General features: G+C 36.0%; 54 protein-coding genes and 1 pseudogene (1 of these 55 running past the window's edge). 30 read left to right on the top strand and 25 right to left on the bottom strand.

Annotation, left to right across the window (positions count from 1 at the left end):
- Nucleotides 1-158, bottom strand: partial view of a M50 family metallopeptidase gene (locus tag ACTJJ9_RS02655; RefSeq protein WP_145580266.1) — the start only. 889 nt of this gene lie to the left of the window's left edge; 158 of the gene's 1047 nt are visible here — the first part of the coding sequence; it begins with the start codon at nt 156-158; its stop codon lies off the left edge, out of view.
- A 481-nt stretch (nt 159-639) separates the two neighbouring features.
- Here ACTJJ9_RS02655 and ACTJJ9_RS02650 point away from each other — a divergent pair, with 481 nt between their 5' ends.
- The 6 genes from ACTJJ9_RS02650 to ACTJJ9_RS02625 all read left to right on the top strand — a co-directional run bounded on the left by ACTJJ9_RS02650 (nt 640) and on the right by ACTJJ9_RS02625 (nt 5538).
- Nucleotides 640-1191, top strand: coding sequence for a hypothetical protein (locus tag ACTJJ9_RS02650; protein WP_145580365.1), 552 nt, complete (start codon nt 640-642; stop codon nt 1189-1191).
- Between the two features lie 53 nt (nt 1192-1244).
- A complete protein-coding gene (locus ACTJJ9_RS02645) occupies nt 1245-1592 on the top strand; it encodes a short-chain dehydrogenase (RefSeq protein WP_145580270.1) in 348 nt (115 codons plus the stop codon).
- Between the two features lie 196 nt (nt 1593-1788).
- The gene (locus tag ACTJJ9_RS02640; RefSeq protein WP_145580272.1) at nt 1789-2313 is read left to right on the top strand and encodes a DUF2199 domain-containing protein; all 525 of its coding nucleotides are present in this window, start codon (nt 1789-1791) and stop codon (nt 2311-2313) included.
- 164 nt (nt 2314-2477) lie between these two features.
- Nucleotides 2478-3143: a hypothetical protein gene (locus ACTJJ9_RS02635; RefSeq protein ID WP_145580274.1), complete on the top strand. Its 666-nt coding sequence runs from the start codon at nt 2478-2480 to the stop codon at nt 3141-3143.
- 933 nt (nt 3144-4076) lie between these two features.
- Nucleotides 4077-4805 (top strand): hypothetical protein, encoded by a 729-nt coding sequence (locus ACTJJ9_RS02630; protein WP_145580276.1) that lies wholly within the window; start codon nt 4077-4079, stop codon nt 4803-4805.
- Nucleotides 4806-4857: 52 nt separating this feature from the next.
- On the top strand, nt 4858-5538 hold the full coding sequence (locus ACTJJ9_RS02625) for a DUF2711 family protein (RefSeq protein WP_145580277.1): 681 nt from the start codon (nt 4858-4860) through the stop codon (nt 5536-5538).
- A gap of 522 nt (nt 5539-6060) precedes the next feature.
- Here the strand turns inward: ACTJJ9_RS02625 and minD are convergent.
- The gene (minD, locus tag ACTJJ9_RS02620) at nt 6061-6876 is read right to left on the bottom strand and encodes a septum site-determining protein MinD (protein WP_145580279.1); all 816 of its coding nucleotides are present in this window, start codon (nt 6874-6876) and stop codon (nt 6061-6063) included.
- A gap of 606 nt (nt 6877-7482) precedes the next feature.
- Between minD and ACTJJ9_RS02615 the strand changes: the two genes are divergently transcribed.
- Entirely contained in the window at nt 7483-9663 is a 2181-nt protein-coding gene (locus ACTJJ9_RS02615) for a YhgE/Pip domain-containing protein (protein WP_145580281.1), read from the top strand.
- A 92-nt stretch (nt 9664-9755) separates the two neighbouring features.
- Here the strand turns inward: ACTJJ9_RS02615 and ACTJJ9_RS02610 are convergent, their stop codons facing one another.
- Both ACTJJ9_RS02610 and ACTJJ9_RS02605 read right to left on the bottom strand, forming a co-directional pair.
- Entirely contained in the window at nt 9756-10049 is a 294-nt protein-coding gene (locus ACTJJ9_RS02610; protein WP_440768435.1) for a hypothetical protein, read from the bottom strand.
- A 263-nt stretch (nt 10050-10312) separates the two neighbouring features.
- Nucleotides 10313-11203 (bottom strand): AraC family transcriptional regulator, encoded by an 891-nt coding sequence (locus ACTJJ9_RS02605; RefSeq protein ID WP_186324087.1) that lies wholly within the window; start codon nt 11201-11203, stop codon nt 10313-10315.
- Nucleotides 11204-11486: 283 nt separating this feature from the next.
- Between ACTJJ9_RS02605 and ACTJJ9_RS02600 the strand changes: the two genes are divergently transcribed.
- The 4 genes from ACTJJ9_RS02600 to ACTJJ9_RS02585 all read left to right on the top strand — a co-directional run bounded on the left by ACTJJ9_RS02600 (nt 11487) and on the right by ACTJJ9_RS02585 (nt 16633).
- Nucleotides 11487-12764, top strand: coding sequence for an ABC transporter substrate-binding protein (locus ACTJJ9_RS02600; protein WP_145580286.1), 1278 nt, complete (start codon nt 11487-11489; stop codon nt 12762-12764).
- Nucleotides 12765-12824: 60 nt separating this feature from the next.
- Nucleotides 12825-13742, top strand: a complete 918-nt coding sequence (locus ACTJJ9_RS02595; RefSeq protein WP_255451756.1) for a carbohydrate ABC transporter permease — start codon at nt 12825-12827, stop codon at nt 13740-13742.
- Between the two features lie 13 nt (nt 13743-13755).
- Nucleotides 13756-14601: a carbohydrate ABC transporter permease gene (locus ACTJJ9_RS02590; protein WP_255451757.1), complete on the top strand. Its 846-nt coding sequence runs from the start codon at nt 13756-13758 to the stop codon at nt 14599-14601.
- A 94-nt stretch (nt 14602-14695) separates the two neighbouring features.
- A complete protein-coding gene (locus tag ACTJJ9_RS02585; RefSeq protein ID WP_255451758.1) occupies nt 14696-16633 on the top strand; it encodes a beta-L-arabinofuranosidase domain-containing protein in 1938 nt (645 codons plus the stop codon).
- Between the two features lie 559 nt (nt 16634-17192).
- Here ACTJJ9_RS02585 and ACTJJ9_RS02580 read toward each other — a convergent pair.
- From ACTJJ9_RS02580 to ACTJJ9_RS02570, 3 genes are all read right to left on the bottom strand, one after another.
- Nucleotides 17193-18356 carry an MFS transporter gene (locus ACTJJ9_RS02580; protein ID WP_145580288.1) on the bottom strand — a complete coding sequence of 388 codons (1164 nt, stop codon included), beginning with the start codon at nt 18354-18356 and terminating at the stop codon, nt 17193-17195.
- Nucleotides 18357-18515: 159 nt separating this feature from the next.
- Nucleotides 18516-18818 carry an ArsR/SmtB family transcription factor gene (locus ACTJJ9_RS02575; protein WP_145580371.1) on the bottom strand — a complete coding sequence of 101 codons (303 nt, stop codon included), beginning with the start codon at nt 18816-18818 and terminating at the stop codon, nt 18516-18518.
- 468 nt (nt 18819-19286) lie between these two features.
- Nucleotides 19287-21302, bottom strand: coding sequence for a methyl-accepting chemotaxis protein (locus tag ACTJJ9_RS02570; RefSeq protein ID WP_186324088.1), 2016 nt, complete (start codon nt 21300-21302; stop codon nt 19287-19289).
- Nucleotides 21303-21955: 653 nt separating this feature from the next.
- Between ACTJJ9_RS02570 and ACTJJ9_RS02565 the strand changes: the two genes are divergently transcribed.
- The 12 genes from ACTJJ9_RS02565 (at nt 21956) to ACTJJ9_RS02510 (ending at nt 37434) form a co-directional block, all read left to right on the top strand.
- The gene (locus ACTJJ9_RS02565) at nt 21956-22636 is read left to right on the top strand and encodes a transaldolase family protein (RefSeq protein ID WP_145580292.1); all 681 of its coding nucleotides are present in this window, start codon (nt 21956-21958) and stop codon (nt 22634-22636) included.
- Nucleotides 22637-22699: 63 nt separating this feature from the next.
- Entirely contained in the window at nt 22700-23371 is a 672-nt protein-coding gene (locus ACTJJ9_RS02560; RefSeq protein ID WP_145580294.1) for a DUF4867 family protein, read from the top strand.
- A gap of 24 nt (nt 23372-23395) precedes the next feature.
- Nucleotides 23396-25177, top strand: coding sequence for a solute:sodium symporter family transporter (locus tag ACTJJ9_RS02555; protein ID WP_145580296.1), 1782 nt, complete (start codon nt 23396-23398; stop codon nt 25175-25177).
- A 16-nt stretch (nt 25178-25193) separates the two neighbouring features.
- Nucleotides 25194-27230, top strand: coding sequence for an alpha-glucosidase (locus ACTJJ9_RS02550; RefSeq protein ID WP_145580298.1), 2037 nt, complete (start codon nt 25194-25196; stop codon nt 27228-27230).
- Nucleotides 27231-27434: 204 nt separating this feature from the next.
- Nucleotides 27435-28163, top strand: a complete 729-nt coding sequence (locus ACTJJ9_RS02545; RefSeq protein ID WP_145580300.1) for a GntR family transcriptional regulator — start codon at nt 27435-27437, stop codon at nt 28161-28163.
- 354 nt (nt 28164-28517) lie between these two features.
- A complete protein-coding gene (sftI, locus tag ACTJJ9_RS02540; RefSeq protein ID WP_145580302.1) occupies nt 28518-29858 on the top strand; it encodes a sulfoquinovose isomerase in 1341 nt (446 codons plus the stop codon).
- 114 nt (nt 29859-29972) lie between these two features.
- Nucleotides 29973-30704, top strand: coding sequence for a GntR family transcriptional regulator (locus tag ACTJJ9_RS02535; RefSeq protein ID WP_145580304.1), 732 nt, complete (start codon nt 29973-29975; stop codon nt 30702-30704).
- Between the two features lie 37 nt (nt 30705-30741).
- On the top strand, nt 30742-32175 hold the full coding sequence (locus ACTJJ9_RS02530; RefSeq protein ID WP_145580306.1) for an aldehyde dehydrogenase family protein: 1434 nt from the start codon (nt 30742-30744) through the stop codon (nt 32173-32175).
- Nucleotides 32176-32353: 178 nt separating this feature from the next.
- Nucleotides 32354-33256, top strand: coding sequence for an AEC family transporter (locus tag ACTJJ9_RS02525; protein WP_145580308.1), 903 nt, complete (start codon nt 32354-32356; stop codon nt 33254-33256).
- A 199-nt stretch (nt 33257-33455) separates the two neighbouring features.
- On the top strand, nt 33456-34007 hold the full coding sequence (locus tag ACTJJ9_RS02520; RefSeq protein ID WP_145580310.1) for a glycerol-3-phosphate responsive antiterminator: 552 nt from the start codon (nt 33456-33458) through the stop codon (nt 34005-34007).
- An 85-nt stretch (nt 34008-34092) separates the two neighbouring features.
- Entirely contained in the window at nt 34093-35583 is a 1491-nt protein-coding gene (gene glpK, locus ACTJJ9_RS02515) for a glycerol kinase GlpK (protein ID WP_145580312.1), read from the top strand.
- A gap of 198 nt (nt 35584-35781) precedes the next feature.
- Nucleotides 35782-37434: a glycerol-3-phosphate dehydrogenase/oxidase gene (locus ACTJJ9_RS02510; protein WP_145580314.1), complete on the top strand. Its 1653-nt coding sequence runs from the start codon at nt 35782-35784 to the stop codon at nt 37432-37434.
- A gap of 130 nt (nt 37435-37564) precedes the next feature.
- Here the strand turns inward: ACTJJ9_RS02510 and ACTJJ9_RS02505 are convergent, their stop codons facing one another.
- A complete protein-coding gene (locus tag ACTJJ9_RS02505) occupies nt 37565-37867 on the bottom strand; it encodes a HesB/YadR/YfhF family protein (protein ID WP_145580317.1) in 303 nt (100 codons plus the stop codon).
- 42 nt (nt 37868-37909) lie between these two features.
- Nucleotides 37910-39073 (bottom strand): sulfite reductase subunit alpha, encoded by a 1164-nt coding sequence (locus tag ACTJJ9_RS02500; protein WP_145580319.1) that lies wholly within the window; start codon nt 39071-39073, stop codon nt 37910-37912.
- A 352-nt stretch (nt 39074-39425) separates the two neighbouring features.
- Between ACTJJ9_RS02500 and ACTJJ9_RS02495 the strand changes: the two genes are divergently transcribed.
- A complete protein-coding gene (locus ACTJJ9_RS02495; protein ID WP_145580321.1) occupies nt 39426-40289 on the top strand; it encodes an AraC family transcriptional regulator in 864 nt (287 codons plus the stop codon).
- Nucleotides 40290-40392: 103 nt separating this feature from the next.
- Nucleotides 40393-40632 carry a hypothetical protein gene (locus ACTJJ9_RS02490; protein WP_145580323.1) on the top strand — a complete coding sequence of 80 codons (240 nt, stop codon included), beginning with the start codon at nt 40393-40395 and terminating at the stop codon, nt 40630-40632.
- A gap of 154 nt (nt 40633-40786) precedes the next feature.
- Here the strand turns inward: ACTJJ9_RS02490 and ACTJJ9_RS02485 are convergent, their stop codons facing one another.
- On the bottom strand, nt 40787-41164 hold the full coding sequence (locus tag ACTJJ9_RS02485; protein WP_145580325.1) for a DUF945 domain-containing protein: 378 nt from the start codon (nt 41162-41164) through the stop codon (nt 40787-40789).
- Between the two features lie 453 nt (nt 41165-41617).
- Nucleotides 41618-41992, bottom strand: coding sequence for a winged helix-turn-helix transcriptional regulator (locus ACTJJ9_RS02480; protein ID WP_145580327.1), 375 nt, complete (start codon nt 41990-41992; stop codon nt 41618-41620).
- A 207-nt stretch (nt 41993-42199) separates the two neighbouring features.
- Between ACTJJ9_RS02480 and ACTJJ9_RS02475 the strand changes: the two genes are divergently transcribed.
- Nucleotides 42200-42904: an NAD(P)H-binding protein gene (locus ACTJJ9_RS02475; RefSeq protein WP_222124762.1), complete on the top strand. Its 705-nt coding sequence runs from the start codon at nt 42200-42202 to the stop codon at nt 42902-42904.
- 445 nt (nt 42905-43349) lie between these two features.
- Here ACTJJ9_RS02475 and ACTJJ9_RS02470 read toward each other — a convergent pair whose 3' ends face one another.
- From ACTJJ9_RS02470 to ACTJJ9_RS02415, 12 genes are all read right to left on the bottom strand, one after another.
- The gene (locus tag ACTJJ9_RS02470; RefSeq protein ID WP_145580330.1) at nt 43350-43700 is read right to left on the bottom strand and encodes a hypothetical protein; all 351 of its coding nucleotides are present in this window, start codon (nt 43698-43700) and stop codon (nt 43350-43352) included.
- Nucleotides 43701-43836: 136 nt separating this feature from the next.
- The gene (locus ACTJJ9_RS02465; RefSeq protein ID WP_186324089.1) at nt 43837-44007 is read right to left on the bottom strand and encodes a hypothetical protein; all 171 of its coding nucleotides are present in this window, start codon (nt 44005-44007) and stop codon (nt 43837-43839) included.
- Between the two features lie 219 nt (nt 44008-44226).
- Nucleotides 44227-44607, bottom strand: a complete 381-nt coding sequence (locus ACTJJ9_RS02460; protein WP_145580332.1) for a hypothetical protein — start codon at nt 44605-44607, stop codon at nt 44227-44229.
- 338 nt (nt 44608-44945) lie between these two features.
- The gene (locus tag ACTJJ9_RS02455; protein WP_145580334.1) at nt 44946-45824 is read right to left on the bottom strand and encodes a M23 family metallopeptidase; all 879 of its coding nucleotides are present in this window, start codon (nt 45822-45824) and stop codon (nt 44946-44948) included.
- Between the two features lie 675 nt (nt 45825-46499).
- On the bottom strand, nt 46500-46931 hold the full coding sequence (locus ACTJJ9_RS02450; RefSeq protein WP_145580375.1) for a DUF4829 domain-containing protein: 432 nt from the start codon (nt 46929-46931) through the stop codon (nt 46500-46502).
- Nucleotides 46932-47060: 129 nt separating this feature from the next.
- The gene (locus ACTJJ9_RS02445) at nt 47061-47486 is read right to left on the bottom strand and encodes a DUF2500 domain-containing protein (RefSeq protein WP_145580336.1); all 426 of its coding nucleotides are present in this window, start codon (nt 47484-47486) and stop codon (nt 47061-47063) included.
- A gap of 149 nt (nt 47487-47635) precedes the next feature.
- Nucleotides 47636-48121 (bottom strand): tetratricopeptide repeat protein, encoded by a 486-nt coding sequence (locus ACTJJ9_RS02440; RefSeq protein WP_145580338.1) that lies wholly within the window; start codon nt 48119-48121, stop codon nt 47636-47638.
- A gap of 47 nt (nt 48122-48168) precedes the next feature.
- Nucleotides 48169-48618 (bottom strand): GNAT family N-acetyltransferase, encoded by a 450-nt coding sequence (locus ACTJJ9_RS02435; RefSeq protein ID WP_145580339.1) that lies wholly within the window; start codon nt 48616-48618, stop codon nt 48169-48171.
- A gap of 51 nt (nt 48619-48669) precedes the next feature.
- On the bottom strand, nt 48670-49707 hold the full coding sequence (locus ACTJJ9_RS02430) for a sensor histidine kinase (RefSeq protein ID WP_145580341.1): 1038 nt from the start codon (nt 49705-49707) through the stop codon (nt 48670-48672).
- Nucleotides 49704-50381, bottom strand: a complete 678-nt coding sequence (locus tag ACTJJ9_RS02425; protein WP_186324090.1) for a response regulator transcription factor — start codon at nt 50379-50381, stop codon at nt 49704-49706. Before ACTJJ9_RS02425 ends, ACTJJ9_RS02430 begins: the two co-directional genes overlap by 4 nt.
- A 36-nt stretch (nt 50382-50417) precedes the next feature.
- Nucleotides 50418-52583: an ABC transporter permease gene (locus ACTJJ9_RS02420; protein WP_145580345.1), complete on the bottom strand. Its 2166-nt coding sequence runs from the start codon at nt 52581-52583 to the stop codon at nt 50418-50420.
- Nucleotides 52573-53352, bottom strand: a complete 780-nt coding sequence (locus ACTJJ9_RS02415; RefSeq protein ID WP_170944489.1) for an ABC transporter ATP-binding protein — start codon at nt 53350-53352, stop codon at nt 52573-52575. Before ACTJJ9_RS02415 ends, ACTJJ9_RS02420 begins: the two co-directional genes overlap by 11 nt.
- Before the next feature lie 329 nt (nt 53353-53681).
- Between ACTJJ9_RS02415 and ACTJJ9_RS02410 the strand changes: the two genes are divergently transcribed.
- Nucleotides 53682-54293 carry a hypothetical protein gene (locus tag ACTJJ9_RS02410; RefSeq protein ID WP_145580347.1) on the top strand — a complete coding sequence of 204 codons (612 nt, stop codon included), beginning with the start codon at nt 53682-53684 and terminating at the stop codon, nt 54291-54293.
- A gap of 86 nt (nt 54294-54379) precedes the next feature.
- Here ACTJJ9_RS02410 and ACTJJ9_RS02405 read toward each other — a convergent pair whose 3' ends face one another.
- Nucleotides 54380-54631, bottom strand: a complete 252-nt coding sequence (locus ACTJJ9_RS02405) for a SunI/YnzG family protein (RefSeq protein WP_145580349.1) — start codon at nt 54629-54631, stop codon at nt 54380-54382.
- A 265-nt stretch (nt 54632-54896) separates the two neighbouring features.
- Here ACTJJ9_RS02405 and ACTJJ9_RS02400 point away from each other — a divergent pair.
- A protein-coding gene (locus ACTJJ9_RS02400) for an IS3 family transposase (RefSeq protein ID WP_440768434.1) occupies nt 54897-56224 on the top strand; the annotation gives its coding sequence in 2 pieces (ribosomal slippage) (nt 54897-55266 and nt 55266-56224; 1329 coding nt in all).
- Here ACTJJ9_RS02400 and ACTJJ9_RS02395 read toward each other — a convergent pair.
- Nucleotides 56213-56662 (bottom strand): hypothetical protein, encoded by a 450-nt coding sequence (locus ACTJJ9_RS02395; protein WP_145585448.1) that lies wholly within the window; start codon nt 56660-56662, stop codon nt 56213-56215. The two genes, ACTJJ9_RS02400 and ACTJJ9_RS02395, sit on opposite strands and share 12 nt — an antisense overlap.
- Nucleotides 56663-57037: 375 nt before the next feature.
- On the opposite strand from ACTJJ9_RS02395, the gene ACTJJ9_RS02390 reads away from it, so the two are divergent.
- Together ACTJJ9_RS02390 and ACTJJ9_RS02385 are read left to right on the top strand one after the other, a co-directional pair.
- Nucleotides 57038-57238, top strand: a complete 201-nt coding sequence (locus ACTJJ9_RS02390) for a hypothetical protein (RefSeq protein WP_222124800.1) — start codon at nt 57038-57040, stop codon at nt 57236-57238.
- A 250-nt stretch (nt 57239-57488) separates the two neighbouring features.
- Nucleotides 57489-57671: pseudogene (locus ACTJJ9_RS02385) on the top strand (IS110 family transposase); the annotation flags it as partial.

Genomic DNA, 57671 nt, shown 5'->3' with positions numbered 1-57671 from the left:
AATGCATGACCTAACTCGTGGATAAAAAGTGTTACTAATAACAGAATGAAAAATAAACCTAATAAATTAGCTTCCGTAGCAATATTCGTGAAATTAAATAGACCGATAATGATTGCTATAATAGCTGTTAAACCTAAAGGCTTGGTGAACGTACGCATCTTGTTTTTCTCTCCCTTTTTCCCATTACTAGTAATACGGATAAAGGAATAAATTGTTTCAAAATTTTCGTAAATTGCTTCAAAGTGGGGAATCGATAAAAAATTATGAAGTATTGTATGTAAAGTAATAGGAAGTTTTGTTATTGCACGAATGAAGCAGGAAAAAAATTAGAGGACGTACAATTTATTAAAGATGGGGAATATTGAGCGACTTAGGTAGGTGAGATGATATGTCAAAATATATTCGTATTTTTTGCTTAACTGTATTTTTAAGTGGATTCCTTTTTTTCATATTTGGTTCCATATTTATCAGTGGGGGTGACCCAGCGGAGGAAGCAGTATATTTAATTGGAATGATTATTATTATGCTTCTTTCTTTTTTGATTACTCAAATTTTTTATTTAATTAACTTAGTCAATAAAAAGGTATAAAAATACTTACAAAAGCTGTGATATTAACTAAATTATAAAGAGGTTATATGATGAAACTGTTTAAATTAAATATCATGAAACAGAACTGGCAATGTTCAGATATTCCAGAAGAAGATCTATGTTCACACGGTGAAATATATTTACATGTTAACGATACAATTATTACTCAATCAGGCGTAGGGGAAGAATGGGGAATTAGTGAATCAGCATTAGCCTTATTAAGAACAATCGACAATGATTATGTTAGTGACCCTGTTAATGAGGAAGGGGTAATTCTCCATGGATGTGGTGCAATTTTAATGACGGGTTGTCCCATTTCCATACATTGGACAGTGAAACATTGTGATGACCAAGTTTTTCTATCAGATTTTGTGAAAGTTACTACAACTAACCAAGAATCAGATAGCATCTATTATCCAGGCCTAAAGGTCAAATTGAGTAAAACCGAATATAAAGATCAAGTGGTTCAATTTGCCATCCAGGCTAAAAATTTCTACAAGTCCTCAAAAGAAAAACAATTCTTTGATGACTTCGATAGAAAAATGTATGATGATTTTTGGAGTGAATACAATGATTTGTTAGAACGTAATTTACTCCGTTAGGATTATGATTTTATTATGCTGCTAACAGTCATTTTGTGAAAAGGATGATGACAATGCCTTGTGTACACGAGTTTGGAATACTAGATGACAATGACAGGCAAGAAAATGACATAGATTATGATCCGGAAAAATACAACTGTATTTCTGTACATGATGACATAATTGAATGTTTAGTAGACCGGTTATCGATCATGAAAACATACTATCATTCATTCAATAGACCAAATATTGGTTTAGCATATTGTGGAATTACGATTATTCCACCTGAATCATTATCATTCTTTTATGATGTTGTCACATCTTCAAAGTACATAGCAAAATCTGTTGAACTTCAAGAACTGGCTTCAATCATTACGCAGGCAATAGAAGATGAAAAATATATTATCCATTTTGGAATTTGAACCTAATGCTAATTTGTCGTTCTTTAATAAAAGAAATGCACTTCCATTTCATAAAAATGGGTAGCGATACTTCAATAAAGAGGTATCGCATTTTTTTTGAACGAAGAAGTAGGTTAGTGTGAAAAAATATTAATCATTTACTTGGTTTTAAGGTTAATATTGAGGAAAAGCTATTTTTCTAGTGAGGGAATATATAATGAGTAATTATCAAGAAGGTTATTTATGTAGATGTTGTGGAAAGTATCACACTGAACTTCCAATGAGTTATGGAAGCCCAGTTCCTGATTATTGTTACGACGTACCATCAGAGGAACAAGAACACCGGATAAAGATGAACGAAGATTTGTGCATTATTGACGATGAGTATTTTTTTATTCGTGGATGTATTGAAATTCCCGTAATAGATGGAGAGGGTCCATTTATTTGGGATGTCTGGGTTTCATTAAGCAAAGGAAATTTTGATAAAACTAATGAATTCCTGGAAGTGGAAGGAAGAGAACAACAACTAGAGCCGATGTTTGGCTGGTTATCAACTTCAATTCCTTGTTATCCTGAAACAATAAATATAAAAACAATGGTTCATACTCGTTCCGTTGGAGTACGTCCATATATCGAGTTAGAACCGACTGAACACCCATTAGCTATAGAACAAAGAGAAGGTATAACAATAGAACGTATAAAGCAGATTGCAGAAGAACTATGTGATGAAGCGGAACAATAATAACTTTTCTAGTTGAACTAACAGGTGCTTATGCTGAAAAATAGGGCTGCTGCGGCAATCCTTTTTCAAATTCGACGATCAAGTCAGGTAAGCACAAGAAGGAATTCATTAATGGACTATTATTATGTTTTGAATTAATTTTTTACTTAAAGCGAGGATTTTAAATGGCAAAGAAACCTTATGGGGAACACTGGAAAGGTTTAAAAGGGTACAGGGTAATAGAAGGAAACGATGTATATCATCATTATTTTGGTGGACAAGATTGTGATTTGCCTGTTTGTAAATTATGCGGGGAGAAGATGCATTTAATATTTTGTTTTGATTTAAAAGATGAAAGGCTATCCGAAATAAAAACTGAAAAACTAAATACTTTACCTTTAGTTTCTTGCTTGAATTGCTCAATGGTGTGGGAGACCCAATATTTTCAGTTAAGTAATGGAGGTAAATCCATTCAAGTAATAAGTCAGGAAAATACAGAGGAATGGATTCAAGATGAGGAAGATAGGCTACCTGTACCACTTCCAAAGACAAATGTAAAGCTAATTGAAATGAAAGCCGAAGATATTCCAATCAATGAGGATAATTATGATACAGCATTTGATTTATTTGGTTCGGAATATTTATGTCGAATTTTGGGTGCACCTTTGTATAATGAAGTTCCTGAAGAATTAGAGTGTCCAATTTGTAACCAAGAAATGAAATACATTGCCACAACTACACAAGACCTTGGGGAACGGGAGCTCATTTCGGTTGTGGATTTTCAATTAGGTGAGATGAATATTTACTTTCATTTATGCAAAGATTGTTTAGTTATTAAATCTCATATATAAGGAACAAAAAACATTGGGCATTTTCGTAGATTAAGTAAGGCTGTTTCTACGGCCTTTTTCTTATTTATTAAGGTAATATATTTCCAAAATGATTAAGGGAAAATTCAACTAGTAGCAGAATAGTTTAACAAGGAATTAAAGAAATAAACTCGAAATGATAAGTAAGTGACATATTTTAAGGGGGGAACATGAAAAAGATAATTTTTGTTTATATTTTATTAACCGATTATCAGTATTATCTTAGTGTCTTTAACACCATTTCTGATACCATCCAACGTTGAAAGTTACGAAGAGTTTCAAGATGCTAAATTTGGATTCCCTATCCCTTATGTTAAACAGAATCTATTAGAATCAGGTTCTGGTTATGAAGGAGGATTTCCACATCAATTTGGATTACAATTGGATTTTTTAGATAATACCCCCCAATTTAACTTTAGTTTTGTAAATTACCTTTTTTCTGTTTGCATCATATATTTTTTTCTATTGTTAATCTATTTTCTAATTAGCAAGTTATTATACAAATAGTATAAAAAACGATTTTATACAGTAAATACACAATGAAAAACCTTCACATATAACAGGTGAAGGTTGGAACACTTATTTATCACTTTTACGGTATTCTGGAAAGAGATAACCTCCTAATAACGCAAATACAATAAGAATCCAATAAGGAATATGTTGCATTTCATTTGGTTCTATATATACCCTGTTAATTAGTAAATCTGCGCAACATATGAGTATTAATATAATTGCAATAACTGTTAACTGTTAGATAAACCACTATACACAATAAACTTTTTACAGTAAATTTCAAACGTTGTAGGCTGGAGGTAATCTATAGTTTTAAAGATTTGATTGCAGCATCTTTATTTAACTAAAGTTGGAGTCATTAATTTATGCTTTGGGGTAAAATTTAGTAATAGTAAGGAGAGGGTGAGCGGTCTGCTATTAAAAGATATTGATTTAGACTTACCGTATTACGAAAATAAAACTTCTATTAAAGAACTTATAAATATCCATGAAAAGGATGCAATCCTTCTTGATTATGAGATGAATTGGAAAGAGAAACGAATGAATTTTCGGAATGAAATTAGATGTATTGCCGATTTATATTTACATCATTTAGGTAAATTTCAAACCCAGGAAACTAAAAAAATCATGATAAATTGTGTAGAAAGAGTACATAACAATGAAATACGGAATTGTGACGGTTTCACTGAAGTAGAAGTGGAATTTGACTTTAGAACTTATACAGAATTCGAAAAAGAAGAAAAAAAGAAATTCATATTAGAAAAGTTATATGAAGGGGTCTTAAAAGTAGGAGAAGCTTATAAATGGGAAATACCAATACTTAACCTGGCTTATCAAAAAGTAATAGAAGCTAACTATAAAAATGAATATGTATGGAAACAAAAGGTTTCCCCTTCAAGAAAATACACCGCAGAGATTTTTTGTCAGCATGATATAGATAACTATACCGTCACGATGAATATCAAAGTAAGAAGCACTGATGAATTACTGAAAAGTGAGCTTCTTATTGTTGAAAAACCAAATGAATTTGCTTTTGTTAAACATCTTGGAAATTTGAAGTGGATTACCAATACGGAAGTTGTATTTTCTAATAAAAATAAAACAAAACAATGTCTGGTTTGTATTGAATAGGCGATAACGATTGAGCTAAATTAAATATATATGTCTGAAAGAAGGTAATATTGTGTTAGATTACATTTGGTTAAATGATAGATCGCCCATCTTAAAACAAATTCGAAGGCATTTTAAATCTGCCGCAATATTACTCCATCCCTTTGTCCAAATGCCTTCAGGATGGGAGATAACAGTGAGAAAGACTCCCTACGAACACATCTATCCAAGTGATGAAGAGATTTTAACGATTGGGAAGCCCGTTTCTTGGCAGGAAATGATGTCTAGTTGTAGTTTAAATTCTTATAATGAGCTAGCGATAGCTTTAAAGACCTCTATCAGTGCTCTCAGGAAAGAATTTAAAAGAGAGGATTTAGCTAATAAGCTAAATTCAAATCTTAATCAAGATCTTTTTTATCCTACAGAAGATAGTACATCATTGTTTTTGTTGGATCGTTTACTGAAAGTCATTGGCTCAAAAGAAGCAAATAAATTATATTTCTCAGCACCAATCTTTGAGAACTGTGGATTTTTAGATATACATGATACGACTCCTTTAGACATATGTAACCTTTCGTGTAATGAGTTAATTGTGACGGATGAAAATATGGATTATGCTTTTATGAGCTTGTATGATTCTTTTATAACTTTGTTGCTTGCAAAGGAAGAGAGTATTGAACATATTGTTCAATCGATGAATTTCGAAGCTATACTATGTGACCAAAGGACGTTTATTAACTGGTATTATAAATAAGAAAATAACACTAAAATTTAACAGAGCAATACAAAAAAGGTACAGCTGAACATTATTTATTTTATCCAGTAGCAAAAAAAAAGAACGCCCCCAATTTCTCCCCAGTTTCCCACCGACTTCCTCACCCTATTGCTTCGTTTGCTACATACTTTTGCTGTCATTTCGAACACTACCTATGAGAGGTAAGCTCCTCTCAAACCATTTGGGAAAGGATGAAATGAATGGCTAAGCATAAGAAACAAAAAAACTCGAAGCATAGACCAAAGCAAAAAACATCTGGTTCTGCAAATGGTAGGAACGGTTATCATTAAATAGAAAAGGGAGTGGAGGATGGTTCTCACGTTTTATTGAAGGTGGAAATGAAGCGGAAGAGCCGTCCTCATTCTCCCTCTGTAGATTTATTTTTTTATTTTAAAAGCTTTACCATTATTAGTACTAAATCCTCCAGCTTGGATTAGGGCAATGAATCATACCCTTTCCTCTTAAAGGTGTTACTTCATCTTATCCCCAAGATGGACTTTTTCAGAATCTCGAAACCGCCCTATTGTTAAAAGGCAAAAGTGGAAGAAATCTTCTTTTGTTTTTAGTTGTATTTAAAGAGACAAATGGTTTTAATTCATGCTTATGAAGGTTTCTTGCAATTTGTCGAAAGCGAATGCTGTTTTCATTTGTCGGATCAAACGCGATAGGTGTGCCTTTATGGTTTGATTGGATAATCATTAAATCGTTTGTAATGGTTCCAAGGCAAGGAACGTGTAATCTATCGATAATTTGTTCATTATCTAAAAGGCCAAGCTTTTTATTCTTGATTGTATAATCCATATTAATGATCAATTTTGCATTTCTAATGTTCATTTCTTCTAAGAGCCCGAGTACACGATCGGCATCTTGGACGGAAACAGCCGTAGTATTCGTTAGAACAATGACTTCATCTGCTGCCTCAACTGCAGTTTTAAAACCAATCTCGATTCCGGCGGGAGAGTCAATGAGAACATAATCATACGCTTCAGAAATGCTATTTATGATTTCAGTAAATTTCTTTGGCTCTAAGCTAGTGTGTGAGTATAATTTGCTTCCAGGCAGTAATGTCAGATTAGATAAACTTTTATGCTTGATGACGACTTGATCTAAAGAGCATTTCCCGTTTATGAAATCACCTATATCATAAATTACCCTGTTAGTTAGCCCAAGGGCAATATCTAAATTTCTTAATCCAAAGTCTGCGTCAACTAAGCAAACCTTTTGTCCGAGAAGGGCAAGGGATACCCCTAAGTTGGATGTTACGGTTGTTTTTCCAACACCACCTTTTCCTGAAGTGATTGTAATAGTTCTAGCCATACATGTTTACCTCCATTACGATTGTGCAGATGATTGAAATAAATCGGTTTAGCTAAAGTCATATATTTGTTATTTGATTATGTTTTAATGAATTTTTAAGCCGAATACTTAATTGATTTTGACGTTTCTTTCTTTTTCTACTGTGAATGATTGTAAAAGAAATAAAAATGCAAATAATGATAAAAAGAAGAAGCAAATTGACATCCCTCTCTTTCCTTTGTTTATTGTGAAAGGTGATTTATCTACTAAAGTCATTATTTATTTTTATGTATGAATTACCCAGAAATAGTAATATTTTCACATCCAGGTTACGAGAAATCCTGTGAAGATATAATCTTACCTAATTTCCCTATACAAAAACTATACAATTGCCCCGAAATGTGTCTTTTTACATATGAATTAATTGAGTACTTCCCAATTTTCACTGCCGTACTTAGGACAATAGACTTTTATGAAAAAGGATAATCGTCCCATTTACTTCTTGTACGCATTAGCACTTCTTTAATCCCAACAGAGCATAATTCATCTAACAAGAAGGGATAGTAATAAAAAAGGTTGGAAGCTTTAGGAACGTTTCAACGATTCCATGTGAGGTGCAGCATATTGATGAAGAGTGTAAGGATATTTTTTCGTGACTGGAAGACGATTGCTACGAATTGGGTAGCAGCCATTTTAATAGGAGGCTTAATTTTTTTGCCCTCCTTATATGCATGGTTAAATATTGAGGCTTCTTGGGATCCGTATGGTCAGACGAATCAGCTCCCGATTGGGGTTGTGAATGAGGATAAGGGGGGAACGATTCGAGATAGGGACATTGATGTTGGGAGTGAAGTCGTTGAAAGCTTGAAGAACAATGATAGCCTTGATTGGCATTTCACGAATCGGAGCAAGGCTTTAGATAGACTCGAATATGGTGATTATTATGCTGTTGTCATCATTCCGGAAAATTTCTCTGCACAGCTTGCTACAGTTCTTAACGATGAGCCGAAAAAGGCTGAAATCGAATACTATGTAAACGAAAAGGTAAATGCGATTTCCCCGAAAATTACCGAGAAGGGGGCTTCGGCAATAGTTGAACAAATTACAGGTGAATTTATTTCTGAAGTAAATGGGACTATTTTTAGCCTTTTTAATGAGATTGGTGTGACGCTTGAAAAGGACCAATCGGATATCGAACGATTTGAGGGATATGTCTTTCAGCTTGAAGAACGATTGCCTGAAATCAATCGGCTTGTATCAGATGCTTACGACGAATCAAAGGATGGACAAGCACTTTTGAATAAGGCTGGTCAAATGCTTCCGAAGGCAACGGAGGTTGTAGGAGGTAGCCTACATACGATTGATGAAACAACCAAATTGCTTCAAGCAGCAGAGGAAAGACTTAATCAGCTCGCCCCAAAGGTTGAAGCTGATTTAAAAAGGGCGCAGCAAATCGCACATGATATCAATGAGTTTACTTCAGGCCTGCAAGGAAAAGACATCGATATGAGCACAGGTCAGGAGTTAGCCAAGCGGCTGGATGACCGAGTACAAGAGTCTATCGAGCGAATTGGAGCTGTTGAAGCCGCAATTAAGCAACTTCAAGAGCAAAACGGGGAGCCGCAGGAAGAGGGCGAAGCGAATAACGAGTCAGGTGACCAATTAAACCAGGCATTAAATGATTTACAGTCGTTGAAGACTGCCCTGCAATTGATTCAAACAGAAAGCAATGATATCAAAGGCTTTCTTACTGACAAACAAACAGTAATCGACCAGTTCATCACAAACCTGAATGAAAAATCAAAGCAAACCGCAACACAAATTGACGCCTTTTTAAAGGAATATCATGAAACGATAGAGCCAAGGGTATTAGCAGAGGTTAGCTCGGCGAAAAAGACAATGGCAGATGCACGAGCACTATTAATTGAGGCGCAAAAAACGATCCCCGCTGTCGATAAGCTTATTTCCAATACGAAGGGCACATTATCAGAAGGGCAGACATTATTAGTCGATGTTTTAAATGAGTATCCATATGTAAATGCGAAGGTGAATGAATTAGCCGATCGGATTCGTGAATTTCAAAAGGATGCTGATTTACGGAGTATTATCGATCTTTTGAAAAATGATCCAGGTGCTGAAAAGGGCTTTTTTGCAGAGCCTGTCGTTCTAAATAAAAATAGTGTGTTCCCGATTGAAAACTATGGAACAGGGATGACTCCATTTTATACAGTATTATCGTTATGGGTTGGTGCATTGCTGCTCGTTTCCTTGCTGACAACAGAGGTACATCATCATGAAGACTATACAGAAAGACAAATCTATTATGGCAAGCTCCTTACCTTTGTCAGCATTGGTCTAGCACAAACACTCATCGTAACGATTGGTGATATCTTTATTTTAAAGGTAAACATCGTCCATCCGCTTCAATTTGTCCTATTTGGCTTATTGATTAGCGCTGTGTTCATGACGATTGTGTACACACTTGTTTCGGTTCTTGGCAATGTTGGAAAAGCAGTTGCGATCGTTTTTCTTGTCTTACAAATCGCCGGTTCAGGTGGAACATATCCAATTGCATTACTACCGAAGTTTTTTCAAACAATAAGTCCGTTTCTGCCTTTTACGTATGGTGTCGATCTCATGCGTGAAGCAGTTGGCGGCATTGTTCCTGAACGGGTGATGAGGGATGTCCTATTTCTAGTATTATTCGGTGTTCTCTTTCTCATCATCGGTACATTCTTAAAGAAGCTTTTAAACAAGTCAGTCAAACGAATTATGAAGAAATCAGAGGAGTCGGGGTTGTTTCATTAGAGTGGAATGCCACCATCTATCCTTCTATAGAAAAGGATAAAAGGGGCGTTTCTCCTAGAGTAGAAATGTGAGAACCGTCCCTATCCATCCATTTATCCTTTTATGAAAGTCCTCCAGTCATTAATGATAAGCTCTTCCGTTTCAGGATTGTAACGAATTAACTTAAAATGCTTGATAAAGCGTTCCAATAGCAAGCGAACTCTAACAATCGAATAACCCAATTCAACTGCCATTTGTTTTTCTGTAATGTAATACCTTCCAGTTTTTGTCGTATTTGGATTTGTAAGAAGATAGAGATAAAAGTACTTATCGACAGGATCCATTTCCTCTAATATAATCGGGTCTTCCCAAAAATCAGTAAATAACTTTTGATGTTTTGGCATCATCAATCACTATCCTTTCTTTTTTAAAATTCCTTTCATAGAAGATATATAGTGAAAGAAAGAAAAAGGAGCGTATCTTTTCGTATAAATGTGAATAATTTGTGAAAAATTTTAAGGTCTATCATTTGATGGAATGTATTAAGTATGTGGACTGTTAAATAGGCTGGGAATAGAGGCGGGATAATGTGAGATTGGGGACGGTTCTCATACTTCCTACTCATATAGGAAGTGGAAGAGCCGTCTCATTACAGCCACCACTCCCTCGCTTAAATCACCCGATGCTTCGAAAACTGTCTTCGATATTCATTTGGCGAAATGCCCTCCTTTAACTTAAACTTCTTACTAAAATAAGATACCTGATTAAACCCACATTTCTCCGCGATTTGCTCAATACTCTGGTCAGTCGTAATTAATTGAATCTTCGCCTTCTCAATCCGAAGTTGGTATAAATATTCTGTTGGGGTACAGCCTAAATGTTCGATCATACATCTTGAAATATGATTAGGATGAAAGTTTAATGCCTTCCCCAAATCTTTATATGTTATTTTTTCCTTCATATGATTTCTCAAGTAAGTAGCGGCTTTTTCTGCAATGATGACGGAGCGGAAGGAGTGTTCGATTATTTTACTGTTGGCGACTTCGTGTAGTAGTTGTAAGAAGAGCATTTGTTTTTCCCACTCCCAAGAGAATCTCATATCTCCGTCGAAGTATAATAGCTTTTCACAAAGTGAGGTGACAGTTTCCCAGCTTTTTATCAAGCATATTTTTGGAATTAAGAGGGTGAACTTTTTTTCCTTGTATGGGTTAATCGTTTTTCGGTCAAATGATGGTAACTGCTGTTTGGTTAATTGAGTTGATAGAATACCTGGTGCATAGGTCCAGTCACACGGTGTTGTAAAGTGGAACCAGTAGAACTGTGTCATTTTATCACAAGGGGCGAACGGATAGTGGTGTTGATCTGGGCCTAGGATGAGGGCGTTTTTTTCCTCAACTGTGAACTTTTCTTCTCCTTCAATCATATAGAGGCATCCTTTTGTGACGATGATTAAATCGAAAACAGTGATGTTGTATCGATTTGGATGTTCTTCTCCACTTCGATAGGTCTCTTTTCCGCCAGCAATATACATTGGTAGTGGGGGGGCTACGATTTGAATCAAATTCATCACTCCCTATTACATAATGTTTAGATAGTATAAATCCTATGTCCCAACTTGTTCAGATAGTATAAATTCATGTTGAAAACGCTTATATTTTTTGTGAGATTACGAGAGTAAAATAATCCTATACAAATTGAAACAACGGAATAGGGGGTTAGGAGACTTCGACTAGACAATGAGCAAAAGAATTTCAGAAACATGTATGTAGTAGGTAAATGGATGTAGGGCTAAGTTTTTATCAGTTTCTATGAGAGGGTTTACACAAAAGATAGGGGGTACCTCTATGAGGATATCTAGACTTATAAAGTTGACAGTTGTATTAGGCTTAATCCTTTCTTTTATTATAGGCTGTTCAAATAACAAGGAGTCAAATGGTGGTTCTAGTGATTCGGGAGAAATTATTTTAGAAATGTGGACGAGAGAAGCAAGTGAAAAAAATGTCCGCGCTGCTGCGGAGGAGTTTAATAAAGGGGATCATGGCTTTAAAGTTGAAGTTACGTCTTTCCCAAATCACAATCTATCAGACCAATTCGCGAGTGCATTGTCTGCAAATGAAGGACCTGATATTATCTCGATTGATTTAATTCTAGCACCATATTTTTCATCCATTGGTGCATTTCAGGATTTATCTGGGTTTGTCGACTCCTTGGAATATAAGGATCAGTTCATTGATGCAATGTCTCGCTTAGGACAATATGATGGAAAGCAATACGCGGTTCCATTTAGCGCCGATGTGTCAGCACTTTTCTATAATAAGGACCATTTTGAAAAAGCGGGTCTTGACCCAGAGGATCCACCAGAAACATGGCAGGAGCTACGAGACTATGCAAAAAAACTAACGACTGGTGACCAATTTGGCTATGTGTTTAATGGCGGAGATTTAGGTTCATATGCCTTTACATTTTTGCCGATGATTTGGGGGAATGGGGGAGATATCCTGAATGAGGATGGAACCGAATCTGTGCTAAATTCTCCTGAAGCGGTTGAAGCACTTGAGTTTTATAAAGGGTTAACCTATGACGATAAAGTCACGCCACCTGGTGTCATTACGTATACGGGCGGACAATCTGACGATGCATTTACTTCAGGTAAAGCGAGTATGATGCTTGGTGGAAATTTTAATCTTGGAAAGCTTATTACAGATTTTCCTGATCTTAATTTTGGTGTAACGATGATTCCAAAAAATGAAGGCAAAGAGCACTCTTCCTTCGCAGGTGGCGAATTAATTGCGATTCCAGCTGTCTCTAAGTACAAGGAAGAAGCAATGGAATTCATTGAGTTTGCCTTATCTGAGGAGCTACAGGTTGAACTATTCGCAAAAAATGGAACCATTCCTGTAAGAGAGGACTTTTTCGACAATGAGTATTTTAAAAATGAACCTCGATACCAAGTGTTCGCCGAATCTCTTAAAGTAGCAAGTACACCATATACAACGAAGTACACTGAAATATTTAGTAAACCACTGTTAGATGCGATGCAGAAGACATTACAAGGTCAGGTTAGTCCAGAAGAAGCATTTGAAGAAGCTCATAACGAGATTAATAGCATACTAGGAAAATGATCGACAGATGAGGGGGATATTTAGTCCCTTTCATCCCCAAGCTTAAGGTGGTGATTGTTTGTGAATGTCAAAGGGAATGAAAATCTGAATGTAGCTCTTACGAAAAGAAAACGGAAATATAAGCTAAGTCATCTTCTCTTTATTCTCCCAGCAGTCTTACTAAATGTCGTGTTCTTTATTTACCCATTTATTCAGTCGTTTATTATGTCATTTTTTGATTGGCCTTTACTTGGAGAAAAGGTGTTTATCGGAATTGAAAACTACTTGAATCTTTTCAGGGACAAAGAATTTTGGAATACACTTTGGTTTACAACAAAATATACACTTCTTATTACTCCGGCACTTTTCCTAGTAGGGCTAGTCTTAGCATTACTGATTAATAACCGGTTAAGAGGCACCGCACTTTTTCGTGCCGTATATTTCATGCCCGTTGTTATCTCGATGGTTTCTAGTAGTTTAATGTGGCTATGGATGTATAACGATATTTATGGATTAATTAATTTCTATCTCATGGAATTCAAGCTAATTGAGTACCCGATCCATTGGATGGGAAACGCAGGTACATCGTTACCAGCGATATCGTTTATGATTGTTTGGAAAATGGCTGGCTTTACGATGGTGATTTTATTATCAGGCTTACAATCGATTTCCCAAGAGGTATATGAGGCAGCGAAAACAGATGGCGCCACTAAGTGGCAGCAATTTCTCTATGTCACTTTGCCGTTACTCAAACCATCCATCGGTCTATCGTTGATTATCTCAGTCATTGGCTCTGTGCTCGCATTTGAACAGTTTTTGATTATGACAAATGGTGGTCCTTCAAGTACAACGACAACAGTTGTTCACCATATTTACAATACATCATTTAAGTACTTCCATTTTGGCTATGGGTCTGCGATGACGATAATTTTACTCATCATCCTTATTCTTTTGAGTGTCTTTCAAATGAAGCTTTTACGAAGTCCAGAGGAAAATTAAGGAGGTGGAGGTGGTGAAGGCCATTTTAGTTGAGTTAAAAAATAGTAAATTTACCTATCTCATCAATATCATCGTGACGATTTTATTTTTATTACCGTTTCTATGGATTGTCAGCACCTCATTGAAAATACCAAGTGACATCACGAAATATCCACCAAGTTGGATACCAGAAAACCTAACGTTTGATAACTATAGCAACATCTTTACTCTAGAGGGTGGCCGTTTTATTACCTTTCTCGCTAATAGTGCCATTTTAACGATTTGTACAGTTGTAGCTGTAACGTTTATCGGGGCTTTAGGAGCGTATGGATTTTCGAAGCTGAATATCCCGTTTAAGAACATTCTACTCTTGCTAATAATGATTACGCTAATGATCCCATTTCATGGGCTATTAATTCCATTGTTTTCAATTATTAATAATCTAAATTTAATGAACACACATCTTGCCCTTGTACTGATTTATGTGACGTTCCAACTACCGTTTGCGATATTTATGTTGAAAAATTCATTTGATGCAATTCCTAGTAGTTTACGAGAAGCAGCGATGATTGATGGAGCTAGTGAATTTCAAAATTTCTTTCGCATCTCCTTGCCTTTAATATGGCCTGGGTTAGCAACAGTTGCAATATTCTCTGCTTATACAACATGGAACGACTTTCTTATCGCCTTAGTCTTCGCCAATGCTAATGATATGCGAACATTAAACGTCGGACTAACAAACCTAGCCGTCGGACAATATGGAACTGATTGGGGATTACTCTCATCAGGAGCCATCATCGGTTTCCTCCCAATCATCATCTTGTTTCTCTTCCTGCAGCGTTACTTTATTACAGGGTTAACGAGTGGATCGGTGAAGTGAAATGGAGGGATAGTTCTCATGCTTTCATTAAGGAAAGGGAACGTTCCCACTTTGCTCTCCACGCTACCCAAATTCTTGGAATGGAGTCGATAAGATGACAATGACACGCAAACAAGGAAAAAAATTAGTTAAAGTGAACGATGATTTTTGGAGTAAAAAAATCGATGTGATTAAAAACGAGGTGATTCCTTATCAGTGGAAGGCATTGAATGATGAGCTTCCGAATACAGATCCGAGTCATGCAATTGCAAATGTGAAAATTGCCGCAGGATTACAAACAGGTGAATATTATGGAATGGTCTTTCAGGACAGTGACCTTGCAAAATGGCTTGAAGCTGTTGCCTACAGTTTAGAGAATCAGCCAGATCCAGACCTAGAACAATTAGCAGATTCAGTTATCAATTTACTAGAAAAGGCTCAGCAGGAAGATGGCTATTTAAACACATATTACACAATAAAGGAGCCAAACAATCGTTGGACCAACTTGCGTGATAATCATGAATTATATTGTGCAGGGCATTTAATCGAAGCAGCTGTTGCCTATTATCAAGCAACTGGGAAGCGAAAATTTCTCTCAGTGATGTGCAAATACGCAGATTATATTGCTACTGTTTTTGGTAAAGAGGAAGGAAAGCTTCAAGGGTATCCAGGTCATCAGGAAATCGAATTGGCTTTAGTTAAACTGTACAATGTAACAGAAAATGAGGAATACCTGAATCTCAGTAAGTATTTTATTGATCAAAGGGGACAGCAGCCACATTATTTCCGCGAAGAAGCCAAAAAACGTGAGGATACTAAACCATTTTGGTGGAACGACGATTTAGCCTACCATCAATCACATCTACCTGTAAGAGAGCAAACAAAGGCTGTAGGTCATGCAGTAAGAGCAGTATATATGTACACTGCAATGGCTGAGTTAGCGAAAAAAACAGGTGATAAATCATTACTAGATGCATGTAAAACATTATGGAAAAATGTTACACATCAACAAATGTACATTACCGCTGGAATTGGCTCAATGGAGTTTGGAGAGGCCTTTTCATTTGATTATGATTTACCAAATGATACGTCATATACAGAAACATGTGCCTCAATCGGATTGGTTTTCTGGGCAAATAGCATGCTGAAAGTCGAAAAAAACGCAGAGTATGCAGATGTGATTGAAAGAGCTCTCTATAACGGGATATTAAGTGGCATGAATCTAGACGGCAAGAAATTTTTCTATGTCAATCCATTAGAAGTAACACCAGCAGTCTGTGAACATCGTCACGATCACCATCATGTAAAACCTGTTAGACAAAAATGGTTTAAATGTGCCTGCTGTCCACCAAATATTGCTCGCTTAGTTGCCTCAATTGGTCACTATATTTATTTGCAGGAAGACAAAGAACTGTTTATTAATCAATACATTGGCAACGAGGCCCGATTCGTTATCAATGAAGAAAATGTAACGATTAAACAAACTACAAATTATCCATGGGACGGAAAAGTTGAGGTGACTATTAATCTAGCAAGCGATCAAACATTCACCCTCGCCTTCCGCATCCCAGGCTGGGCAAGAAAAGCTGAGATGACGATAAATGGTGAAAAAGTAGATATTAAAGCGATATGCAAAGATGGCTATGTCTATATAAAACGAGAATGGCAAAATCAAGATACAATCAAGTTAGAATTCCCAATGGAGATTGAAAGAATCCAAGCAAACCCAAAGGTAAGAGAAAATGCAGGGAAAATTGCCCTACAACGAGGTCCAATTGTATACTGTTTAGAAGAGGTTGACAACGGAAACCAACTACACCTAATCTCTATACCGAATTCAAGTAAACTAAATACAACCTATGAAAAAGACTTACTAGACGGCGTCGTCACAATTACAGGCGAGGCAATTCGAGAAAATGACAAAGACTGGAACGAAGCTCTTTATCTGCCATATTCTGAAAAAAATACAAAGATCATCTTTAAAGCTGTACCTTATTACACGTGGTGTAATCGGGAACCGGGTGAAATGAGAGTTTGGATAAAGGGAAGCTAGGCAAATGTGGGAAGTGTGGGATGGTTCTCATGCTTCCCCACTTCCATAAAAAGAGGTAAAAGAATCTTTTCTATTTTCAAAAAGAAAAACGGTGAAAAGATTCCACTAAATCACGAACATTCCTCGTCAAAAAACATTGGTCAACTTTTCAAATGCGAACAATTCATCATAAGATTGTATAACATAAAATAATGGCTTACTACAATTAGTAAGACCGTTTTCTTGTTTTTGTAGCTTTTAAAATTAAGATAGATTAAAAAAGACCCTTTAATCCATATTTAACAGGACATACCAAAACTCCATTTTGAAAAAAGATTGATCAAAATGGAGTTACTTTTTTATCTAAATATAAATTTATTGTAAAAAAGTTTAATCATTTCCATAATCCATATTTTGCAAACTCCCTTATTAGTTGTAGAGGAAATTTATTTTTACCTTGGATTAAGCATATCATTTTACTTATCAATTACTCTTTATTATTCCAGTTCATAAATAATTTTTTATTCTAATTTATTAATTTAAACCTGCTTTCCTAATAACTAAGGGGTTATGATTTTTTTTACTCTTCTGGCATCTTGCTTAACTGTGCTCGGGAAAGTGCCAAAGTTACTACAATAGCTATTGTAACTCCTAGTGCGCCTATCCAGGTAACTGAAGATAGTGATACTTTCTCGACAAAAATACCTCCAATTCCTGCACCAGCCGCCATTGCCAATTGCATTACTGACTGATTTAAGCCTAATAATATACCTGATGACTCTGGCTCGATTGTAGCCAAGTTATATTGTTGTGTTGGTCCTGATGACCATGCAGCAAATGACCATAGTATTAATATTATTAAAACACTAATATAAGAATTTGTTACAAGAGATAATAATATTAGCGTAATGATGTGTAACGACATTCCACCTAACAGTGTTTTTTGAACTCCCCAACGATCTGTACTAAATCCACCAAATTTAGAACCGAATAAACTTGCGATACCAAAAATCAGCAATACACCACTTAAAAGTTTTTCCTCTATTCCTGATATATTTAACAAGTAAGGTGAAAGGTAAGTGTACGCAATTGAATACCCTCCAAGCCAGAAAAAAGTAATTGCTAATCCAATTATAACCCTTCTTTTCTTAAGAAGAGCCAACTGTTTAACTAGTGGTACAGGCTTATCACCCTTAATAAGTGGAATAGATGCTCTAATAATTATCATTGCAAGAATTCCCAGCAGTGCTATTCCAGCAAAAATAACTTTCCAACCTAATAAACTAGAAATAATTCTTCCAAGAGGTACTCCTATGATTAATGAAGCCGTAAACCCCATAACCACTGTAGCAATAGCGCTACCTTGTTTACCTTCTGGTGCTATCTTTGCAGCGATAGTTAATGCTGTAACAACAACCATCCCTGCCCCGAGTGCCATAACTACTCGAGCTACTACAAATAATCCGTAACCTGGTAGGATGAATGCCAAGATATTACCTATTACGAACAAACCTAATGAAAAAATCATTAATTTACGTCTATCAATACTAGATGTTATTCCCATAAGAATAGGTGTAAATATTGCATATACAAGTGAGAATATTGTAATTAATTGACCTGCTGCAGCCAAAGTTATTTCAAGTGAATCTGCAATCGTATCTAAAATTCCCGAAATAATATATTCGGAAGTTCCTACTAAAAAGCTAACGATTGCCAAGATATAAATCTTCAAAGTATTAGACAAATGATGTCACTCCTTATAAATTTGTTTTCATATCTACATATCGTTAATCGTCGATATGATTGTTCAAAAAAATATATAGCATGAATACTAGCTATGTATTCTAGCGGAAATGAAACTGAATCCTTCCAAAGAATTCGTAAGGAATTCAGTTTCACTCAGTTATTTCTTTTGCTTCAAGAACTCGGCGATCCCATTGATGGCATCTTCATTTCTCTTGTAATAAGTATACTTACCTATACGGTCAGCCTTTATAAGTCCAACCTGTAAGAGCATTGAGAGATAATGAGATGCCGTCGATTGCGTCATTTCCAATTTTTCTGTAATTTGACTAACGCATACCCCGGTTTTGTTCATATCAATCCCTTCGTGGGGAGTGAAATGGAGATCTGGTTCCTTAAGCCATTCTAAAATTTTGAGCCTTGCTTCATTAGATAATGCTTTAAAAATATCAACTTGTTTCATACAAATCATTGTATCGAGAATTATCGAATTGTCAAGTGCGCACTCTTTCTTCGAACCCATATAGGATTAATTCTCAACAAAATTAATATTATACAATTCATTATATCGAGAATTATCGATGCGTCAAGTGTGAGTGGTATAACTTTTTTATAAACGGTTAAACTTTATTTCAAATCTACAGTTTTAAAACGCTTGATAATTTCCCTCGACAGTCGCATAACCTAGCTTTATATCTGAATTAGTAGAAGATTCAGCATTCCTGAATATATAACAAAACCTCGCGGATCCAATATAACTTGATCTAAAAAAACAAAAAGCCCAAAGAAATAAAAAATACCCTATAAAGTAGAAGTCTACCAATAGGGTACTTTTTAAATTCTGTGGGCATGTTTTTACGAATTATTTCGAAAAGGATAATACTTACTATATTGAAAGTTATAAAAGATCCACCAGACACCATTTAACCCATTAAACCCGAAACTGCTCCACCATTTCCCTTAATTGCTCTGCTAATGTAGCAAGCGATTTAGACGAAGAATCAATCTCCTCCATAGATGCTAGCTGTTCTTCAGTTGAAGCGGCTACTTCCTCTGAGTTAGCTGCATTTACTTTTGCTAGGTTACTGATTTCGGTTGCGGAGCTGGAAGCCTGGTTAACCTTTTCAGAAATTTGCTGGATTGTAAAAGTGATCTCTTCGATTTGTGGTGAGATGGTTTTCATACTGTTCATGATTCCATCAAATTTTTGTGATGTTTCATTTGTAATGTGCACACCTTGTTCGGCATTTTTGGTCACTTCATTCATTACGTTTACCGACTTTTCCGCATCTTGCTGAATGCTTGTAATTAAATCATGAATAAGCTTAGTTGATGCTTGAGATTGTTCTGCTAGCTTACGAACCTCATCTGCAACGACGGCAAAGCCTTTTCCATGCTCACCAGCACGGGCAGCCTCAATCGCAGCATTCAAGGCAAGTAAGTTTGTTTGCTCGGCAATCCCACTGATGACAGTCAGAATCTCACTAATTTCTTTAGAGCGTTGCGATAGGGATGCTATAACTTTATTTGATTCGTTAACCGAGTTATTAATCGATTGCATTTGTGTCAAACTACTCTGAACAAATTGTCGTCCTTCTTCAGCCTCACTTGAAGTTTCCCTTGAAACCTCTGCTACTTTTTTCGTTCTATCCTTTATTCCTGATACAGCCTGCTGAATCTCATTCAACGCACTTGAATTTTCTTCGATTTTCACAGTTGTATGCTCTGAGCTGCTCGCAATTTCCTGTGCAGAAGAAGAAACGGTTTCGGTTGCTTGAGCTGTCTGACCGGCACTTGCTGTTAACTGTTCAGCAGATGATGCCACCTGATTGATCGAATCCTTCAAGCTGAAAATAATCGACCGCAGTGTATTAACCATCGTATTAAAGCTATTGCCAAGCTTTCCGATTTCATCCTTGCCCTTCACGTCAATTTGCTCAGTTAAGTTTCCATTTGCAATCTGATCAGCTGACTTGATTAATGCTGATAATGGGCGAGTAATCGAACGAATGATAAAGGTAACAAGGGCAGCACCAACTAAAACAGATGCAATAATGACGATAATCGTTGTGATGAGAATGGATTTAACCTCTTCGTCAACTTCATCTGAATACATGGTCCCTGCAAGCTTCCAACCAGTTAACTCATTTGTTGTAAAGAACATTTTCTTTTCGTCTTTTCCGTTATGTAGGTAATCAAATGTACCTGCATCACTCTTATACAGGTTATCGTTTTGAACATTTTTAGGTGCTTCGCTACCTAGCTCTTGTTCAGGATGGTAGACAAATTTATGTTCTGAATCAAGGATATAAACATACCCTTCAGTTCCAACCTTGATTTCGCTTGTAATTTTTCCTATCTCATTTAAATTCACATTTGTTGCAACGACACCTTGTCCATCATTCGTTGTTTTTGCAATTGTAATGACAAGATTGCCAGTCGCATTTGATGTATAAGGCGCAGAAATAACAACCTTCCCTTTATTATCCATTGCTAGCTTATACCAATCTCTTACTCTCGGATCATAATCATCAGGGTTTTTCATTGAAGAAGGAGAGTTAATGTATACTCCCCTTTCCGTTCCGACAAAGACCAATTCAAGCTCAGGGTGAACTTCCTTAAAGCGGTCAAGCTCTTTGGACACTTCCGAACTAACTCCGATATTGGAATTTTCTTTCACACTGATCGCTTCAGAATTAATGACAGTTGATAAAAGCTCAACATCTCTCATTTTCGGTTCAATAAATTGATTGATTACATTGTTAAGCAGGTCCACATTCGAATTGGCTGATTTCATCATCTGATCCTCAACCTTTTGTGAAGCCCTTTCGAAGGAAAATGTTCCAATTACGATTGCCGGAATGATGAGAATCAGTAAAAATGAAACCCATAATCTTTTATTAATTGTCCATGTGAAGTTTACTTTTTTCTTCAATCTTGTTTTCAAAACGAGAACTCCTTTATCTTTTATTTTATTGAAATATAAAAAACTGAAATAATTAGGTGAGGGATTCGTGTTGTTAGAGCTATTGAAGGACCTCATTTTACGATTTTATGAATAGTGTAAAAACTAAAATATAGGTCATTGGTTATGTAATTTATTCCGTAAATCATATTTTGGGTGAAATAAGACCTATGACTATTATACTTTATATCGACAAAAATTCATAAAATTTAACATCCTTTTACTCGGAAGGGGGAATGATACCTAGTTTGTATCTAAGGAAAAGGGGTTCTTGAGTTTTCAAAAAAGGTGTTAAATCATCCTGCTTTAACTGTTTTTCTAATAAAATAATCTTTTCCTTCAATGTTTGAAGTTGGTACCTAAATTTTTAAAGAAGCCTAACATAAAAGGTAATGATCTTTTCTTCAGCTTTTACTCCCTTTAACAAGAGAGCTATTTTCACTTTGCAATGTTGAAGCTTGTTTTATTACTTGAAAAGCGATAAATTCAACGTCTAGTAAAATCTTTAAAAAAAGACTTGAACTTTTGAAGTCGTTTTCATATTATATTACTAAAGGTAGTAACTTTTAATTAAAGGTTACTATGTTATGATAAAAAAATAAACATTATAACAAATTTGAGGGAGTGTATGATTCATGAAATATTTTTTAGATAGTGCCATCATGGAAGAAATTCGTTATGCATATGAAAATTGGGGAATTGATGGGCTGACAACAAATCCTAAGCACATTATGAATAGCGGGAAGCCTTTCTTAACGGTTGTAGATGAATTTGCTAGTGAGTTTAGAGGGGTGGATAACTTCCCAATTTCTGTTGAAATCAATCCACATTTGGATGATGCAAAAGAGATGGTTTCAGAAGGGAAAAAGATTGCTGCCCTTTCAGAAAATTTTGTCATAAAAATCCCTTGTACAGAATCTGGTCTTATTGCTGCTAAGGAATTAGGAAAAGAAGGCATTCCAACGAATGTAACACTAGTATTTTCACCAGCACAGGCGATTCAAACAGCAAGAATTGGTGCTACATTTGTTTCTCCTTTCGTCGGCTGGAAAGAGAATAACGGAGAAGATACAAAGCAGTATATTCAAGATATTGCTAGTATTTATAAAACATATGGATTTGAAACAGAGATAATCGTTGCGGCATTAAGAAGTGGTAAGCAAATTGTTGATGCAGCAAAAGCAGGGGCGAATATTGTGACTTGTGGATTTGAAGTGTATAAAAATAGCTTTGAGCATCCTTTTACAGACTATGGTTTGAATGTGTTTAGAAATGCTTGGGATAACACGGTGAAAGAAGAAACAATCGTAAAATAAAAAGGGAAAGGGCTCTTTAACGGGACATTGTAAGGGCCCTTTATAAAAAAGGGGAAATTAACCTTGAGTTCATATGAATGGTTAAAAGATAAAAATCCACATTTGAATTTTTATCATGTGTTAGATAGTCAGTTTCGGGATTTTGGCAGAATAGTAGAAAACTATGACGTTGAGGAATTAAAAATACAGATGGGTAAAACAGATATTCCTCATGAAGGGAATGTGTATGTAGCATCTGAGCCCACGTTAGAACAAACATCATGTAAACGACAGTTTCAGGAGAGCTTTTATGGCGGTATGCCAATTCAAATCGGTTATTGTAATGGTAGTAATTCAACGTTAAATGGACTAGAATACCATAAAGGTAGTGAGATTAATATTGCAATAACAGATTTTGTCCTTTTATTAGGTAGAGTACAAGACATTGAGAATAATACTTATCACGTTAAAGATGTATCCGCTTTCTTTGTGCCTGAGGGAACAGTGCTCGAGCTGTATGGAACAACACTTCATTTTGCACCTTGCAGAGTGACGGATACTGGATTCAAGGCAGTTGTTATTTTGCCTAAAGGAACGAATGAACCGCTTGATGGAAAGGCAGAGCAGTACACAGCTGAGGACCAATTGTTGTTTATGAAAAATAAATGGCTGCTTGCACATCCGGAACGTAAGGTTCTTATTGATAAAGGGGCATATCCTGGGATTAAAGGTGAAAATATAGAGGTTTTCTATTAATTAATAGGTAAGGGGGTTATATAAATGGGTGAACAAAATGTTTTATTTACGTTGCTCTCATGTTTATTTTTCATAGCAATATTGGGAATATGGACATATAAGAAGACAAAGGGAGCTAACTCCACGACAGAAGGTTATTTTTTAGCTGGAAGAGGATTAACAGGCGGCTTTATTGCAGGGGCGTTAATCTTAACGAACCTATCTGCTGAACAAATGGTTGGGTTAAATGGGCAGTCCTATGGTGCGAATATGACGAATATGGCATGGGAAGTTACAGCTATCATTGCCATTGTGATTATGACACTTATTTTACTGCCACGATATTTGGGTGGAGCTTTTACAACTTTGCCACAATTTTTGCGTGATCGTTATGATGAAGGAGTAAGAAGATTAGCTGTTCTATTATTTATGTTAGGTTATGTTCTTGTCACGATCCCATCAACATTATACTCGGGTGCATTAGCTGTTATGCAATTGTTTGATGTACCAGGCTTGTTCGGGATTTCAGAAACACAAGCGATTTGGTTAATGGTTTGGGTGATCGGGATTATCGGGGCAGTCTTCGCAATATTCGGTGGAATGAAAGCGATTGCTGTATCGGATACCTTTATTGGTATTGGATTATTGCTAGTTTGTACACTAATTCCAGCCATTGCACTTTTCCAATTAGGAGATGGAAGCCTAATGGAAGGGTTTAAGATTATCTCAACAAATAACCCTGAAAAGTTAAATGCTGTAGGATCAAGTACAGATTCAGTACCATTCTCGACAATTATTACAGGGATGATTTGGGCGAACTTGTTTTATTGGGGAACGAACCAATATGCGATTCAGCGTACACTTGGGGCTGCTAATCTAGCAGAAGGTCAAAAAGGTGTATTATATACGGGATTTTTTAAATTGCTCGTTCCAATATTTATGATGGTACCTGGAATTATTGCCTTCCACTTGTATGGGGGAGATTTGAATCCTGTTGATTTAGCATTTCCGACGCTAGTAGCTAATATATTACCGTGGTATTTGCAAGGCTTCTTCTTAGTTGTACTTCTCGGTGCTGTTTTCAGTACATTTAATGCATTAATTAACTCAGCTGCAACAATGTTTGCTTTAGATGTGGTACAGCCATTAAAGCCGACAATATCTGATGAAAAACTACTTAGTCTAAGTAAATGGTTCGGAGCAGTATTAGCATTAATTAGCTTTTGTGTATCACCTTTATTAATGTATGCACCAGACGGCTTATGGGAACTAATCCGTCGCTTTACAGGCTTCTTTAATATTCCAGTTATCGCTGTTGTTTTAATTGGTATTTTTGCAAAAAGAGTTCCGGCGATTGCGGCAAAAATTGCGATCATCTTCCATGTGATTGTTTATTATATGCTGCTATGGGGAACAGACCACTTATTCGGATATAAGGTGGACATTAACTACATTCACATTTATGGAATTCTGTTTGTTACAGAGGTAGCAATGATGCTGATTATTGGCAAGTTCGCCCCAAGTAAAGAAGCATGGAATTTTACACCAAAGCCAAAGGTCGATATGCAGCCATGGAAATATGCACTATGTGTTTCTGTGATTTTACTAGGTTTAATGGTTGGCTTTTATATCGTATTCTCACCGATTGGTTTAGCATACACCGATGGAATCGTGTCACCTTATTTCTGGCCAGCATTATTAGGTTTAGCTGTTGTGACTGGGATTTTAGCGTTTATCTCAGTGAAGAAATGGAATGCAAAATATAGTAGCTATGTGAAAAAGCAGGTCACACAGGTTAAGGTTGATAAATCGAATTTCTCAGCATAATAGAGGAGGATGAAAGATGCAAAACACTCTAAATGATTCAAAATTAATTGTTCAAAATCTAGAATCGGGCTTCGAGGTCATATTAAATCAGGTTGTCCTGCTTCGCCATACAAAGGAGCAACCGATCATTTATGTTGGTCGTGGTCAAGAAACAATCGATATGTATCGCGGCAATTTCGATATAAAAGACTATGTCATTGAACGGATCCCGCTTACATTTGCAGAAATTAGCGAAAGTGACAATGAAATCAACATAAACCTTTCAAATGCAGCTAATTCAGTGGCTGTACTAACTCTTTCATTGAAGAAAGAGGAAGGACGTTTGAAAATAGATTTTACAAATCATGACCCAACAATAAATCGATTTTGGTTAAGAATTGCTGCTACTCCTGAGGAAAAGGTTTATGGCTGTGGGGAACAGCTATCTTACTTTAATCTAAGAGGCAAGAACTTCCCGTTATGGACTTCCGAACCGGGAGTTGGTAGAAATAAAAAGACATATGTTACATGGCAGGCAGATGTAAAGGATAAAGCTGGCGGTGATTATTACAATACAAACTTTCCACAGCCAACCTATGTATCTAGTCAAAAATATTATTGTCATACAGAAACAACGGCATATGCAGATTTTGATTTTCGTCACTCAGAATTCCATGAATTGCAAATATGGGAAGTCCCTAAAGCAATGATCTTTGAAACGGCAGAAACGTATGTAAAACTTGTTGAAAAAATTTCAAATTTGTTTGGGAAGCAGCCTGAATTACCAGAATGGGTCTATGATGGAGTCATCTTAGGGATTCAGGGAGGCACGGAGATTGTTGAGCGGAAATTGGAAAAAGCCCTTGCTGCTGGAATGAAGGTTTCAGGTGTATGGTGTCAGGATTGGCAAGGTAAGAGAATCACCTCATTTGGAAAGCGTTTAATGTGGAATTGGAAATGGAATGAACAGGAATATCCGCAACTAGATAAAAAGATTCCTGAATGGAAGGAAAAAGGGGTTCGTTTCTTAGGCTATATCAATCCGTATGTAGCCATTGAGGGAGACTTGTATAAGGAAGCTGAGAAAATGGGGTACTTGGCCTTAAATGCTCAGGGTGATGTTTATTTAGTTGATTTTGGCGAGTTTTATTGCGGAGTTGTTGATTTTACAAATGAAAAGGCATGTGAATGGTATAAGCAAGTAATTAAAGAAAACATGATTGACTTTGGCTTAGATGGCTGGATGGCAGATTTCGGTGAGTATCTGCCAACAGATGTTGTGCTGAAAAATGGTGTAGATGCACGTATTATGCATAATGCATGGCCAACTATGTGGGCGAAAATTAATTATGATGCGGTTTCTGAAGCTGGAAAATTAGGCGAAGTTGTCTATTTCATGCGTGCTGGATATACAGGGGTGCAAAAATATTGCACAATGCTATGGGGGGGAGACCAAAGTGTTGACTGGTCATTAGATGATGGCTTAGCATCTGTCATTCCTGCTGCACTGTCTTCAGGGATGATTGGATGTGGTCTTCACCACAGTGATATTGGTGGCTACACAAGCCTCCATGGAAATAAGCGTTCAAAGGAATTGTTAATGAGATGGTCTGAAATGGGTGCTTTTACTCCTATGATGAGAACACATGAAGGAAATCGTCCTGATGATTGCTTCCAATTTGATGATGACGAGGAATCATTGAACCACTTAGCAAGAATGAGCAATATTTTTGTGACACTTGCTCCATATACAAAGTCATTAGTGAAGCTTAATTCAGAACGAGGTATTCCGGTTCAACGTCCGCTCTTTATGCATTATGAAAATGATAAAATAGCCTATGATCTTAAATACCAATACTTATTTGGTGAGGATATCCTAGTAGCACCTGTTCATCAAGAAAAGCAAAATGAATGGGAAGTATATTTGCCAGAAGATAAGTGGGTCCATTTATGGAGCGGGCAAGAATACTCGGGGGGCTACGTAACCGTGGATGCACCGATTGGATATCCTCCTGTCTTTTACCGTAAAGAATCGAAATGGAAGGATTTATTTTTGAAGGTATCTACGATTTAAATGGGTTCCTTATTTAAAGGTTGTTGATTTTCAACAGCCTTTTTCTATTTATCAGTTAGGGAATAATTGTAAAAAAACGAGGTGGGTGCAATGAAAAGATAGTAATGTATGCTATAATAGTTATGATGAAAGCGAATCAATGAATGAAGAATTGATTGAAAATAGGGGAATCTGTTAGCGGATAAAGAGAAAGGAGATATAAATTTGGCAAGTAAGGTTGATCCTAACAAGAATATTTCGTTATATCTTCAAGTAAAAGATATTCTTATTAAACGAATTCAAGAAAAGGTATGGCCCCCTAACACATTAATTCCGACAGAACAGGAGTTAATGGAGGAGTTTAATGTAAGTCGAACTACTTTGCGGCAGGCGATTTCTATTCTTGTGCAGGAAGGTCTATTAGAGAAGAAGCAAGGAAAGGGTACGATCGTAAAGTCTCAGCAATTAACGGGAAATGGCAGACTGAAGGGGTTTGCGGAGGAGGCAATGGAAAAAGGGCTAACACCTAATTCAAAGCTTCTTCGCGTTGAGTTTAAGCAGGACCTCTATCATGAGAAATCGATGTTGAACCTTCCGGACGATGAGGAAGTATTAGTAATCGAACGGATTCGGTTTGCAGACCAAGTACCAATTGCTTTAGAACGTTCATGCTGGCCCTCTTACATTGGCAAGCTGTTTATTAATCTTGATTTAAATAGTGCAAAGTTCTACGAAATTCTAGAACAAAACGACATCATTTTAAAGCGCGCACATGAGAAGATTTCAGCAATTAACGCTACCTTATATGAGGCAGATTTGCTTGGAATACGTGGTGGAGAAGCAATGCTTGAGACAGAAAGGCTTAGCTTTGGCCTTGATGATCGGCCGATTGAATTTTCAACGATTAAGTTTCGCAGTGATAAATATCATTATAATCTTAAGCTTACAAGATAGTTATACAGACAGGGACGATGAGTGTATCATTGTCCTTTTTCTTATATAAAAGATATTTAGAAAAAAATATAGAAAACACTTGAAATATTGTAGACGGTTTCATATCATAGTATTAAAGATACCTACTTTTCAAATAAAGGTAACTATGTATTTTGGGAAAGCATGAGACTTTATAGTGTTTATTTACTCTAAAATAATTGGGATAGAAATGTGTAAACCCTACGAACACAAGATAAGATTACTTTGAGTGCAACAATGAATTCAAAATTTTTTAAACAAAAAGGTAATGATGTATGACATTATTGTAATGATGACTAAGGGTGTTTATGCACAATGGTGAAGGGAGAAAAGAGGATGTCGAAAACAACAATTTTGTATCTTCCAATTGGAAGGAAAACATTCGATTTAGCAGCAGGAGAAATTTATCGTAGTCAAAGTATGCGATGGTTTGAGGAAAGCGGGCATACAATCATAGCTCCGAATGAAATCCTCACTTCGGTAGAAGAGCTTGAACAATTTTTACAATCAGAGGCTTCTACTAATATAGATACGATTTTATATCAAAGTGTCACATTTGCTGACGGTGAATTCATCGTTAAGGCTTTAGAGTTTTTTAAGGAGCCAGTCATTGTATGGTCTGTTCGTGAGCCAAGTGTTGGCGGGAGGCTGCGCCTAAATTCATTAACTGGTGGCAATAGCACAAGCAATGTTTTACGCAATCACCGTCATCCATTTTCATTTGTTTTTGGGAACCCAGATGAAGAAAGACTGCAAAAGGAATTACTTCAAAAATTTGCTGTTATGCGAGTGCTTAAATCGTTATCAAACCTGAAAATTGGGGTTGTCGGAGAGTATCCTCCAGGTTTCTTTTTCTCAGATGCGAATGAGGCAGAGCTTAAAGAAGCGCTAGGTGTTACTCTTCATAAGATGGATTTGCAAGAGGCCTTTCAAAAATGTGTAGAGCTTCCTGAGGATGAATGGATTGGTGAGGTTGATCGAGCGGAGCAGCAAGTAATTGGCCTGAATCGTAATGATGAAACGGTGAAAAAATTCGCTCAATTCTCAGCATATATAAAAAGGCATATTAAGGACGAACAAATTCATTCGATTGCAATGAGATGCTGGCCAGACTTTTTCAACGATTTAGGAGCTGCACCATGTTCTGTGCTTTCACAGCTAACAGAGGATGGAATGGTATCCTCATGTGAATCAGATATACATGGCTCACTATCTATGTATCTATTAAGAGAATTGACTGGAGGAAATGCCCCATATTTAGGGGACCTTGTCCATGTTAACGAGGAAAAGAACTCAGTTGTTTTTTGGCATTGTGGGGCCGGAGCTTATTCACTTGCGCATCCATCTACAGGGGCAACAGCTGGTGTACATCCAAACCGTAAGATGGGGTTAGCGATGGACTTTGGTCTTAAGGCTGGGGAAGTGACAATTTTCCGAGTAAGCCATACACCTGATGGTTATCGATTACTTGTGATGAAAGGAAATGCACTTGATGTAGAACAGCCGTTTACTGGCACCTCTGTAGAAGTAGAATTGAATTCAGATGTGACAACAACCTTATATGACCTTATGAATTCAGGGTATGAGCCTCATTTTGCATTAGTATACGGGGATGTCACAAAGCAGTTAATTGAACTTGGCCGCCTCCTAAATGTAGAAACGGATGTTTATCAATAGAAACATAGAAAAGCATCGTTGAGTTTTTCTAAAGCTACTTGAAAGGTAGGATAAAAGGTTGTTACTTCCACTTTGAAGGTAAGAATCTTTAGATATTGAAGGGAGTTTTTCGAAGTGGGAAGTAATGGTAAGCCTTCGAAACGAATATCGTTATATTTGCAGGTGAAAGATACGATAATTAAACGGATTCAAGAAAAGATATGGAAGCCGAATTCAATGATCCCAACTGAAAATGAGTTAATGGAAGAGTTCAATGTGAGCAGAACGACAATTCGTCAGGCCATTTCCTTTCTTGTTCAGGATGGAATTTTAGAGAAAAAGCAAGGAAAAGGAACATTTATAAAACCCGGAATATTTGTAGGCTCTTTAGGGAAATTAAAAGGCTTTGCAGAAGAAGCAATTGAGAATGGAGTTTTTCCAAGCTCAAAATTATTGCAGGTTCAAACAACTGGGAATTTGCAAGCAGAAAAATCAACGCTAAAGCTCCCAATTGACGAGAATATCGTTGTGATTGAACGACTTCGCTTTGCAAATCAGACACCTGTTGCAATTGAACGCTCATGTTGGCCGAATGATATCGGGAAATTGCTAATGAACGAGGATTTAAATAGCGCAACATTTTATGAAATTTTAGAGAGAAATGGTATTACGTTAAAACATGCAAAGGAAAAAATTTCTGCCATAAATGCGACTCTTATGGAGGCGGATTTACTAGGTATTCGCAGGGGCCAGGCATTATTAAAGATGGAAAGAGTTAGCTATGGAAATGATGATAGACCGATTGAATTTACAACGACGAAATTTCGTCATGATACTTACCAATATTCGATTGAACTGATGAGGTAATGCAATATGGCTAAACAATTATAAAGGAGTGGAGAACATGGCAACATTAACAGCAGGAAAACAATTTGGGTTATATATTAATAATAAATGGGAACAAACAGGAGAAACAATGGAGGTGCTAAATAAATATAACCAAGAGGTAATTGCACATATTTCAGTAGCTGGGAAGGAACATGTCGATGCTGCGGTTCAAGGTGCAAAGGAGGCATTAAAAAGCCCATTTTCACCGTATGCGCGTTATGAGGTGCTAATGAAGGCAGCACAGCTATTGGTTGAGCGTCGGGACGACTTTGCAAAAGTACTTGCTTTAGAGGTTGGAAAACCAATTCGTGAGTCAAGAGGAGAAATTGAGCGTGCTGCACAAACATTAATTATTTCTGCAGAAGAAGCAAAACGAATTCACGGAGAAGGGGTTCCAGTAGAATCAGCGCCAGGATCTGAGAATCGTATGGCCTTTACAGTTCGTGTACCTGTAGGTGTCATTGCGGCAATTACACCATTTAATGTCCCTGTTAACTTAGTTTGTCATAAGATTGGTCCTGCGATAGCTGCTGGAAATAGTGTTGTATTAAAGCCTGCAGAGGTAACACCGCTATCAGCCCTAATGCTAGCAGAGCTATTGGTAGAAGCAGGTCTTCCCGAGGGGCGTCTTCAAGTCCTAACAGGGGACGGCCCAGCTATTGGCGAATGGCTATTGGAAAACAAGGATGTAAATATGTTCACTTTTACCGGAAGTCCTAGTGTAGGTGAATCTATTCGTTCGAGGGCAGGACTGCGAAAGGTAGCACTAGAGCTAGGAAACAACTCAGCTACAATTGTCCACAATGATGCAAAGTTAGATCAAGCTGCAGCATTTATTTCCCAAAAAAGCTTTAACAATGCTGGTCAGGTTTGTATATCGGTACAACGTGTTTATGTCCATGAAGATATAGCGAAAGCATTTATTGACTTATTAAAGAAAAATACAGAAAAGCTTGTTATCGGTGACCCGATGGATGAATCAACAGATATCGGCCCAATGATTCGTCTTCGTGAAGCAGAGAGAGTAGAGAGCTGGGTTCATGAAGCTGTTGAACAGGGGGCAGTGATTGCATTAGGTGGAAAGCGTAATGGTGCATTATATGAACCTACTATTCTAACAAATGTGTCAGATGATATGAAGGTATGTCGCGAAGAAATCTTCGGCCCTGTCGTTTCAGTTGGAACATATAAAGAAATAGATGAAGTGATTGCAAAGGTCAATGACTCCGATTATGGCTTACAGGCTGGACTTTTCACAAATGATTTACAGTTTGCGATGAAAGCTGCACGTGAAATTGAGGTTGGTGGTCTAATCGTAAATGATGCGTCTGCATATCGTGTTGATCATATGCCATACGGTGGTGTGAAAAATAGTGGTAATGGGAAGGAAGGTCCGAAATACGCTATTGAGGAAATGACAGAGGAACGTCTTATTGTACTAAATCTCTAAACGATTCATGCTTGAAAAGCTATGAGCCTCTGACAATTGGAAGGGAAAGTATGTAGAGTGTACAGAAGAAGCGGGGGAAAGGGAGACCTCACATCGTTAGATCTAAGGAGGCTCCCAAGCTGCCGTTACAGGCTCAAGGATCCTAAACATATTACTATGAAGGATTGAAGGTGAATGGGTGGATTTTTTTCTTATCCTTATTCCGATTTTTGGTATATTCGCTCTCGGGTTTATCGGTCAAAAAAAGATCGGGTTTGATACAAAAACAATTTCAACAATGGCACTTTATTTAATGTCGCCGGTTTTAGTATTCAGAACCTTTTATACAACAGAATTTAATCTTACTTATCTTTATTTGGCTCTTTATACATTTCTTTTATGCTTTTCATTAATAGCTGTAGTCTATGTGATTGCATTTATTCGTAAATACTCTGTTAAAGAAACATGTGGCATGATTTTAGCGTCATCGTTTATGAACAATGGAAACTATGGGACACCCGTCGTACTATTGCTATTTGGTGCAACTGGTCTTGACTATGCAATCGTGCTAATGGTCATTCAACAGCTCGTTATGTGTACCGTAGGGGTTTATTATGCTGCAAAGGGAAGCCCTGAAGGTGATGGAGTACGCTCTGCCATTCGGGCAGTTCAGCGCATGCCGATGGTTTATGGAGCAGCCTTTGGACTTGTGCTCCAAGCCTTTCATGTGGAGCTAGGAAGCTCGATAACCCAGGCTGTCGATATGGTAGCAGATTCCGCTATTCCAACGGTCATGATCGTACTAGGCATGCAGCTTGCTAAAATTTCCTTAAAGAAATTTGAGAAGGAAAAAGTGTCGCTCTCACTCGTTACGAAACTAGCTGTGTCACCAGCAATCGCCTATATTCTTTCGTTGTTTTTACCAGTAGATGATATGGTAAAGCAAATCATGATCATAATGGCTGCAATGCCGACGGCCGCGAATACAACGATGTATGCCCTACAGTTTAATACAGAGCCTGAATTTGTTTCAAGTGCAACACTCCTTAGCACGACGTTAAGTTTAGCTACTCTACCAATCATCTTTATGATTGTTTTATAGAAGGAACGTCCTTTACAACTATAGGCTTTCGTCAATTCTCTTGATAGAAAGCCTTTTTAATATCTACCTTCCCCCTTTGCAAGGAGAACAGGCATAAAACACTAGAAATAAAAGAATACAACACCATATGCTGCATGGAGACTTAAGATGAGTAGATACGTATTTTAGATTCTAATCAATGAACATAGGAGGAAGTTAGATGTCGTTTCAAAGTCAACAAGTATTGCCTGCTTTTAGAGATATGAAACAGCTTGAACGGTTTATTGAAAGTGAATATGAGTATGGGCTTTTATTAGAGAGCCATATAGGGCAATTGCGGGGAATCATGAAGGCCGTTACAAAGGCACAGAAAAAGCTAATTTTACATGTTGACCTTATTAACGGACTGAAGGCAGACGAATATGCTGTCGAATATTTATGTCAGGAAATAGAACCAGCAGGGTTAATTTCAACTAAATCAAAGGTGATTCTAAAGGCTAAACAAAAAGGTATCTATGCGATTCAACGGGTTTTTCTATTAGATAGTACATCTTTAGAAAAGACGTATAAGCTAATGCCTAAAATACAGCCTGATTATATTGAGATATTGCCAGGGATTATTCCTTCTCTTATAAAAGAAGTACGGGAAAAAGCAGGAATACCAATTCTGGCTGGAGGATTAATAAAAAATGAGCAGCACGTTGCACAAGCTTTAGAGGCAGGAGCAACAGCTGTTACAACCTCGAGACAGGAGCTTTGGAAGACATACTAGCATAGAGTTAAACTAAGGAAATCAAAGATAAATAGAGTAGTTTTTGATTTAAACAACAATCTAGAAATTAAAGGTTGAGGTAAATATGGAAAAGTTTATATTAGCACTTGATCAAGGAACAACGAGCTCAAGAGCGATTCTTTTTAATAAAAACGGTGAAGTAGTTTATCAATCACAGGCTGAGTTTAAGCAGTATTTTCCTAAGCCTGGCTGGGTTGAACATAGTCCCGAGGAAATTTGGGGTTCAATCCTATCTGTTATTGCATCATGTTTATCAGAATCTGGAGTTAAAGCTAGTCAGGTTGCCGGGATTGGGATTACAAACCAACGAGAAACTGTTGTTGTCTGGGATAAACAAACAGGAAAACCAGTTTATCATGCTATTTGTTGGCAATCTCGCCAAACGACTCCAATTTGTGAAGAGTTAAAGCAAAATGGCTACAGTGAAATGTTCCGAGAAAAAACAGGTCTATTAATTGATCCCTATTTTTCGGGGACGAAGGTGAAATGGATTTTAGATCATGTTGACGGTGCGAGAGAAAGGGCGGAAAAGGGAGAGTTATTATTTGGAACAATCGATACATGGCTTATTTGGAAATTAACCGGAGGGAAAGCCCATGTAACAGATTACTCAAATGCCTCTAGAACGCTCATGTTCAATATTTATGATTTATGCTGGGATGAGGAGCTTCTCGACATCCTCACGATACCTAAGTCGATGCTACCTGAAGTAAAGTCTTCCTCCGAAGTATATGGCAAAACAGTGGATTATCATTTCTTTGGTGAATCCGTCCCAATCGCTGGGATAGCAGGTGACCAACAAGCAGCTTTATTCGGACAGGCATGCTTTGCTGAAGGAATGGCGAAAAACACCTATGGAACAGGATGTTTTATGCTAATGAATACCGGTGAGAAAGCCGTAACAAGTGATCATGGACTTTTGACGACGATCGCTTGGGGAATAAATGGCAAGGTAGAATATGCTTTGGAAGGAAGCATCTTTGTAGCAGGATCAGCTATTCAGTGGCTTAGAGATGGAATCCGAATGATAAAAGATGCAAAGCAAAGTGAGGGTTATGCAACAAAGGTTGAGTCATCTGATGGTGTTTATGTTGTCCCAGCATTTGTTGGCTTAGGGACGCCTTATTGGGATAGTGATGTAAGGGGTGCTGTCTTCGGACTAACAAGAGGGACAACGAAGGAGCATTTTATACGCGCTACATTAGAAGCATTGGCATATCAAACTAAAGATGTTATAGCTGCGATGGAGAAGGATTCTGGGATAGAGCTAAAAACATTGCGCGTCGATGGCGGGGCTGTTAAAAACCAATTCCTTATGCAATTCCAAAGTGATGTTTTAGATGTTCCAGTTGAAAGACCTGCAATCAATGAGACAACAGCATTAGGTGCGGCATACTTAGCAGGACTAGCAGTCGGATATTGGAAGGATCAAGCAGAGATTTCAAACCAATGGAATCGAGAGCGATTATTTGAACCGCAAATGGATTCGGAAGTAAGGACACAATTATATAATGGCTGGAAAAAGGCTGTTCACGCAGCAAGTGTATTTAAATGAGTTTGTTAAAAGGATGTAAATAGCGGGAAACGCGATGGTCATAATTGAAATGACAGATTATCTATGATTAAATAAAAGTATAAGTTAATATTCCGGTAGTAGAAATTTGAGAGACCATAAAAGCCATTATTCGTTTTGAGTAATGGAGTTTGTGGTCTCTTTTTATTTGGATTAAAAAAAACAGGGGAGTGGAGATTAATGACTTTTTCAAGCTTCAATCGAAAGCAAATTCTCGAACAGATGGAAAACGAAAGCTTTGATGTACTAGTCATTGGAGGCGGTATTACAGGATGTGGAATTGCACTTGATGCAGCAACACGGGGAATGAAGACCGCCCTAGTAGAAATGCAAGACTTTGCAGCGGGAACGTCAAGTCGCTCAACAAAGCTAGTTCATGGAGGGCTCCGTTATTTAAAACAATTCGAAGTGAAAATGGTCGCTGAAGTAGGGAAAGAGAGAGAAATTGTGTATGAAAATGGACCACATGTCACAACACCTGAGTGGATGCTGCTTCCAATTCATAAAGGAGGAACGTTTGGGAAATTCTCCACATCCATCGGCCTTTTAGTGTATGACTTTTTAGCAGGTGTAAAAAGAGGTGAGCGCCGTTCCATGCTAAGCAGGGAAGAAACAATTAACCGTGTTCCACTTGTTAAAAAGGATGGATTAAAAGGTGGAGGCTATTATGTAGAGTACAAAACAGATGACGCACGTTTAACAATTGAAGTTGTCAAGGAAGCGGTGAATAAAGGAGCAAAGGCAGTTAATTATACAAAGGTAGAACAATTTATATACGAAGATGGAATGGTTAAAGGGGTAATTGCTGTTGACCAATTATCAAATAAATCTTATTCGATCTACGCAAACAAAATTGTCAACGCAGCAGGTCCTTGGGTAGATTCATTGCGAGAACTAGACAATTCAAAAAAAGGGAAGTCCTTGCAATTAACGAAAGGAATTCACCTAGTTATAGACCAAAGCCGCTTCCCGCTTAACCAAGCTGTTTACTTTGATACACCAGATGGCCGGATGGTCTTTGCAATTCCACGGGACGGAAAAACGTATGTAGGTACAACAGATACTGTTTATACAGGGGATATGGTTCATCCAAGAATGACCAAAGATGATCGTAAGTACGTTATTCAAGCAATTAACTATATGTTCCCTTCCTTAGACATATCCGTAGACGATGTTGAATCAAGCTGGACAGGGTTACGCCCACTCATTCATGAGGATGGAAAGGATCCTTCTGAAATTTCACGTAAAGATGAAATATGGACATCTGACTCAGGGCTTGTCACAATTGCAGGTGGAAAGCTAACAGGCTATCGCAAAATGGCTGAAATTGTAGTGGATCTCCTTGCTAAGCAATATCGAGAGGAAGGAAAAGGATTTTCTGCATGTATAACGAAAAAACTCCCTATATCTGGTGGGGATGTTGGAGGCTCTAAAAACTTTCCAGCCTTTATCAAAGAAAAGGCAAAGGAGGGTACTGAACTTGGTCTGACATATACGGAAGCAGAAAAGCTTGTGAAACGTTATGGGTCGAATGTAGACAAAGTATTCAAATATAGTAAAAGCTACTTCGAACATTCTATGAAAGAGGAATTACCGCTTTATCTCTATTTACAGCTAGCTTATTCGATTAACGAAGAAATGACTGCAAAGCCTATTGACTTTTTCAACCGCCGGACAGGTGCATTACTATTTGATATTCATTGGACAAAAGAGTGGAAGGATAAAGTCGTTGCTTTTATGGGAACTGAATTAAAGTGGACAGAGGAGCAAAAAGCAAAGTATCAAAAAGAGCTAGAACAGCATATAAAGGATGCAGCTACAGCTATCGAATAGGGCGTAGAGTAGTTTCAAAAAAATCTTTCAATTGCACTGTTATCTATTTTTTGCAACCTTAGAGTCCTTTATGAAAAGGTCTAAGGTTGCTTTACTTATTTAGAATATCTTCTATTCCATCTATTAGCCTTTAACTATTTCCCTTATGATAACGATACTCCAATTCATCTATCTGCTCATTATATTCAACAGATAAATCATGACCTTTAAAAAACCATAAGTCTGATTCTTCAATAAAAAAAGTAATGCCATCTTTAACGGTATGCACAGCGGCATTTTTCGAATCATTATCGATTGTAAAGGCAAGGGCATACCCCTCTTGAATAGGACTTGTTCCGTAAATTTGTGAAAAAAATCGAACTTTATTTCCTGTTTCTAAGCCGACTTCTTCTTTAAACCAATGTATTGCTTTCTCACTAATCTCTATTTTCATTGAAAACCGATCCTTTTATGATGGATTTGCTTGCAACAGCTATTAATAAACATCTCTTTGATATCTATTACTTTTTTTCATTTCATTCAATTGTTCTTCTGCTTCTTCTAAGCTTATGTTTCCTTCGTTTGATAAGATCTCGATAAGCGTATTGTGAACATCCTTCGCCATATGCTCCTTATCTCCACAAACATAAATATGGGCACCAGCTTGTATCCACTGATACAATTCCGCACTCGTTTCCTGCATTTTGTTTTGTACATACACCTTTTCCGCGGTATCACGTGAGAAAGCGGTTGTTAATTTTGTAAGTGCACCGTCTTTTTGATATTTTTCAAGCTCATCTTGATAAAGAAAGTCTGTTTTTGAATGTTGAGCTCCGAAAAACAGCCAAGATCTTCCACTTGCATTTGTCATTGCACGTTCCTGAATAAAGGCGCGGAAAGGGGCAATACCAGTACCAGGACCAATCATGATAATGTCTACATCATTTGACTCTGGCAGTTTAAAGTGTTTATTTTGTTGAATATATACTGGAAGTGTATCACCTTCTAAAACACGTTCCGAACATTGAACAGAGCAAACACCATTTCTATTCCGTCCATGAGCTGTATAGCGTACAGCACTTATTGTTAAATGCACTTCATCAGGATATGCCGAAAGACTGCTTGAAATCGAATATAGACGTGGTGGCATTTTTCTTAAAAGTGAAACAAACTCCTGTGCCTCAACATTGCATGGACCAAAATCCTGTATTAAATCAAGTAAATCACGTCCATACATATACTCTTTTAACGATGCGGCATTTTCTAAAGAAACAAGACTCTCAAGTTCTTTATTATCAACAAGCTTTGAGAAGTTTTGTACGATTTTCTTTGTCAATAACGTAATTTCAAAGTATGTTGTTAAAGCATCCTTCAAGGAAAGCTCTTCACCTTTGTTATTGATAATGACCTTCTGTTCTGCATCCCAATTCATTGCAGAAAGGAGAGACTCGACTAATTGTGGGTCATTTTCTGGAAAAATCCCAAGAGCATCTCCAGGAAGATAAGATATGCCTGATCCCTTTAAGGATAATTCTAGATGTCTAGTTTCTCTATTTGAGCCAGCACCATTTAAGTTTATATTTTTTAAAACCTTTGCTCGAAACGGATTGTTTCTGGTGAATAGTTCTTTGTTTTGTTGATCTGTTTGACTACCATTCATATTTTTCACCTATCTCCTAACTTTATTTTAACGCTAGAAAGCATGTTTTCTTTGAATAAATCGCTATCTATTATGTATTATACAGTTAAATGTCATATTCTCTAAACTCACATTCAATTATACGATGATTTTATTATAAGTTACTCATTTGCACTTTTTCAACTGATAAGTATAAAAAGTTTTAATGTATAATTTGTATAGAAATTACAATTTTCTCGCCAACCGTTAAAGAATGGTTCCGCGCAGAGAATAATTATCAAGAAGGATACCATTCCGATAAATTCCGTCTAGAAAATATCGAGTGGAAAATCAATTTTACCGGTAACATGTATTTTGTAAAGGAGGGAAATGAATGCTACAAAAGTTCAATCATTTAATGGACTACATTGAAGCACATTTGACAGAGGATATCTCGGGAAAAGAAATATCGAAAATTGTCGGGCTATCTGATTATCATTTTAAAAGAATGTTTTCGTATATGGCCGGAATGTCATTGAATGAGTATATCAAAAATAGGCGATTATCAGCTGCAAATGTTGAATTAATTAACGGGGCAAAAGTAACAGATATTGCCTATAAATATCGTTATCAATCTATCGAAGGGTTTTCCAGAGCTTTTCGTGAATGGAGTGGCTTTTTACCTTCAGAAGTAACGAAAAACAAAATTCAAAAATCATTTCCCAAATTTTCATTCTACATCGATATAAGAGGAGGGATTTCAATGGAATTTAAAATTGAAAAGAAAGAGAAGTTTCATATAGTTGGTGTCTCGAAAAGAGTGCCAATCCAATTCGAAGGTGAAAATCAAGCTATCATAGAGCTAGCCAAGTCAATAACCGAACAACAAAGAAATGAAATGCATCAATTAGCTGATGTATATCCTCATTATGTCTTAAATGTATCGTATGATTTTGATGATGGTTACTTGGAGGAAAAAGGCCACCTAACCCATATGATTGGTTTTGCCACGACAAAGGAAAATCCTTTCGCTGATTTAGAACAACTTACAATTGAAGCAAGCTTATGGGCAATCTTCCCAAATCAAGGCCCGTTTCCCGCTACACTTCAAGAAACTACCGCGAAAATTTACTCTGAATGGCTGCCTTCATCAGATTATGAAATAACAGATCTACCTGGCATCTCTTTTACAAAGCACAATGGTACTTCGGAAAATGTATATAGTGAAATTTGGATGCCAGTAAAAGAGAAAAAATAGCTAGTGGGAAACAAGGGTTAGTATGCCGTTAAAATCTTTATTTATAATAATGGACCAGTTAAAATAAATTTAACTGGTCCATTATTAGTATAGAAGGTGTTTTATGAAGGAAAAATTGATTAAAATGTTTAAGAAAGTTAATTTATCATTGGTGTTCTTTGCTACATTCTTATCTGTTATTTTATTTGATTTAGACGTAAAAATAGCTCTTATTATATATTCTGTTATAACTTTTATAGATATATTGATTGTAATAGATGAAAAGAAGTATAAGCAGGTTATGTATAACTTAATTGCTTTAATAGGATTATTTGTTTTATTTATATTTGTAGATCGAATCTAGTTACAAAATGATAGATTATAGAAAGAGGTAAGGAGATAAAGACTAGTGGAATAATGTGTATTATATAAACTTATATTTTAAATTTTCCATTGAGGAATATTAAATAGATAGTTGAAACCTTATTCTTACTATCCTTAAAAAATTGTGAACATGCCTAATTATTCCAACCCTTTGGGACTTTAACAATAACATAATCTCCCGTCCACATTTCAGTAGTTGCGATTAGTGTGTCATGATTCTTTTCAAAAATATAGCCACTACCCTCTTGAGTTTTGAAATGCCACCCATTGTTGCTAATCATTTCCTTTAAATTTCGGTAAGCTCGTCCTTGTTCCATCCTTGTAATAAACCACTCATAATCATTATCATCGTCTATTTTAACAATCTCTTTCGAAGAATCATTCAAGGAATCTATGACTTCCTTTTTGCTTACAGTATCGATAGGTAGTGGTGGATAATAAAATTTACTATTAAATGCATAAACACCTAAAACAATTACCAAAACTCCAGCTAACACTAACCATTTATTCACTAGGTACCTCCTTTTTAGCAAACCTACATCGGTAGTAAAGCAAAAGAGTTGTATATGACTATAATAGATTATTTTTCTTAATTGCCATATAAAAACACCGATCTATACTGTTTTCTTTAATTTTACCAAACTATGGTAATCTTTGCGTGAATAAAAATGATTGGAATCTTTTTTTCGGCCAAACTATCTTATAAAACTCACCTCTGAGATGAAAAAGCCGGAGAAATTTTAAGACGAGAAAATTTCATCGGCTTTGACTATTTTTATGAATAATATAAATTCCCCCCGTTCAATTCCAAAAAATACATTTGTCATCATGATATACTCACGAAAATTTACTGGTGATTCATACGTTGCATTATTGACTAATACATTTGCTGTTCCAAGCGTATTTTTAGCTGTATTCTAATAAAAAACAATGTTGTTTTTTATTACTTATCTTTGTCTTCACCTTTACTCTAATTCAACAGAATCCTCCATCTCCTTTTTGATTCCTAATTGTTCTTCTCCCCAATAGAAGATTGCATCTAATAACGGTATTAGTGATAATCCCTTTTCAGATAGACTATATTCTACTTTTGGAGGCACCTGAGGATATTCTTTTCGGATAACTAGTTGATCCTTTTCCAATTCCTTCAATGTATTTGTCAGTGTTTTATAGGAAATAAAGTGAATCATTCGCTTTAACTGATTATAGCGTATTGGAGTATTACTTATATGTAAGGCATATAAAACTGTCATTTTATATTTTCCACCAATTAATGACAGAGTGTAACCAAAACCAGTATTCTTCAAATCTTCATTAAATACATATGATTCTTTTTCCATTTTACACTCTCCTTTAGGTTAGTATCGAACTTAAATTACCGTACTTGTAGAAAGTTATACCATACTATAAAATGACTGTACATCAATAATAAGTACAAAAAAGGGTTATGGAACCTTGAGGCATTTGGCGTCATAACTATACCTAAAAACAATAGAAATTTAATCCATAGCAAAAGTTTAAAATATAATGTGAAAGGACGAGGAGTTATGCTGAAAAACCAATTAGAAATAAATAATGAAAACGAAAACAAAAGCTTGGATGTGTTCATCATAGGGATTACAGGCAAGGTTGGCGGTCTGCTTGCTGAGAAGCTTCTCGTCAAAGGAGATACTGTACGTGGGCTCGTGCGTCGTGATGAACAACAAGTAGCGCTTGCAAAGCGTGGCATAAATACTATAGTCGGAGAGTTAACCAGCATGTCCATTGATGTCCTAGCGACGGCCATCGGGAGCGCAGATGTCGTTGTTTTCAGTGCAGGATCTAATGGCGGAAACGTGGAGACTACAACAGCAGTTGATGATGAAGGTGTGACAAAAGCGATTGAGGCAACTCTCCGAGCGGGAGTTCAGCGTTTTACTCTTGTTTCGGTATTCCCAGAGTCTTGGCGGGAACGAAATCTCGGAGATGAGGTTGAATTTTATTTTGCCGCAAAGAAGAAAGCAGACATCACGCTAAGTCGAAGTAAACTTGATTGGCTGATTCTTCGCCCATCATTACTTGTTGACGATCCTGGAATTGGCACTGTGTCACTGGGACCAGCAGAGCTTCACGGACAGATACCTCGCGCTGATGTCGCCGAAACTCTTGCTGAGTTGCTTCACGAATCTCGGATTAGTCGGCAGATTCTCGAACTAAATACGGGGACTACTCCGATTCGAGACGCGGTTAATTCTAACGTCCGTCGTCTTTAATCATACTGAATCAGAGTGTACAACTGGAATGTAGACAGAGAGAACCTGTAACTAATGATCCAATAGGACTTTTAATAGTCTGACTCCTTAGATGAACAGACATCGAATTGTCTTGGGAGCTATTGCTCACTCGGCCTACTATCTCGTTTCGATACGAAAAATGATCAAAGCGATTAATACCCCAATCGAAACATGAGCATTAAAAAGCTCCAAGGAATCATTCCTTGGAGCCTTCAGCTTGTAGAGAACCCCTTAGTTTTCTAAAAGCTCTATCAGTCCATTCATTAAGAATGAAAGATTGTCCATACGACTATGTAGTAGCTGAAGCAACATATAAAAAAATCATTAAGACTGAGTTTGTCAATCGGCGGCATTTTGATAGTTTAGAAAAGTACCCGAGCTGTATGATTGTAAATACAAATGTATAATTATGACGCTACCTAAGTTATGGTTTTTTAATCCACTTAAGGATAGCCCTAACCAATAATTGACCTAAAAAATAAATGAAAGAAGTAATCAAAATTACTTTATCTCTATCAAAAGGTTTAAACCAATATGTATCATTTTCTATAAACTTAGATGCTAAATAAAATGATATTAGACTTTGAACAATTGAAAGAAGGAATATTTTTAAAAAACTCATATTTCTAGTAGTGATTGCTGCTAAGGTGACAAAAAATAAAAAACCTACAAATAAAAAAGGTGCATTTTGATCTTTCAAGTGCTGACCATATTCGTAAAAGTGGAATAGAAAAGGTACTGGAATTAATAAGATAATATAGTTCAAATATTTCATATTTTGTCTCCTCAAAAAAGTCTACAACTATATATTTTATCACATATGTTAATATATGGTAATGAATAATCTGATTAATATTTCAGTAACAGTTTCTGCTTTTTAAATTATCTGTCTCTTTAGTAAAAAGAGTTTTTTATTTATCTTTTATATTCGTTATTTTAATTACACTATAATAAACAATCCAAAATAGTAGAATGATAAATACTGAATAATTTTTTTTATCCTCTGGCAATAAAACTAAAGCTAGAATAAATAAAAAGACATTAGGAATTAGTAAAATCCAATATAATTTCCGTTTGGTCATTTTTTAAATCATCTCCTTTTGTATAAAAAATGCGATACCTCCTTATTGAAGTATCGCCACACGATAGGTAGACTCTGTAATAACTTATTGCAGATTGGTTAAAAATGATTGGAAATAATTTCGAAATGACTTGTTTACTTAATATAGCTGCTACATTGAAGAAGATTATCGATACATACAACAGAAATAATAACTTTTCACAAAGTAGCAACCCCTTTTTTACTTAGTCACCAAATTCGCTTTCTTCGCCCCCACTAAAATCGTAACAATGATACTACAAATACTAATAATAGCACCTAGAGCCCCGTTAAGAATTACCCAAATACTAGGGATTATAAAGCCTACTAGAACAAGGCCTAAAAATCCAAAAACGAAAAATACCTGATAAATAGCAGATATGATTCTTAGTACGAGAAGATTAAAAAACGAAAAAATCAAAGGTAGTAAAAATAGCACGACTAGTATTCCAGCATTTAACCACATAATGGCTGGTTCATCGAATGAAACAGTATTAGGGCCTGTTGGATATTTAGCAGCTAATAATAAAGCTGTAATAGCTAATATCAAAGTGATAAACACCATAGAAAATCTTTTTACCATAACAAATACTCCTTTTTAGTCTTTACGTATAAAGTCTTTACTCTAAAATATAAACTTAGTAGCTTGCTAGGTGCTTAAGTTAAGTGTGAGACTCCTGCAGGAAGGTGAGACCCGATTTACACTGAGGGAGGATCGACACCTACCACGCAGAAAGCAAACACTGCACATCTATCAAACTAACAACTAATTAAAGGCAACAAAAGTGAGCACTATCACAATTTTTCGTTCAGTGCATTTTTTCACAAACTTGAGTTTTAAAGGTACCCCATTTGTACATAAAAGGTCGCCAAATACAGAAAGATGTACTCTTTCTAGTGTATGTAAAATGATGAGTGAGTTTAAACGGGGCGAATAAAATCTCCTTGAATAGGCTCTAAACCATTCTCAAAACGAATACGAATGGATTGACCATTTGCGTAATGAGGTGAATTCATTACTTGAAAATGCAAATGAGGTTCAGTCGAATTACCGGAATTTCCACATTGCCCTATCAACTGTCCACGCTTTACGGACTCTCCCTCTTTCACAACGATAGAATTTTCTTTTAAATGTGCAAGCATACTATATTCATTGTTTTGATGTTCAATGACAACACAGTTTCCTTCAGGCTGGCTTGTGTCTGTTTCGCCAATTTCATTATCCTTCATTCCATCGATTATTTTTACAACCTTCCCATCTGCTGGTGCGATGATCTCTTTATTAAAGGCATAATAATTTTCCTTTTTGTCCATAGAACCATTGTAAGATTGGCCATCCTTCAACATGATTAAATCATACGCATACCTTTGATCTTCATGGACATAATGATAATTAATAAATTGGTTTGTGCCTCCCCAAAAAATAAACCATTCTTCCTTTATCGGCATAATATAACTATTCTTCGTATATTGTCGGTCACTTTCCGGATAGGTAACAAATGGTGCAAGATATAATCCATGAATCGTGTTACTGCTATCAGACGCAACACTAATGATTTTTTCTCTTTTACTATCTAGCCACAAATATTGCGTTATATTGTTAGTTAGGCTTGTGCTCATTTCTAACGTATAGCTCTCCACGCCACTATTAAAGGACTCTCCAAACTCAATAAATTGCTCGAGTGATACTAATTTTTTAAACTCCTCAGTTGTTTGAGCATAAATGATTGTAAACTCTTTATTTAAGAAGTTATATCCGAAATCTTCAGGTGAGACAATGAATGTATTTCTTTCTGCCATATAAATACCTCCTCATTCTTTATCTATAATACGAGTGAAAATGGGAAAAGTTTCTAGAAATTAACCTTAATTTAACAAATGTTGTGGTTGTTCCTTTGCTGGCCAGTACTTTTGATAAATAAAAAAAGCTACCATTATTGATGGCAGCTTGATATATAAGTAAAAGTACATATTAATTTAATAGTAATTCTTTTCTAATTAAGTTAACGACAATTAAATAGATATAAACCGGAGTTAAGATTGTGACATAGGGGGCCAGCTCATTTAATGGTATATCAAGGCATATAATAAATACTACTCCTACAATGCTATAAGTAATAAATGATAGGATAAGCTTATATTTCCTGGAACTTATTTTACATATTTTTAACAAGACATCATTGATTAAGGTTGTTGGGAGTCCTAATATTAGATAGATCAATCCAAAGAAGAGAGGATAGAACCAAAAAATATGTAATGTAAAACCATAATTATCAGGTGAAAAGAATTCAAGATCAGTAAAAAAATTAGTGATGAAAAGTATAGCTACTGAGACTGGAGATGAAATAAGAATAGCTAGAAGAATTTTATTTAAATAGCTCATTTTCGTACTCCTTTTTTAAATTGTAATCCTTTGATATATTATAATATATTTCCTAAACACTTTTCCCTCTTTTTGAGATTGGAATCCATTGTTTAATATCCCCAGTCATCAACACGCCAATGATCACTTTTACTATCCCTTATTAATATCCACTGCCAATCGGATTGAGTTGAGTTCGGCTCGAAACTTCCATCGCCGCCGGAAGAATTTACTTCAAAGTTAGATAATAAAATAATTACATTTTCTTCCTTTATGCCGTTTGAAGCTCCATTGCCATATTGTAAATAATCTTTAATAAGTCTATCTGATTTGCTTTCCGAATACCATAATTCCGTAAGCTTACATCCTTGAAATGATATGAATTTTTTCTTAACACTTCCTATTGCTTCATTGATTTCCTTCTCAGTAAACTTAGTAGATTCACCAATACTTACTTGAACATTATTGGTTTTACCAATTTGGCTATATATCAAAATTGACAACAAAACGACTATTATACTAAAAGAAAATATGGTCTTTTTCATATTAAGCTCCATTACTAGTTTAGATTTGTTGGAAAATGTTCTTTTACTAGACAAGGAGAATTACTCCTATTTTTTCTTCAATAAACTCAAATGTATCATGAATTACCTTTCCACGATAAACCTGGTGTTTCATTCAACTTTTGTATTCTCCTTCTTAACTTTTTCCCTCGAAAAACCTAAATATCGAGTTCCTTGAAAGGTTAACATCCCAATGTCATCTTCGGAGAGTAAACCATACTCTTTTCCCGAAACATGGAACTCCAAACGGTCACCACTTTCGAACTCGAAAGTTACAAAGTATTTTGTATGTGTGCTTGAAGAATGATGGTGATGGTCATCATGATGATGCATATTTGTACGTCTGGAAACATCTGCTCGCTTTGATGTAACGATAGCTTTTACACTTAGTCTTGGAGACTGCTCATTTTTCTGCCACTGACCAATCCCTTTGAAAGCTGAAAATAATATTCCACCAATAACGAATACAAAAATAATGCCAATAAAAATAGGGACGATTTCAAACATAGGATCATCCATGAAAAAGGGATCTGACATGTAAAAACTCCTTCCGTACATCTATCATTAAATTGCATATGTAGTATATAAAATTTATTCATTCTATTTTAGCATTATTTTCCTATTTGGAAACTATTCAGTTCAATAAAAAATGCGTCACCTTTTGTGGTCACGCAAATTTTCAAAAACTACTCCCAAACTTTGTCTAATTTATCGGAATAGAAATCAATTGCCTTCTTATAACTTATTATTTCAGCGTCATTTGTTGTCTCAATTAAGCATTTTAGTAACAGCTCCATCGCTTTACTATGCTCGTTTAAATTATATAAGGTCATCGAATAGAAGGTTTTCATTGCTCTATTAGTAGGGAATAATTCAATTGCTTTTTGAAAGGTCGTTTTGGACTTTTCATATTCTCCTAATGTTCTATATGTACTACCTAACCCTAAAAAAGCTCCTTCAAGTTCCTCTGAGGACAAACCTAGCTTGATTGCCTTTTCATAAAAAGGTACGGCATTTGCTTCTTCACCTAATACGTCAAAACTCCAGGCGCATTGATAGTTGATCGTGCCATTATCGGGGAACTCCTGTACCAATTTTAAAAGTAATTTATTCGATTCTTTATAATTTCCTTTTTCTCGTAAATTGATTGCTCTCTCTAATTCCCTTTCCATTATTCTTTCATCTCCAATGCGCTATCAGATTATTATTCTCGTAAAGATTATAATTTCTTTTCAAAAAAGGCTAAGGATAATTGTTCATTTACACTAACTTCTTTAATGAGTTGAAATCCATTCTTTTTATAAAAATTTACGGCTGGAGTATTTTTAGAACCAGTTGCTACCTTCATTATTTCAGCCTTGAAATTGCTTTCAATAAAATTTAAAAGCAACTGAGCGATTCCTTTTCTAAAGTGTTTTGGATGAACGATTAGTCTGTGTATATCAATTTCAGCATCGTCCGCTTTGAAAGACAAAGCACCACATAGTTCTTCATCTTCATAATAACCAATGAACGTTTCCTCGCAATTTTGCAACGTATGAACAGTATCCTTTAATGGTGGTATATCATATGAACCTATTATTTCTGCTTCTACCTTATATGATGGTATTTGAATGTTTAAAACGTCTTCAGCGTGTTTTCTATTAGTAATGTCAATTGTTTTTATCATATGGACTCCTTATATAATTATTTTCATCTTTATAAATAATTTTTAAAAAGGCTATTGCTTTACCTTTGGGAATAGTAGTGAGATGGTAAGCCCAGAACCAAGCTCTGATTTTGCTTCCAACTGTATAGCTAAATCATTAGCCATCCTGCTAACTAAAAAGAGTCCCATACCTGTTGCTTCTCTTGTATAAGTACCTCTCCTTCCAGTAAAGCCCTTATCAAAAATAAATGGTAAATCTTCTTCAAATACGCCAGGACCATTATCACAAATATGCAAAATGGTTTGATTACCTGCTTCATCATGCACTGTTTCAAATTGTAATATTGGATGTTCCTGATTTTGTGTAGCGTGCTTCGTACTATTAGTGATGATTTGTTCTAAAATAAAGGCTAATCCTTTCCGGTCAGAGAAAATTTCCGCCTCATCACCTTTGAACTGTATTTGAAAACCTGCTTCATCTAATATTGGTTGATGGTTTTCAATTGTCTGTTTACAAAAAGCTAGTAAGCTTATAGACACAAAAATATAATCCTTATGAGCAGCCCCAAGTCTTGCAAAATAGAGGATGCGCTCTACATCTCCAAGCATCTGCTCTCGAATATGGAGCATACGCTGTCGAACAAGGGGAGACATTTCGTCACTGCGGTTATCTAAAATTAGTGTCATCAAGGAGAGAGGCTTTTTAATTTCGTGAACCCAGCCTTCTATATAATTTTCATACTCGTTCAACTCAATAACTTGCTCATTAAGCTCCGCCTGATAGGATCTTATGGCACTCCCTATTCGACGGATAACAGGCCAATGTGTTCTAGGAGATACCTTGCATAATATTTCTTCATTCGTCTCAGTCGCTTCTAATAAAAAATTTTGAAAGGCAGCTTCTATGATTTTTTGCTTTCTCATAATCATGAATATAGACATCGATATCATCGCTAGAGTAAAAACGATCATTAGCCCTACTAACACCTTAAAGGTTTCTGGGTAAGCCAACCAGGCTAAATAGCTAAATAGGAAACATGTAGCTATGAAAATAAGAAACCAAAGCTTATAAGCATTAAAACTATCATAGATTTGCTTTATCCAGTTCATCGTTCTCCTTGCCCCTTAAGTCTATAACCTTGGCCCCGCACTGTTTCGACTTGATTTTCCAGGTTTAATTGTCGCAGTGTTTTTCGTAAGCGAGTTAGATTTACTTGTAATGCATTTTCATCAATATACTGGTCTGTTCCCCATAAAAGCTCACTCAATGTAGACTTTGATACAACGTCAGGTCTATTCTGTACTAAAGCCAATAAAATTCTGCCTTCATTAGAGGATAATAATAATGATTCAGTTCCCTTATACAAAGTAAAGGTATTTGGGTCTAGCAAAAAATTGCCACCATCTATTAAACCGGGCTGTCCCGCAAATCTTCTAAGCAGGTTTTGAATGCGTGCTAGTAATCGATCTCGATTACATGGCTTTGTAAGATAATCATCTGCCCCTAAATGAAGACCATGTAATTCATCTTGTAATTTATCTCTGGATGTAAGGATCAATATCGGACCAATTCCTTTTGATTTAAGACTTTTGCAAATTTCAAACCCTGATTGTTCCGGTAAATTGATGTCTAATAAGACTAAGCCAGGTGCTAAAGCGACAATTTTAGGAATGATTTCATGGAAGTCATCAATTGCTAACACTTCATAGCCTGCTTTTTGTAACATATCCATTAACTCTTCTCTTAACAATGAATCATCTTCAACAATTATGATCCTCGCCACTTCAGCACCTCCTTCGATGTAATATTTCATAGTTCCTTAATCTATGTTAGGCTTCCACCGCAATTTATCTATTTCATGATCTGCCGAACGGGCAACTGCTACTCCATAAATCACAAAAATGACGATGACAATACATGCAAAGGAAAGGGCAATAGGGTAAAGTAACGCATTATCTTTAAAGTGAATAATAAGAAATGAAATCATCGCTCTTATCCCAACAGCACCACTCACGCACGCAAGAGACATAGGTAAAAGAAAGGTGAGCAATACCTGTCGATGCATCGACTTTTTCATTTGGTTACGTTTTGCCCCTAACATCGAAAGCGTTACATAGCGTTGTCCAGTCTGCTTCATCTGTGTCAAAAATTGTAAAGCCAATAACGTACAAGCAATAATCAAGAATAAGAATCCCATATATAAGACGGTATAGCTTCCGGCAACAACATAGAAGAGCTGGCGTCCAAAGTTTTGTAAATAACTTTCAAACTTGAAGCCGGCAGATTTTAATACATCTTTAGCCTCCATCATTGGGGTCATTAAACCTTGTTCGTCTTGCAGCTTTTGCGGAATGCGAAAATTCCAATATGACACATAGGTTTCCGTATCTAATAATTGTTTAAACATATCGTCAGGGACGATAAATGCCGAAAAAATTGGTACAGAACGGTCTGCTACTAATCCTCTCATTGGCAGGGAGGGGCGTATATAGATTGCTTGGTCATGAATGCTCATCAAGCTTTGCCCTTCATTAGCGGCCCTTTCAAGAATCCGATCTAGTACAGGCATGCTCTCAAGATTCTTCATAGGCATAAAATCTGGATTAAAGTATAAAGCAATTTCATTTGATTGCAGGTCCAGAGGTTTTTCTCCGATCGCCTTTAAAAGTCCGTTATAAGATGATTCAGGAATAAGGTAAGGTGTTCTTGTATCCATCTCCAGAACTCCAAAAAGATTAAGTGCTTCTGGGTTTTCCGAGCTGACACTATAACTTTGCGCTTCTCCAGATAAAATCTGCTCCTTATAGTTGCTTGGCAAAGCCATAATAATTTGCTCTCTTAATTTAGACCAATCAACTAATGACAATGGCATTCCATCTTCTGTTTGCTTATCCTGATGTTTCATCTTTCCAATTTCCAGGAGGTTTAAGTCCTCTACATATGGTACCATTTTTTCTGATGTAAGAAATTGCTTAATTTTCTGATTATCCCCATTAACGGTAAAATCATATACAGAGGAGGTTCTAGTAAAAACATTTTCTAAACTTATAACAGATGAAGTACCGTTTGCTATTAAAATAATAGACAATGTGATGAGAATAGAGGTTACAGCAACAGAAATATATCTATTTGCAATGTTCTCTTGAAATTGCCTTAATGTAAATGTGTGTAGATCTTCAGTTGATTTATGCTTAAACAAGCCTGCCAATAAGCCTAATAATTTTCCTAATCCCTTCATAAAAAGGATCGTTCCTACACTTCCAAGAGCCAATGCCACAAACAGAAGCAGTCCTCCAAAATCCATAAAGCGATATAAAACAATCCAATAGGCAACACCTAATAAGACAGAACCTACTAATATAGTAAGGATATTGCCTTTAAAATGCCCCATATTTTGCTTCTTATCCATTTGCCCATAAAGCAATTGCTGAACCTCTTGATTAAATAACTTTCCACCAAGAATGACTAATGCGAGAAACTGGATGAATAAAAACCCAATGATCGTAGAGATAACCGCACCTACTGATAAGCTTAGTTGATGACCGATAATTCCTTGTCCTACTAATCTAGAAACTGCTAAACTAATTAGTTCTGCTAAAAATGCGCCAATGAAAAGACCTAAAATGAGGGCGAAAATAGACGTAATGAACCCTTCTGCTAGAAGATGAAGAATAAGGCGCTCCTTGCGCATTCCTAGCATGAGATAAAGCCCAAACTCTTGACTTCTTCGATGTAATTGGTACCGATTCGCAAACAAAATCAAGAAAAACAATAAAAATAACGCAAATGCATATACAATTGGCATTTGAGCTAGCAGTTTATTAATGGAATCACTCTCAAACTCCTTCAGAAATAAAATAACATCCTGTCTACCAAGTGAAAGAATAATATAAAACGACGCAATTGCTGTTACAAGCGTTGCAAAGTAAATGAAATTCTCCTTACGACTACGTTTTGCATTACGATAAACAAGCCTAGAGAACATTTGCACTTCCACCTCCAAGCTGAGCCATTAACTGCAAAATTCGATCATAATAGTTCGCGCGAGACTCGTCATGCTTGCGTCGCAGCTCATGAAAGATGACACCATCTTGGATAAAAAGAATTCTAGAGCAAAAGCTTGTTGCATTCGGATCATGGCTAACCATCAAAATCGTTCTTCCACTTTCATGATTAATCCCCTCAAGCTTATTCATTAAGATTCGTGCAGAACGTGTGTCCAATGCTCCTGTCGGTTCATCTGCAAGAACAATATCTGGATCCGTAATTAAACAACGTGCAGCTGCTACCCGCTGTTTCTGTCCTCCAGACATTTGAGAGGGAAATTTATTGAGAATATCCGTAATTTCAAAGAAACTTGATAAATCATCTAGCTTAGCACGTGCCTTTGCAAAGTCCATCCCGTGAATAGACAGGGGTAATAGGATATTTTCTTCTCCAGTTAAATTGTCAAGCAGTGCAAAATCTTGAAACAAATAGCCGATTCGACTCCCCCGATACTCCGCTAAATCCTTACTATCAAAAGCACTGATGTTTTTTCCATTTAAAAGCACACGCCCAGAGGTTGGTTTTATAATTGTGGCAATACAGTTTAATAATGTTGTTTTACCAGAACCGCTTGGCCCCATTATACCTAAGAATTCTCCTGGGAGAATGTCAAAGCTAACACCGTTTAAAGCCTTTGTTACATTGTCTTGTTTACCATAGTTTTTTTGTAAGTCTTGAACCTCTAGTAATTTTCCTTGTCCGACCACTGTATATGACTCCTTCCATATGATCATTTTCGAAATTGCTAGCGAATGAGCTATACACATTATAACCAGTTATAATAGGCGAAAAATACTTACAGATGATGCAAGGATTGATGGGGCTGGTTTTATTAGTGTTGGAGAAATGGCTTAAAAATTACAAGTAATGCATTGGGGGGCATTTTAAGAGTTGTTAGCTAAGGGAAAGTAAATTCAACTGCGAAACAAAATGAGGATTTGCCGATGTTGTTTTATTTTTGAAAAGCCTGTTTCTGTATATAAAATGATAAAATTAAGAAACCAAGAATTGACTTTTTAAGAAAGGTGGGGGGATTTTGACTAAAATATATATTGCTCAAGACGAATTTAATTCGGACGAAGAATATATTTTATTTGAAAACATACAAAAAGTATCTAAATTATATATTGGACCTTCAGAATATGATGATTACGATAACGAAACAAGACAATTTTTATATGATTTTATATGCAAACAAGCTTTATTCCCAGTTTATCTTACATTTGAACCCTACAATGATTTAACTGAAGAAATCAAAAATACATTCCAAAAGGAGTGTATTCCATACTCTTTAAGATGTGAAAGTACAAAAAAGAAAAGCTTCCCCGTTTTCAACGCTATCATAAATGACGCACATACATTAAAGCTTATTTTAGATGAAACTTTTTGGATTGCTTCGTCCAATCAATTTTATGCATTTTCCTTCTCTGATCATATTAGGTACAAATTGGCGATTAAAAAAGGCATTTTTGGAGGCGAAAAGCCATATATGTTGCCGTGCTTTAATATGAAAGATACTACTACCATTATTAAGCTATGGCACGATGGACAAGGGTTTCACCTTTATACAAATGACCCCCGATATTCAACAATAGAAATGCTAACTAATCATTTGCCAAACGGGACGATAATAGAAAATAAGGTATAAAGAGGAGGGGATTCTCCTCTTTATTGCTTTTGACGGTTTGTTTTTTATCATATATCAGGTACAGTAAACTAAAAACCTATTTTGTTTTAAGATAGAATTTCTCTTTTAATTGAAGTAGGGTTAGAAGTATAAAGAATAAAAGTTTTTGTCTTTGTCTTAATGACTACTCTATCAGTAGTCCCATATGGTGTTCCAATTCTGATAGCCTCTTTTTCCACACCGCCATATGTTTCATCTAAGCTTACATCAAGAATGTCAGATATAGGTATTTCAACCTTTGAAAGCTGCCACTTAATAATAACGGAATCATTTGATTTCATAACATGTAAACCAAGCATATGGTTCGCCCTCCTAATTAAATAGACTAATCAAGCTATGTAATATCTATATACTTTATACGATCGTACGTTAAAAACGTTTCGTTTTATCAACTGAAACTACCAGTTTAGTACAATGAAACTTCAAAAAAAGCCAATCCGTCATGGATTGAACTGTATCCCGAATAATGGACACTTTTAAAAAAGTCCATTATTCGGGATTTTTGTGTTTTATCATAAAAAAACCTTTATAATCAAAACAAATAGAGTGAACGGGGAATGAGATATGAGTAAAATTATTTTTAATGAATTTCAACGTAAACAGCTAGAGAACAACCCAAATGTAAATCATGTATCTGATCGATCTATCTCGTACAAACCTGAGTTTAAAATCGCTGCCATTAAGGAAAATCAAAATGGCAAAGGGCCAATGGATATATTCATTGAACATGGATTTGACTTAGACATAATTGGTTCTGAAAAGCCTCAACAATGTTTAAAGCGTTGGAGAAAAACTTATGAAATGTATGGTGAGGAAGGTTTTAGAAATGAGCGTCGCGGAAAGGGAAGCACAGGACGTCCATCTTCGAAGGATCTTACTTTAGAAGACAAACTTAAAAAAGCAGAAGCACGTATTGCCTTCTTAGAGATGGAGAACGACTTTTTAAAAAAGTTAGAAGAACTAGAGAGGAAGGCGAAGAAACAAGACTAACATTATCAGAGAAGTTCCAACTAATTGAGGAGACTATTCGTAAACATGGTCTAATTAGGATGGTTTCCTATCTTTGTGAATTAGCTGCAGTAAAACGCAAAAGTTATTATGCCTGGCTTAAAGCTGAACCTAAGCGTATCAATAGAGAATGTAAGGATGAGCAGGATTTTATTCTAATAAAACAAGTCTATGATGAAAAAAATGGTAAATCAGGTGGACGAGCTATAAGAATGGTTCTAGAAAATGACTATTTTACTGTGATGAATCTAAAGAAAATCTATCGTATTATGAAGAAATTCAATCTAAAATCAAAAATTAGAAGGTCAAACCCTTACAAACGAATCGCACAGGCAACACAAGAACACCGAACTTGTTCTAATATACTGAATCGAAATTTTGCACAAAACGAGCCTGGTAAAGTGTTACTTACTGACATCACATATCTTTATTTAGAAAACGGAACACCTGTTTATTTATCATGTGTTAAAGATGGGTCTACACGTGAAATATTGGCTTATTATCTCTCAACCACATTAGAAATGAGGCTTGTTTATCGAACACTTGATAATTTAATTGATGCATTGGACGGAAACATCCACCCTGAAGCTATTCTCCATTCTGATCAAGGATTTCATTATACAAATCCAGAGTATCGACGAAGGATTAAGAAACTCGGGTTTATTCAATCAATGTCTCGGAAAGGAAACTGTTGGGATAATGCACCAATGGAATCATTTTTTGGCCACTTAAAGGATGAAATTGATACTTCTTCATGTCAATCTCTCACACAACTAAGAGAGGTAATTGAGGATTATATAGTTTACTATAATTCATACCGATATCAATGGGGATTAAAAAAGATGGCCCCGGAACAGTACCGAGGCCATCTACTAAGTGCATAAAGGACTTTTTATTAACTGTCTATTTTTAAGGGTACAGTTCAGATTAGCGGTAGCCTTTAGTTTATTTAATAGCTCGTTAATTGTTTTCGCCGAACTCTTTGATAGAGTATAGATAGTATTAGTATCATGTGAATTCATGATTGTTCCGTGTTCTTCACTTAGCCAAAGAAAATATGTTTCGTCTTCTAGTTCAACCTTATATTGTGGATCAACCATATTTACGATGCCTGTTTCTTTTTTTGCTTTGCTAAAGCCTTTTAAAATATCCCGAACGACCTTTGAATCTGTAATTGTAATCAACGAATCCTTCTGAGCAGACGAAAAATTCTTCATTTCATAAATGTTTACCTCTTTTATATTTTCAGTACCTTTGTTACAGCCAACTAAACTTAGTATAAAGATACAAGTTAAAACTAGCATTACGAAGTGTTTTTTCATTAATATCCCTCCATATTTTTTAGACGATGTTCCCTTAGATAAGTTACCGTTTTATTCCATTAGCTTGTTTTTTTATTTATAGGTCAATTAGTAGAGATTAGTACAATTATTTGTGAAGCGATGGAATATAACAAAGAGGTTGTATTTACTTATTATGATAAAGGAGATATTTAAGCTTTATATCGGACAAATTCATTTATAGATACAATCAGGCATGGATTAAGCCTAATAGATAATCATATAGATGTATTTATAATTAAGTTTGAAGATGTACTAGGAGTAGATTTTCACGAGGTGGAATAAGTATTCATATAATAAGTGAAAAGGAAGAAGATTTTTCCAGTTGTGGATGTGAAATATGGATATTGGTGCAAATTGATTCAAAAAAGACACCCAACTATAAAAAGTGGTTATATTAAAAAGATTTACTTTCATGGTAATGGTGGAGCTGATTATTATTTTATATTCTTTACATTAACGAATGGAACTGACGTAGAAATTGCTCAATTTCGTAGAGTAGGCGATGAAAATTGGAAACAGGTCAATATAAAACCTGAAGAAGAGTGTTTAACATAATTAATAGGCTTATAAATTATATACTTATTTTTCACCATTCTGCATCTTGTATTCAATAAACAGATAAAGTGATCTTCAAATCGAAGATCCTTTTTCTGTGTCGATACCATCACAAATGTTGACTTGATAAGAGGCAGCATTCCTGTAATAAGTGAAAATGAAATTTGATAGAAAAAAGACCTCTTGATAAGATAAATGTGTCCTGAGCCGGCCAGCTAAAGGAACAAAACATCTACTCGGAGGTCTCAAAATGAATTATAACCAAAATCATAAAATAGCTCAAATAACACCGAAAACCTTAATCATTGGTATTGATATTGCCAAACATCATCATGTAGCTAGAGCACAAGATTATCGAGGAATAGAACTTGGTTCTACTTGTTTTTTTGAAAATACACAAGAAGGATTTAGCTACTTCATAGAGTGGATTAAT

Source organism: Metabacillus sp. 22489 (genome assembly GCF_052044855.1).
GTDB lineage: Bacteria > Bacillota > Bacilli > Bacillales > Bacillaceae > Metabacillus > Metabacillus niabensis.
The sequence above is the reverse complement of the archived record's forward strand: the minus strand, read 5'-3'. Positions and strand labels throughout refer to the sequence as shown.

Bases quoted from the DNA above. Each gene is read 5' to 3' on its own strand.
- ACTJJ9_RS02650 (WP_145580365.1), top strand. From the start codon at position 640: ATGAAACTGTTTAAATTAAATATCATGAAACAGAACTGGCAATGTTCA.
- ACTJJ9_RS02645 (WP_145580270.1), top strand. From the start codon at position 1,245: ATGCCTTGTGTACACGAGTTTGGAATACTAGATGACAATGACAGGCAA.
- ACTJJ9_RS02640 (WP_145580272.1), top strand. From the start codon at position 1,789: ATGAGTAATTATCAAGAAGGTTATTTATGTAGATGTTGTGGAAAGTAT.
- ACTJJ9_RS02635 (WP_145580274.1), top strand. From the start codon at position 2,478: ATGGCAAAGAAACCTTATGGGGAACACTGGAAAGGTTTAAAAGGGTAC.
- minD (WP_145580279.1), bottom strand. From the start codon at position 6,876: ATGGCTAGAACTATTACAATCACTTCAGGAAAAGGTGGTGTTGGAAAA.
- ACTJJ9_RS02615 (WP_145580281.1), top strand. From the start codon at position 7,483: ATGAAGAGTGTAAGGATATTTTTTCGTGACTGGAAGACGATTGCTACG.
- ACTJJ9_RS02610 (WP_440768435.1), bottom strand. From the start codon at position 10,049: ATGATGCCAAAACATCAAAAGTTATTTACTGATTTTTGGGAAGACCCG.
- ACTJJ9_RS02600 (WP_145580286.1), top strand. From the start codon at position 11,487: ATGAGGATATCTAGACTTATAAAGTTGACAGTTGTATTAGGCTTAATC.
- ACTJJ9_RS02585 (WP_255451758.1), top strand. From the start codon at position 14,696: ATGACAATGACACGCAAACAAGGAAAAAAATTAGTTAAAGTGAACGAT.
- ACTJJ9_RS02575 (WP_145580371.1), bottom strand. From the start codon at position 18,818: ATGAAACAAGTTGATATTTTTAAAGCATTATCTAATGAAGCAAGGCTC.
- ACTJJ9_RS02565 (WP_145580292.1), top strand. From the start codon at position 21,956: ATGAAATATTTTTTAGATAGTGCCATCATGGAAGAAATTCGTTATGCA.
- ACTJJ9_RS02555 (WP_145580296.1), top strand. From the start codon at position 23,396: ATGGGTGAACAAAATGTTTTATTTACGTTGCTCTCATGTTTATTTTTC.
- ACTJJ9_RS02550 (WP_145580298.1), top strand. From the start codon at position 25,194: ATGCAAAACACTCTAAATGATTCAAAATTAATTGTTCAAAATCTAGAA.
- sftI (WP_145580302.1), top strand. From the start codon at position 28,518: ATGTCGAAAACAACAATTTTGTATCTTCCAATTGGAAGGAAAACATTC.
- ACTJJ9_RS02530 (WP_145580306.1), top strand. From the start codon at position 30,742: ATGGCAACATTAACAGCAGGAAAACAATTTGGGTTATATATTAATAAT.
- ACTJJ9_RS02520 (WP_145580310.1), top strand. From the start codon at position 33,456: ATGTCGTTTCAAAGTCAACAAGTATTGCCTGCTTTTAGAGATATGAAA.
- glpK (WP_145580312.1), top strand. From the start codon at position 34,093: ATGGAAAAGTTTATATTAGCACTTGATCAAGGAACAACGAGCTCAAGA.
- ACTJJ9_RS02510 (WP_145580314.1), top strand. From the start codon at position 35,782: ATGACTTTTTCAAGCTTCAATCGAAAGCAAATTCTCGAACAGATGGAA.
- ACTJJ9_RS02505 (WP_145580317.1), bottom strand. From the start codon at position 37,867: ATGAAAATAGAGATTAGTGAGAAAGCAATACATTGGTTTAAAGAAGAA.
- ACTJJ9_RS02500 (WP_145580319.1), bottom strand. From the start codon at position 39,073: ATGAATGGTAGTCAAACAGATCAACAAAACAAAGAACTATTCACCAGA.
- ACTJJ9_RS02495 (WP_145580321.1), top strand. From the start codon at position 39,426: ATGCTACAAAAGTTCAATCATTTAATGGACTACATTGAAGCACATTTG.
- ACTJJ9_RS02490 (WP_145580323.1), top strand. From the start codon at position 40,393: ATGAAGGAAAAATTGATTAAAATGTTTAAGAAAGTTAATTTATCATTG.
- ACTJJ9_RS02480 (WP_145580327.1), bottom strand. From the start codon at position 41,992: ATGGAAAAAGAATCATATGTATTTAATGAAGATTTGAAGAATACTGGT.
- ACTJJ9_RS02475 (WP_222124762.1), top strand. From the start codon at position 42,200: ATGCTGAAAAACCAATTAGAAATAAATAATGAAAACGAAAACAAAAGC.
- ACTJJ9_RS02470 (WP_145580330.1), bottom strand. From the start codon at position 43,700: ATGAAATATTTGAACTATATTATCTTATTAATTCCAGTACCTTTTCTA.
- ACTJJ9_RS02465 (WP_186324089.1), bottom strand. From the start codon at position 44,007: ATGACCAAACGGAAATTATATTGGATTTTACTAATTCCTAATGTCTTT.
- ACTJJ9_RS02460 (WP_145580332.1), bottom strand. From the start codon at position 44,607: ATGGTAAAAAGATTTTCTATGGTGTTTATCACTTTGATATTAGCTATT.
- ACTJJ9_RS02455 (WP_145580334.1), bottom strand. From the start codon at position 45,824: ATGGCAGAAAGAAATACATTCATTGTCTCACCTGAAGATTTCGGATAT.
- ACTJJ9_RS02450 (WP_145580375.1), bottom strand. From the start codon at position 46,931: ATGAAAAAGACCATATTTTCTTTTAGTATAATAGTCGTTTTGTTGTCA.
- ACTJJ9_RS02445 (WP_145580336.1), bottom strand. From the start codon at position 47,486: ATGTCAGATCCCTTTTTCATGGATGATCCTATGTTTGAAATCGTCCCT.
- ACTJJ9_RS02440 (WP_145580338.1), bottom strand. From the start codon at position 48,121: ATGGAAAGGGAATTAGAGAGAGCAATCAATTTACGAGAAAAAGGAAAT.
- ACTJJ9_RS02435 (WP_145580339.1), bottom strand. From the start codon at position 48,618: ATGATAAAAACAATTGACATTACTAATAGAAAACACGCTGAAGACGTT.
- ACTJJ9_RS02430 (WP_145580341.1), bottom strand. From the start codon at position 49,707: ATGAACTGGATAAAGCAAATCTATGATAGTTTTAATGCTTATAAGCTT.
- ACTJJ9_RS02420 (WP_145580345.1), bottom strand. From the start codon at position 52,583: ATGTTCTCTAGGCTTGTTTATCGTAATGCAAAACGTAGTCGTAAGGAG.
- ACTJJ9_RS02405 (WP_145580349.1), bottom strand. From the start codon at position 54,631: ATGCTTGGTTTACATGTTATGAAATCAAATGATTCCGTTATTATTAAG.
- ACTJJ9_RS02395 (WP_145585448.1), bottom strand. From the start codon at position 56,662: ATGAAAAAACACTTCGTAATGCTAGTTTTAACTTGTATCTTTATACTA.